Consider the following 57,671-nt stretch of genomic DNA (forward strand, 5'->3'; position numbering starts at 1 on the left):
TATATTTATAAAGCTGTGAACAGGGTAATCACGCCCCCAATGTAATGTGTGGCAGAATACGATGCGAGTGAAAACTGGATAGAACACATTAGGGACAAGGGCACAGGAGCGGCATGGCGTTTTTTATTTTTTTGCTTGTTTTATTGGCCGGTGGCGTGCTGGGTTACGGATGGCGAGCGCGTCAAGAGACAGTGGCGCTATCTGACTGGCAGGTTTACATGGCCAGCTTGGAAACGCCGCATGCCATTGTAACTGCCGAACAGGGCGACATTTTATATGCCAATGCTGCATGCGTAGACACCTTTTCACTGGTCGATAGCCAACAGCAATTTAAAACCGCTACCCCGCGACAGCAGCAAGCCGTTCAGGCATTCATTATGGCACAGCCTTGGCCGCAACCTTTTTCTCATGTTGATGCGAAAGTCCGAGCGCCGGGGGCGAATCGGGTGCGTGTCAACGTGCAGTTATCGGGTTTACCGATTCGTTGTCGAGGGAAGCGAGCATGGGTTGTCTCCTTATCATCGGCGGATCAGCGCACCCATTGGCAACTTCATGAGCAAGAGCAAGGCGTACTCTTGAGCGTGATTAACTCGCTGGAGGAGTTGGTGTGCTTTCAAGATGTGGAAGGGAATGTGGTCGGCACCAATGCGGCATTTGATCGTTTTTGGCAAGGCCGTGAGCAAGAGGCCATTGTTTGGCAAGCGGATCAGCCGCTGACGCAGCCTCAAACTGAACGGACATGGGCGACACAACATAATGATGAAAGCTGTTTATTAGAGACCAATATCACCGCACTTAAAAATGATAAACAGGCAATCATTGGTACCTTGTGTATCAGCCACGATGTGACCAACTGGCACCAGATGCAAGAGCGATTACAAAAAGAAGCGCAACAGCGCCAATCCGTTGAGCAGGTCTTAGAGCAACGCAGTCATTTACTCAGTGCGATTTTTAAGTCGAGTATCGATCCGATTGGGATCTATGACCAAGACTACTATCACTTGGCTTGCAACCAAGCTTATGCTGATGCATTAGGCACGACGATTGAGGCGTTGGAAAACGCCCCTGCGCAGAAAGTGGTTGATCCTGATATCTTCGATCAACATCGACAGCGTGATCAACAAGTATTGGATACGGGAGAAACCATGACTTATGAGGATGTCATTCTTGGTCAGTTAGGCGAGCAAACCTGGTATGAGGTGGCAAAATCACGCATTCAAGATCCGGTGACGGGCGCCCCTGCCATTTTGCTGATGGCTCGGGATATTACCGAAAGAAAAGACACGCAACAGCAGCTTGCCGACGCCATAATGGCTTTGCAAGCACTCAGTTTTGTCGACAGCCTCACCCAAGTGGCGAATCGACGTAGTTTAGATGAACAGCTGAGCAAACTGTGGCGTTCACAAGCGCGTGAAGGCACGCCACTTGCCTTTATCCTCTGTGATATCGATCATTTTAAACTGTACAATGATCACTATGGTCATCAACAAGGTGACTGGGCGTTACAAAAAGTGGCAAACGCATTGACCTCAGCCGTTCACCGGCCGCTTGATGTGGTGGCGCGTTATGGCGGCGAAGAGTTTGCCATTGTATTGCCGCAAACCGAACTGAACGGCGCTATCCAGGTTGCCGAGACTGCACGCGAGTGGGTGCTATCGGCAGACATTGCCCATCATCAGGCCGTGATTACCGGTAAAATTACTATCAGCCTTGGCGTTGCTTGTGTGACACCCTCCGCGGATGGTGATTACGGTGATTTAATCCAGCAAGCGGATCGCGCTTTATATCAAGCTAAACGCAACGGTCGAAATCAAGTGAGTGTAGTGAAAGGCATGCCGGCACCACACGGATCAAGCCCTCGACGCGCCTCGGTCGCCGAATCGACTTACCTAGAATCTAGCGGTTAATCATCCTTTATGAAACAACTTAAAGTCCTTGCACAATATTATGTCGATTTACTGGTTAAACTCGGGATTGTGCGCTTTAGCATGCTGCTCGCCTTAGCCTTAGTAGCGCTGGCGGTTGTGGTACAAGTGGGCATCACGCTGGTGCTTGAAGGCACGGTCCAGAATATCGACATTATTCGTTCTGTATTTTTTGGTCTGATCATCACTCCCTGGGCGGTCTATTTTTTATCAGTGGTGGTGGATCAACTGGAAGAGTCTCGTCAACGTTTATCCAAGCTCGTCTCAAAACTTGAAGAAATGCGCGCGCGCGATATGCGTTTAAACCGCCAATTAACCGAGAACATTGAGCAGCTCAACTTAGAGATAGAAGAAAGAGAAAAAGCTGAGGAAGCGCGGCAACAGGCGATTAAAGATCTGGAAAATGAAGTTTATCAGCGTGAAAAAGCCCAGTTAGAATTGGCTGAGCAAACCGCGTTACTGCGATCATTTATCGATGCCTCGCCCGATTTAATTTATTACCGCAATGCCCAGGGCCAGTTTTCCGGTTGCAATCGCGCAATGGAAGAGCTCACCGGTTACGATGAGAAAACCCTAAAGGGCATGACGCCTTGGGATGTTTATCGTGAAGATATTGCTGAAAAAGTGGTTGAAACGGACCAGCAAGTTTTTGATGCTAATGTCTCGATTACCTATGAACAATGGCTGGAATATCAAGATGGTCGAAAAGCCTATTTTGAGTTGCGCAAAGTCCCTTTCTTTTCACGAGACGGGCGACATCTAGGATTACTCGGCTTTGGACGCGAAATCACCGAGCGTAAGCGTTACCAAGACGCGCTAGAAAAAGCGAGTCGAGAAAAGACAGCGTTTATTTCGACCATTAGTCATGAACTTCGTACCCCGTTGAATGGCATTGTGGGGCTCAGTCAAATACTGCTCGACTCTCAATTAGACGATAAACAGCGTAATTACTTACGCACCATTTACGTTAGTGCCATCACGCTAGGTAACATTTTTAATGACATTATCGATTTAGATAAATCCGATCGAAAACGTTTGTCATTGCATCCTACCAGCATCGATCTGCGCGAGTTTGTGACCGAGATTGATAATATATCGACATTGATGGCGGAGCAAAAAGGTCTACGTTTTGAACTCGAGCGGGTCACGGACTTGCCCGAGTACGTTGCAGTGGATGCGACCCGTTTGCGGCAAATTCTTTGGAACCTGGTGGGGAATGCGGTCAAGTTTACCAAGCAAGGTTGTGTGATTATCACGGTCAGTGCTGAGGTTGATCACGATACTGCTCATCTGTGTTTTGATGTTGAAGACAGTGGTATTGGGATCCCTGCGGATGAGCAAGATAAGATCTTTGCAATGTACTATCAGGTAAAACAAGCAGGTGAAAACCTACATGCCGTGGGCACTGGGATTGGCTTAGCCGTTTCGCGTAAACTGGCGCGTTTGATGGGTGGCGATATCAGCCTCGACAGTGAAGAAGGTCAAGGCAGTACGTTTACACTTACGGTGAGTGTGCCACTGAGTGAACCCAATGAAGAACAGATGCCTTCCCCTGCGCTGATAAACAATGCGTTACGTATTTTGCTTGTCGAAGACATTGAGCTGAATATCACCGTCGCCACCAGCTTGCTTGAAAGCCTGGGTCATGACGTCACCGTTGCTCGCGACGGGCAAGCCGCGCTTGATGCTTTTGTGCCTGGCGCGTTTGATCTCGTCTTACTCGACATTCAGTTACCGGATATGACCGGGTTTGATGTCGCCGCGACATGGCGACAGCATCACGCGCATTTACCGCCCTTGGTTGCTCTGACGGCCAATGTGATCAACGATAAAAATAGCTACTTAACGCAAGGTATGGACGATGCTATCAGTAAACCCATTAGTGTCTCAGCCCTCAATCACGTGATTTCGCATCATGCTTTGGCCGGCGAGGCGGTATCCGCGCAGACTGCTGAATCTGAACCTCAGACGCAAGCGGCGCGGCCAGTGGCGAATGAGCAAGCTGAGCGCTTATTGGATATGGACATGCTCACCGGGTACGTCGAGTTGGTGGGGATTAAGCCTGTACGCCAAAGTATCGAAATGTTTGAAGCAACCATGCCAGACTATATCGCGATCTTAGACTCGAACATGACCGCACGCGATCAAGACGGCATTGTTTCAGAAGCCCATAAAATTAAAGGCGCCGCGGGGTCGGTGGGGTTAAAACACATTCAAAAAGTCGCGCAAAAAGCCCAATCGCCTGATTTACCGGCATGGTGGGAAAACATTGCTGATTGGATCGATGAAATAAAAGCGGGTTACCCGCACGATTTAGCGGTATTAAAAGCCTGGTTAGATGAGCAAAGCGACACTCACCGTTAACCTGATAAGATCAAAAAAAGGCGCCTTAGATTGGGCGCCTTTTGCCTGTACAAACGGCAGTTTTCACCGACTATCGGCTTGGCGTTGACACTTACTGCTCTTCAATCTCGCCGCAGAAGCGATAGCCTTCACCGTGAATGGTGGCAATAATCTCGGGTGTGTCGCTGTGCGATTCAAAGTGCTTGCGGATCCGGCGAATGGTGACATCAACCGTACGATCATGCGGTTTCAAATCGCGGCCGGTCATTTTCTTCAGCAGTTCAGCACGGGTCTGGATCTTGCCAGGATTTTCACAAAAGTGAAGCAATGCACGGAACTCAGAGCGAGGCAGTTTGAAGGTTTCTCCCTCAGGATTGATCAGTGAACGGCTGTTAATATCTAACGTCCAACCATTGAAGGTATAAACGTCAACATTACGTTTCTCTTCACTCCCGTTCACACTGCTTAACGCACGCGTGAGCAGGTTGCGGGCACGGATAGTCAGTTCACGGGGATTAAACGGTTTGGTGATATAATCATCTGCACCGATCTCTAACCCAAGGATTTTATCAACTTCGTTATCTCGCCCGGTCAGGAACATCAGTGCCATATCCCCTTGTTCACGCAGTTCACGCGCCAGGAGTAGGCCATTTTTACCAGGCAGGTTGATATCCATGATCACAAGGTGAACGTGGTGGTTTGACAGGATTTGATGCATTTCGTCGCCATCGCTGGCTTCAAACACATTGTAACCTTCGGCTTCAAAGATACTTTTCAGCGTGTTACGTGTGACCTGTTCGTCTTCTACAATCAGAATTTGCGGGGTTTGCATTGGCGATACCTAATATCTAAATAGAATCCGGTTATATTCCACAGTCTAGACCGACTAGCCTGTGAAAAAAATTTACAAAATGCGAGGAATGTCTACCGCGAACCTCGCAACTAACATATGGCACGCCATCCATAGAGAAGTGTTCGTCGATGCTAGACAACGCACCGTGTGTTCCAGCTTGAGACGGGGCATGGCGGACTTGATTCAACGCCAAGCCGATCACTGTGCTATCCATTAATTATCGCCAATTGTATTCATTTAACAGCACGCTAACAATATATTAGGATGAAGGTTGATGATTTTTTTCATCCTTTATTGACCCCAATCAAAAGCATGTTACGTGTCAGTTAGTACCAACTATCCGTTTAACTTCATGAATAATCGCGCATAATTAGTAATTAAGCATAGTATTAGTAGCCAATGGATGTAAATAATGTGTGATCAAAATACGCAGCAAGATTTGTGGAAAACTTACCAATCGATCGCTTTTCATGCCCCTCAAGCGCCCGATGCGGCTGCATTTGCTATTCTTACCGCATTTAATCCACGCAGCCAACCCTTATCTGACAATGAGAATTACCTACGTAATGAGCGGCTTGCCAAGGCGATGACGCAAGCCGGTCTCCGTTATTGGCCGATGAATGGTGGCGCACCGGATGGAAGTTGGTTTGAACCTGGTTTTGCGGTCGCGATTGCGTCATCGGATGCCGTGGCCTTGGCGAAAACTTGGGAGCAAAACGCGATTTACTGGGTTGAAAACGATACATTATGGTTGTTGCCTGCCTTAATGACAGACTTTACGCCACAATCACTTAACGTGCGTTTTTCTTCCTTGTTGGTGGCGGCAAAGACGTAAACGAGTCACCCTATTAATAATGAGGAGAAACATATCATGGACGATAAACTGCCTGACTTATGTGACCAACACCCTGACGCGGTGCAATGGATACCGATGCAATGGTTTGACTATGGGGCAAAACGTGGCTTTGAAGGTCGAGTACGAACGGTGCGTTGCTATCGCGATAACTCGAAAGTGAAGACGTTATTGGCGTCGCCCGGTGATGGGCAGGTGTTGGTCGTTGACGGTTCAGGTGCCATGGATAGAGCTTTGTTAGGCGACTTAATTGGACAAAGTGCGGTCGATAACCATTGGGCGGGGATTGTGATTGCCGGGCCCGTGCGTGATGCGGCCACCTTATCCACCTTACCGCTGGGCATAAAAGCACTGGGGGTGTGTCCAATTAAAACGCACAAATACGATCAAGGTGAGGTTGATGTGGCGATTACGCTTGCGGGGATCACCCTGACAGTGGGGGATTATCTGTATGCAGACCAAAATGGTGTGATCGTGTGCACCAATCCGCTAAACACGTGAATCAAAAACTTAGCCCTACCCCGAGTTGATAGATAGATTCGGGGGCGGCGTCGGCATCAAACTCAACATCTAGTCCGGCATTGACGCCAAAAGCGTCGCTAAATTGGTAGCGACTGCTGACGCCCCATTGATCAATTAAGGCGTTATCATTGTCATGGCTAATCTGGCTCGACACACGTAGCTTGTCGGTAAAATGATAATCAATGCCGCTGAGTAAACCATGCGCGCTGGTCGATTGTGCAGTCTCGCTTTTTAACTGTGTTCCTATGTAGACAGAGACATTCTGTAGTGGATAGCGATAGCCTGATTGGACCGTCCAACTGTCAAAGCCTTGGCTCGCCGAGGGAATAGACTGAATAAAAAAATGCTCTGACGCCAATTCAGGTGCGGTGTTCCACGTGAGTTTTTCAGCCCACGCGGGTGTCGCCACGACGTGTAGGGCGAGGGCCAACCATCCTAGTTGTTTTACGCTCACATCCTTTGCCTCTTAGCTTTTGATTAACGCTGAGCTCGGTGGGCTCTTGTTTGTTCGCTATCGTGAGTGTAGACAAAAAAACGTTTTGTAGCCCATGACCTGTGACGATCAAGCTGGTTTTATTGCCATCTGTGTATGACTCAGGCGGTTTTCATCGTTGTATGGGCGTACATCGTGAAAATGCCCCGCTTTCACTTGACGTTGCAGTTGTTGCCAATAGGCCGCCTCAAATAGCTCAGGATGAAGACGATCAAACTCTTTTGCCACCGTTCGGTTAACCAGTAAAAAGGTACGAAATTCCTCGGGGAATACATCGTTCTCTCCCACGCTGTACCATGGCTCAGCCGCTAATTCGTCTTCAGGATAACGCGGCGGAGGAATACGGCGGAAGTTAACCTCGGTTAAATACGCGATTTCATCGTAATCATAAAAAATCACCCGGTTGTGGCGACTGACACCAAAGTTTTTAAACAGCATATCGCCGGCAAAGATATTGGCGGCGGCCAGTTCTTTTAATGCATCGCCATATTCTTGTACCGCCTGGGAAATCGCCTCGGGTGCCGCTTGCTCTAAATAGATATTAAGTGGGATCATTCGCCGCTCCATGTATAGGTGTCGAATCCGTACATCGCTGTCGGTCACCGTGATGCAAGACGGCGCCACCGCGAGCAGTTCGTCGATTAATGCGTCACTAAACCGATCGCGAGGGAAAATAAAATGACGGTATTCTTGGGTGTCGGCCATACGACCAACACGGTCATGCTCTTTGACCAGCCGGTATTTCTCCCGCACTTGGGCATGGGTCATTTGTTTTTGCGGTGCGAACTTATCTTTGATGATTTTAAACACAAACCCGTATGAGGGGAGGGTGAATACAGACATCACCATGCCTTTTACGCCGGGGGCGATATCAAATAAATCGTCTGAGTTTTCCAGGTGATGAAGAAACTCACGGTATAACTCTGTCTTACCATGCTTTTGACATCCGATGGCGGTGTAGAGCTCTGCGGGCGTTTTATTGGGCATGAGCTGATTGAGAAAGTCGACTAAAGCGGCAGGTACCGGAGCGTAAACCATAAAGTAGGAGCGAGCGAAGCCGAATACGATACTGACGTCATCACTGTCGGTAATGCAGGCATCAATATAGAGCTCACCGTGATCAGAAATCGCGAGCGGTAATACCAGCGGTCGGCGTTGATTGGCCATATCGAGCCTGCCAATCAGATACGCGCCTTTATTACGGAAAAATGGCTGACGGACCATCTCAAGGGTGAAGCTCATTGTGAGCTGGGGGCCAAAGCGCGCCTGCAGGATTTGGGTTATTCGCTTAAGATCACCGGTTTTATCTCGCCAAGGTAGGGTAAACGGTGTGCTATCTAGCATTCGTTCTAGCGTGGCATAAATGCCTGCTTGAGATTGAAACCGCCGAAGTAGTGGCGTGGGGTACTTAGGAATCCGTCCCCCTTGAGCGCTTTGCACAAACAATTTGTCACGACGAATATTCCGATGCTCAAAGATCCGGCAGTAGACAGAGTTAAAAAAACTCTCAGCGATATCGTAGCGCGGGTAATCATCGAGCAACCGGATATAGGCCGCTTTTACCGCCATCAAAAACGAGCGAGTGGCGTGTTCTTTCCCAAGCATCGCGCGGAGCTGTTGGCTGACTAAGCCAACATGGTGGTCATAAAATTGAATACGCGTTTTAAGTGCAAGCTGCACACTTTGCCAATCTTGTTGTTCAAAGCGTTCTTGTGCGCCCGATGTCACATCGAGAAAGCGACCGTACATGGCATCCGAGCCTTGTAAGATGGTGTTTGCAACCAGCTGCGCCATGGCGTCTTGTGTCATTTTCGCTCCTTTCCGTGAACGTTTTTCCCTCGGTTCAAGCTCGCAGAGTTTTGCTGAAAAAGCAATCGGCATCACTTTTTTGTTGACCTTGGCAGCATGATTCGATACACCTAAGGGGAACTCAACAAAATAAATGATAAACGCAACACACATGCAACTAACGATCAGCACCTTGACCACCACAACCACCATTATTACTGGCACACTTTGTGTTGGTGCGGGCTGATACGCACAGAATTTCCAAAAAAAGCCCGTACCTTCCCAGGTACGGGCTTTTTTTTATCTTAAAGAGAGAGGTCCCAAAAGGATGCGAGTTTTAAAATTTGGTGGTACATCGTTGGCCAATGCCGAACGATTTAGCCGCGCTGCCGATATTATTCTGAGTAATCAAGGACAAAGTGATGTCTCTGCGGTTTTATCCGCGCCTGCTAAAGTCACCAATATTTTGGTCTCAGTGGTCGACAACACGGTCAAACATGGTGAGGCAGAGCTGCCACTTAAAGAGTTAGAAAGCCTTTTTACCGATCTTTTTCATGGGCTTGCCGAGTGTCAACCTAACCTTGAAACTCAGCCTCTATTTGACAAATTAACCCGTAGTCTCGGACAGCTTCGTCAATATGTGCATGGCATGAGCCTGCTCGGTTTGTGTCCCGATAGCACCTATGCGCGCGTGGTAAGCAAAGGGGAGCGTTTATCGGTAGCGGCAATGCATGCGCTCTTAGAAGCTCGTGGCTATGCCGTGTTTGATATTGACCCCGTTAATTATTTTGCTGCGTCGGGCAGTTATTTAAGTGCCGAAGTGGATATCGAAGCGTCATCGCAGCGATTTAAACAATCTCCGATCCCGGCGCAACATATCGGGCTGATGCCAGGCTTTATGGCTGGAAATGAAAACGGTGAGCTGGTTACGTTAGGGCGAAATGGCTCTGATTACTCGGCTGCTGTGCTGGCTGCGTGTGTGCGCGCCCAATGTTGTGAGATCTGGACTGATGTTGATGGCGTTTACAACTGTGATCCACGTCTAGTGCCTGATGCACGCTTGCTAAAATCACTGAGCTACCAAGAGGCGATGGAGCTGTCTTATTTTGGGGCCAAAGTTCTCCACCCTAAAACCATTGCGCCGATTGCCCGGTTCCATATTCCTTGCCTCATCAAAAATACCGCCAACCCGCAAGGTGCAGGCACCCTCATTGGTGATGATAGTGGCGAGGATAAGCTGCCAATTAAGGGGATCACAACCTTAAGTGACTTGAGCATGGTGAACCTGTCAGGTCCGGGCATGAAAGGGATGGTGGGGATGGCATCACGTGTGTTTGGCGCCATGTCGTCGGCTGGGGTATCGGTTGTTCTTATCACTCAATCATCCTCTGAGTACAGCATTAGCTTTTGTATTCAAAACCAAGATAAAACCAAAGCAGAAAAAGCACTGAGTATCCACTTTGAGCTCGAGTTGAAAGACGGCTTGCTCGAGCCGGTTGAGTTTATCGATGATCTTTCAATTGTTTCCTTGGTGGGTGATGGTATGCGCACATCAAAAGGGGTCGCATCGCGCTTTTTCACCTCGCTGGCGGAAGTGAATGTCAATATTGTTGCCATCGCTCAAGGCTCATCAGAGCGTGCAATTTCGGCTGTTGTTCCCTCAGAGCGGGTATCCGAGGCGGTCAAAGCCTGTCACGAAAACTTATTTAATAGCCAGCACCATTTGGATGTCTTCATTGTTGGGGTCGGTGGGGTCGGCGGCGAGCTCATCGAGCAAATTCGTCGTCAGCAGGCCAAGCTTCGTCAGCAAGGGATTGTGATGCGTGTGTGTGGGTTGGCCAATAGCAAGGGCATGTGGCTGAACAGCCAAGGCATTGATCTGGATACCTGGCGCGATGATTTACCCAATCATCTTTCCGACTTCAGTTTGGCCGGCATGATCCAGTTAGTGCAGCGTAATCACATTATTAACCCAGTGCTGATCGACTGCACCTCGAGCCAACAAGTCGCTGACCAATATACGGCGTTTTTACAGGCGGGGTTCCATGTGATCACGCCGAACAAAAAAGCCAATACCAGTAGCCTTGCGTATTATCACCAGCTACGTCAGGCGGCGCGTGCAACCCACCGTAAGTTTATGTACGAGACCACGGTTGGTGCTGGCTTACCTGTGATCGAAAACTTGCAAAACCTGATTGCAGCCGGGGATGAACTGTCACGCTTTTCCGGTATTTTATCCGGTTCACTGTCTCACATCTTTGGCAAACTAGATGAAGGGGCAAGTTTTAGTGAAGCTACCAACGTGGCGCGAGAAAACGGCTTTACCGAACCGGATCCACGGGATGACTTGTCCGGGATGGACGTGGCGCGCAAGCTTCTTATCTTAGCTCGAGAGGCTGGCATGGAGCTTGAACTCGATGACGTCAACGTGGAGCCGGCCTTACCGCCAGGCTTTGATCAATCCGGTGACGTCGACAGCTTTATGGCTCGGCTTCCTGAAGCGGATGCTTATTTTAAGCAATGGTCGGAGCAGGCTGCGCAAGAAGGGAAAGTATTGCGTTATATTGGTGGGATTGAGAACGGCCAGTGCTTTGTGAAAATTCAAGCTGTTGCCAGTGATGATCCAATGAATAAAATCAAAGACGGTGAAAACGCACTGGCATTCTACAGCCGCTACTATCAGCCAATTCCGTTAGTTCTGCGCGGTTACGGCGCAGGGACTGCCGTAACGGCGGCGGGGGTGTTTGCGGATCTGATGCGAACACTCGGCTGGAAATTGGGAGTATAACCATGGCGGTACGTGTTTATGCGCCAGCATCGATTGGTAATGTCAGTGTTGGCTTTGATGTGTTGGGCGCCGCAGTTAGCCCTATCGACGGCAGTTTACTTGGCGATGTTGTTGAAGTAGCTGATGGGGGAAAAACGCCTTTTTCATTGCGCTGCCAAGGCCGCTTTACCGATAAGTTACCGTCGGATGAGCAAGATAACATTGTGTACAAAGCTTACCTGGCATACGCCGCAGCCTTGCAGGCGAATAATCAGCCGGTCAAACCTGTCGCTATGGTATTGGAAAAGAATATGCCGATCGGGTCGGGGCTGGGATCTAGCGCCTGTTCGATTGTGGCCGCTTTGGATGCGTTAAATCGCTTTCACGATCATGCGTTAGATGAAACCACCATGCTGGCGCTAATGGGAGAGATGGAGGCATCGATTTCAGGCAGCCTTCATTATGATAATGTCGCGCCCTGTTACCTCGGTGGGTTACAGCTCATGCTCGAAAGCCAAGGCGTGATCAGTCAAGCGGTGCCGCACTTTGAAAACTGGTATTGGGTCATGGCCTATCCTGGTATCAAGGTATCGACGGCAGAGGCCCGTACTATTTTACCCGCGCAATATCGCCGTCAGGATGTGATCGCACACGGCCGTTATCTCGGTGGTTTTATTCATGCGTGTCACACCCAACAACCTAAACTGGCGGCCAGTTTAATATGTGATGTGATTGCTGAACCTTACCGACAAAAATTACTCCCTGGTTTTGCTGAAGCACGGGCGCACGCGGCAAACTGTGGGGCATTGGCTACGGGAATATCCGGCTCAGGACCCACCCTGTTTAGTGTCTGTGACGATCAACAGGTTGCTGAACGTTTGGCGCAATGGCTGCGTGAGCAGTATGTACAAAATAACGATGGCTTTGTTCATGTATGTCGCATTGATGGACAAGGCGCAAAAGCAATAGGAAGTCATGCATGAAGCTTTACAACATAAAAGATCACAGCGAAGTCGTTTCGTTTTCTCAAGCGGTTCAGCAAGGGTTAGGGCGTGGACAAGGGCTGTTCTTTCCCGATGCTTTGCCACAGTTTGATGACATGGATGCACTGCTTGCCATGCCATTGGTTGAGCGCAGTACCGAGATCTTGTCGGCACTGATTGGCGAGGAGTTGCCCAAAAGTCATGTGCGTGAGCTGGTCAGCGAAGCGTTTAATTTTGACGCTCCGCTTAAGCAAGTGGGCGAACATATTCATGCGCTCGAGCTTTTTCATGGGCCGACATTGGCGTTTAAAGACTTCGGCGGCCGTTTTATGGCGCAGTCAATTGCAGCGGTGTCTGATGGTAAAAAGATCACTATCTTGACTGCAACGTCCGGGGATACAGGGGCCGCGGTTGCTCACGCCTTTTATGGGATCGACAATATTGATGTGGTGATCTTATACCCAAAAGGCAAAATCAGCCCACTGCAGGAAAAGCTCTTTTGTACCCTTGGCGGCAATATCCATACCGTCGCCATTAATGGCGACTTTGATGACTGCCAAAGCCTCGTCAAACAAGCCTTTGATGATAACGAACTGCGACAGACGATAGGGCTTAACTCGGCGAATTCGATCAATATCAGCCGTTTGATGGCACAAATCTGTTACTACTTTGAAGCGGTCGCCCAAGTGCCCAAGCACAAACGCGATCAATTGGTCATGGCCGTGCCGAGTGGTAACTTTGGCAACCTGACGGCCGGGTTACTGGCCAAAGCGATGGGGTTACCGATTAAACGGTTTATTGCCGGAACCAATGCCAATGACACGGTACCGCGTTATTTGCAATCCGGTCAGTGGGCACCGCATCAAACCGTGGCAACCTTGTCAAATGCGATGGATGTGAGTCAGCCGAATAATTGGCCCCGTATTGAAGAGCTGTTCCGCCGTCAGCAATGGCCGTTAGCTGAGCTCGCCTCTGGGTGGGCAGACGATGAAGAAACGGCAGAGAGCTTACGCGCGTTGGCTCAAGCCGGCTATTTATGTGAACCTCATGGGGCAATTGCTTACCGGTTACTTGAGCAGCAACTTGAAGATGGGGAAGAAGGGATCTTTTTATGTACCGCTCATCCGGCGAAGTTTAAAGAGTCGGTTGATGCCATTTTAGAAAAAGATATTCCCTTGCCCGGTCCGTTAGCCAAGCATGCGCAGATGGCACTGTTATCAAGCGAGCAAGACGCTGATTTTACCGCTTTAAGGGCGTATTTACTTCGATTGGCAAACGCGTAATAAAAAAGCCCGCTCTCTACGTAGCGGGCTTTTTCTTGGGTGTATTCGACCTTTGTTTATAGCGAGCTAGTAAAGGTGCGAGTAATCACATCACGTTGCTGCTCAGGTGTTAGCGAGTTAAAACGGACGGCATACCCTGATACGCGAATGGTCAGTTGCGGATATTTCTCTGGATGCTTGGCGGCATCTTCCAACGTTTCGCGCTTCAGTACATTAACGTTGAGATGCTGGCCGCCTTCGTTAACGGCTTGGGTTTCGATTTCGACTTCGCGATAGTCAAACTCACCCAAAGAAGACAAAGCAACTTCTTGGTCTGCTTCAAAGCCCTGCTTTGCACAAACACAACGAGCTTGGTCTGCGTCTTTATTGATCAACCAGATAGAATTAATAAGGTCATCATTGGCCGCTGAGGTTACTTGAATGCCGGTGATCATGGCCTATCCCCTTTATTGATAGTGACTTTAATGATGTAAGATTTCATCATTTTGAGCCCTTATATATACGCCTTTTTCAATGTATATATATTGATTTAGGTCAACTTATGACCATTTTCAGGGGGCGAGTATTTATCTTGCATCAACATAAGTTCATTTATTTCAGTTGTGTAGCACGTATTTAAGTGCAATAAAAACCTATTCGTATTAAATAACCTGTCTATGTTGTTATTTTATTACAAATGAAAGTTTTTATGCGCTCATTGACTGCGCGGACTGGCTCTGTCAGGTTTTGTCTGTGTGCAATCGAGAAGCAACATTGCACCACTGGTGCGCAACGACGTAGGTGTGAGTTGGCGGGTTTGTTTTAATTACATGATTATTATGGAATTAAAAGGTTGGCATTAATCTTTCATAAGCAATATGGCCTGAATAAAGAGGCGACACTTTTGTAGCGAGATAAGGAGCGACTTATGACTCAGCCAATCACGACCATGCCCCGTACTAGCTTGCCAACGCCAAACCGTGCGGTTCAAGGCCGCTGCCAGCGTCACTATCACGCCCACACCGAGCGAACAAAAGATCGGACTCCCCACTGATTTTAAGCGGCTGCCTCGTTAAAATAGCGCCGGTGTGATGATAAGGAGCAACCATGACTCAGGCGCAAACGTGGCAGCAGGTGCTGGCCGAGGAAAAACAACACGCGTATTTTCGCGATACCTTAGCGTATGTCGACGGTGAAAGAGCCAAGGGCGTTCCGATCTTTCCCCCCAAAGACGATGTGTTTAATGCTTTTCGATTCACCGAGCTTGGTGATGTAAAGGTGGTGATCTTGGGTCAAGATCCCTATCACGGACCGAACCAAGCACATGGACTGAGCTTTTCGGTACGGCCAGGGATAAAAACACCGCCTTCATTGGTCAATATTTATAAAGAGCTTGCGACTGATATTGACGGTTTTAAGATCCCCTCCCACGGTTACTTACAAAGCTGGGCGCAACAGGGTGTGTTACTTCTCAATACGGTGCTGACCGTGGAGCAGGGTAAAGCGCATTCACATGCTAAGTTAGGTTGGGAAACATTGACTGATCGCGTGATCGATGCGGTAAATTCGCAACGCGAAGGCGTTGTTTTTTTACTGTGGGGGGCACATGCACAAAAAAAAGGCAAAGCCATTGACCGTGATCGCCACCATGTATTGACGGCGCCTCATCCCTCACCGCTTTCAGCTCATCGTGGTTTTTTTGGTTGTAAACACTTTTCACAAACCAATGCATATTTGCTCGAGCAGGGAAGCAATCCGATTGATTGGCAACCGCGTTTAGATGACGAGACAGCGGATAAGCATGGATGAACGGTGAAGCGCTAGCCGATAAATAGACGCTAAGCGGACAGATGAGCGTTAAGCGGACGGATCAGCGTCGGATTGAAGATAAAAAAGGTGCTCATTGAGCACCTTTTCGTCATGTTATGTTGAGGGTGAGTTAATCGAGGTCCAGTTGAGAGAAATCGCCAAAAATATCAATGTCTTCCAATTCTTTTTTTAGCCGCTGTTTATCTTTCAGCGCTTCAATTTCTCTCCACTTACGTTTGGCTGGTTTTGCGCGTCCATTGCGCCGTGGTGGGTCTTGCTCAAACATATCGTTAAAGGTAATGTTTTCCATAGTCACCTCTTTTCACCTTGCGGTTAGTTTTTTTTAATACCACACTCGCCCTAACATAAAATTGAACTATTTCTCATTTGTGGCAGTGAGATGAAGTTTTTATGAGATTGCGCTCACTGATTTTCCAAATCAGTGACGATTCACTCAACAGCGGCGAGTTTAAATTGACCTCGGTAGCCGTTCACGCGAAGATTGCGCGCCATATAATCATTCCTTTTTAATATGACGAGGGACAGTCAATTGAGCCTACTCACTTTTATCAATGATCTGATTTGGGGCTCGGTACTCATTTATGTGCTCATTGGCGGAGGTATCTTTTTCTCGCTGACGTTGGGCGGTATCCAATTTCGTCATTTCTCGCATATGTTCTCTGTTATGCGTCATAGCCGCCGCCATGACCACGGTAGCATTTCCTCTTTTCAAGCCCTTTGTACGGGACTCGCGGCGCGCGTGGGCACGGGTAACATGGCCGGTGTGGCGGTGGCATTGTCGTTAGGTGGGCCGGGTGCCATTTTTTGGATGTGGCTGATGGCATTTCTTGGTATGGCAACGGCCTTTGCCGAAAGTACCTTGGCGCAAGTGTATAAGGTACAAGATCCCGACGGTTATTTTCGCGGTGGGCCGGCTTATTATATGGAGCATGGCCTTGGCATGCGTTGGATGGGGATCCTTTTTTCCATTTTACTCATTCTCGCCTTCGGGTTGGTATTCAACTCGGTCCAAGCCAATTCTATTTCGCAAGCGGCTCAAGTGGCGTTTGGCTGGCCTCCTGCATACGTAGGCGCAGGATTGGTGCTGGTCAGTGGGTTGATTATTTATGGCGGTCTGCGACAGATAGCCCGAACCGCAGAAGTCGTCGTCCCAGTGATGGCGCTGCTATACCTTTCGCTGTCCTTGTATGTGGTGATCATGCACCTTGATCAGGTGCCAGCCGTCTTTATGCTGGTGATAAAAAGCGCGTTTGGTTTACATGAGGCGGCATCCGGCGCGTTGGGTTATACCTTGGCGCAAGGCATGATCCAAGGGATTAAACGCGGCTTGTTTTCGAATGAGGCCGGGATGGGATCTGCCCCGAACGCGGCAGCGTCAGCGACGCCTTATCCGCCACATCCTGTCTCTCAAGGCTATGTGCAAATGCTCGGGGTTTTTGTCGATACTTTGGTGATTTGTACCGCAACCGTGGCGATCATTCTTCTGTCTGGAGAGTATATTCCCGGGGGGGAAGTGACGGGGGTTGAATTAACACAGCGGGCACTGAGTGCACAAGTTGGGGGGTGGGGAGAACAATTCGTTGCCGTGGCGATTTTTTTCTTTGCATTCACCTCGATTATTGCCAATTACTCGTATGCTGAAACCAATCTACTTTTTATCAATGGCCGCTGGCGTCCGGCACTCCCTTATTTTCGTGCGCTCGTTTTAGGTATGGTCATGTTTGGTGCATTGGCGGAGCTACCGCTTGTTTGGACGCTGGCAGACGCATCCATGGGGATGATGGCGCTCGTCAATATGATCGCGATTTTATTGCTGTCGGGAATAGTGAAACGTCTCGCGGCCGACTATCACACACAACGTTCGTTAGGGCGGGTGCCTGTGTTTGATAGTCGCCGGTTTCCTGAGTTGCATAGCCAATTAGATGAAAAAGCGTGGCCGCTTCCTAAGCGCTAGGGGCAACGGTGTTTTTTTTGCACCGGAATGATAGGCTTAGCGATAGATAGACAACAAAGGGGTTAGCAAAATGCTGATTGTGGTTTCTCCGGCAAAAACGCTGGATTATGAGTCACCGTTACCAACCGAACGATACACAAAGCCGCAGTTCACTCCGCATTCAGAGGCGTTGATAGCGGTATGCCGTCAACTGACGCCTGCCGATATCGGCTCATTGATGAAGGTGAGTGATAAAATTGCTAGCCTGAACGCGGTACGCTTTGCTGAGTGGTCACCGACATTTACACCTGACAATGCTCGCCCTGCAGCCTTGGCGTTTAAAGGGGATGTCTATACAGGCTTGGATGCAAATTCGATGTCAGAGCAGGACTTTGACTGGGCACAAGCGCATTTTCGCATGCTTTCTGGCCTTTATGGCCTATTGCGTCCGCTTGATTTGATGCAACCTTATCGTCTGGAAATGGGCACCAAGTTAGCGACGCCGCGTGGCGATAACTTGTACCAGTTTTGGGGCGATATCATCACAGATGCACTCAACGAGACGTTAGCGACGCAAGACACCCCGCTACTGATCAATCTCGCCTCCAATGAATATTTTAAAGCGGTCAACAAGAAAAAACTCGCAGGTGATATTATCACGCCCGTCTTTAAAGACTGCAAAAATGGGCAGTACAAGGTGATCAGTTTCTACGCGAAAAAAGCCCGTGGGATGATGGCGCGTTATTTGATTGATCAACGAGCGACATCCGTGACAGATATTAAAGGGTTTGATGTTGCTGGTTACTACTTCAGTGAAGAACTGTCTAAAGGTAATGAGTTGGTATTTCTGCGCGATGAGCAGTAAAGACAAGACTGTGAGTAGTAAAAAGCCCCAATCGGGGCTTTTTTTGATCGACGCTACTGGCGCGTCACCTCAGTGTAAGATACGTGCACGTATGGTGCCTTCAATGGCTTTGAGTTTTTTCAATGCTTTATCCGCTTGCTCCATCTCCACATCAATGACCACATAACCAATCTGTGCCGACGTTTGTAGATACTGAGCGGCAATGTTAATGCCCTCATCGGCAAAAGTGGTATTAATTTTGGTGAGCACACCCGGGCGGTTGGCATGAATGTGCAGCAAGCGTGAGCGACCTTGATGCTCAGGTAATGACACTTCAGGGAAATTAACACACGATAGTGTCGACCCGTTGTCCGAGTATTTGATTAATTTTCCTGCCACTTCAAGGCCAATATTTTCTTGGGCTTCATGGGTCGAACCGCCAATATGTGGCGTGAGTAACGCATTATCAAAGGCCTGCAGCGGTGAACTGAACGCTTCTTTATTGGTTTTTGGTTCCACAGGAAAGACATCGATAGCGGCCCCTGCGAGGTGCTGACTTTCTAAAGCGCCGCATAGCGCGTCAATATCAACCACGGTCCCTCGTGAAGCATTAATAAAGATTGCACCCGGCTTCATGCGTGCGAACGCGTCGGCATCAATCATATTTTGTGTGCTTGCGGTTTCTGGAACATGCAAAGAAACAATATCACTGCGATTCAGTAACTCTGTTAGCGAGTTAACTTGAATGGCATTACCGAGTGAAAGCTTGTTGTCGACATCATAGTAATAGACTCGCATTCCGAGGTTTTCGGCCAAAATACTGAGCTGAGTACCAATGTGGCCATAGCCAATGATCCCAAGCACTTTGCCGCGCGCCTCGTAAGAACGTTCAGCCGATTTTAACCATTCGCCACGGTGAGCCTTGGCGTTTTTCTCAGGAATGCCGCGCAGTAGCAACAAAATTTCACCCAGTACGAGCTCGGCGACGCTGCGAGTATTTGAGAAAGGCGCGTTGAAAACCGGGATACCGCGTTTCGCGGCGGCATCGAGATCAACTTGATTGGTCCCGATACAAAAGCATCCGACAGCCACCAGTTTTTTGGCCTGCTTAAAAACAGCTTCGGTGAGCTGGGTACGTGAGCGTAACCCAACAAAATGCGCGTCTTTGATCGCGGTTTCAAGGTCTTCACCGGTGAGTGAGCCTTTGTGATACTCGATATTGGTGTAACCCGCTTGTTTGAATGCTTCAACGGCTGTGGGGTGGACGCCTTCGAGCAGTAAAATTTTTATCTTATTCTTGTCCAATGAATAGTGTGACATGTGGGCTGTTCTCTTCCTTAGAAACAATAGTGGGTCGCAATGTTGCGCCTGAACGCCGGGAGGCATCGTCACCCTTTCCCCTAGATTTCTGGTGAAGACAGTGCAACGGGTGACGTGGTCAGTAGCCTGATCTTTTTACGCCAAGTCGCACATGGGCCTGCGATGAACCGGTATCAGAACAGTGACCAAGATAACAAAAATTCATATAAGGGGTAAGAATTATCCGTTCTATGCCATAAAAAAAGCACCTTTAAAAAGGTGCTTTTAACTTATTGATTACATTGAGCGCAAACGTTTGGTTTTTAATGCTGCTAATGGGCGGGTATAAGCCGTTGATCTGCAGGATTATGCGTTTATTCTGCCACTTTTTTCACCCCAGAATCGGTGCCGGTTAGGACGATATCGGCACCGCGGTTGGCAAATAAGCCTACAGTCACCACGCCCGGGATCCCATTAATGGTATCTTCGAGACCTTTAGGATCCTGAATCTTGAGGTTATGAACATCCAGGATAACATTGCCGTTATCAGTCACCACGCCTTGACGATAGCAAGGATCACCGCCCAGCTTGACAAGCTCTCGTGCCACGTAAGAGCGGGCCATTGGGATGACTTCGACAGGGAGCGGGAACTCGCCAAGCACATCGACGTGTTTGGTATCATCGATAATACAGATAAATTTATCGGCAATGGCGGCAACAATTTTCTCGCGCGTCAATGCGGCGCCGCCGCCTTTAATCATATGATTGCGCTTATTGATTTCGTCCGCACCGTCAACATAGATATCGAGGTGACCCACTTCGTTGGCATCAAAGACTTCAATCCCTAACGCTTTTAAGCGCTCGGTCGACGCGTCTGAGCTTGATACCGCCCCTTTGATTTTTTCTTTCATTGGCTCAAGGGCATCAATAAAGTAATTCACTGTCGAGCCGGTGCCAACGCCAATAATACTGCCTGGCTTAACATACTCTACCGCCGCTTCACCGGTGGCTTTTTTCTTTTCGTCCTGGGTCATGGTAACTCCTGCGTAACGGGGAATAAGGCGTGATTATAGCGAAGCCAAATCGTGGCGTCAGGCTATGGGTCGCGAAATCGATGCGAGTCAACGTCTAAGTTGGCGAAATGATGGCTCACCAATGCCAGTGTTGGCTTGGTGTCAGTATATGGGGTAAAGGAATATCCCATTGCTCGCAAGGTAATGAATGCCAACGTTGGCAATCATGGGCGAGGCCAATGGCGGTCGCATTTGGCGCGCACAAACCCAGCGTGCGATCATAATAGCCGCCACCCATGCCTAGGCGCTGGCCGTCGGCGTCAAAAGCCACTAATGGCGTGGCGATGATGTCCAGTTTTGAGCTAGGGATCAGGGTGCGAATATCTAAAGTGGGCTCGGCAATGTTATAACGATTAAGGCGCATGCGCGTGTGAGGGTGGTACTGTAAAAACAGCAAATGGCCGCGACTGAACGGATGAACAACCGGTAAATAAACCTGTTTTCCTGCCTGCCAGCAGGCGTTGATTGCCGGTTGGGTGTCCAACTCACCGTCAAAAGAGAGGTATAAGGCGATACGCTGCGCATGAACGACGTCAGGTAATGTCATAAAGCGTGCCGCAACCTGCTGGGCCGCCTCGGTTTGCTGTTCAGGCGAGAGCTGGCGACGCGCGTGACGGATGGTTTGGCGAATCTGCTGTCTGGGCTGCATAACTGTCCTTAATGCTAGCCTGTAAAGGAGGGCCCCGGGATGCCGTTGGGATCGATGGCCCTTGAACCCGCTGGTTCAAGGCGGGTGGGTAGTATAAACCGTAGGCTTCTCGGTACGAGCCGAGCTTGCTCAGTAGCTTATAACAACACACCCTTCGGTTTGCTTATCGGCTCAGGGACGTTGATCCGCTGACAAACACCCCAGGGAATTCGATTATTTTTGCGATCCTTGCACTGCCACTGCTTTATCGAGTTGGGCAGTCATCAGGGCGGTCCGTTGCTTGACCTGATCTTCAACTGTCTCCAACGCTTGTTTGGCATCATTTAATTCATGACAAACATTCAAAGCGGCAATGGCAATTAGCTGCTCTGTATTGGTTACTTTAGTGCGCTCTGCCAGCCGATGCAACCGTTGATCGAACTCGTTTGCTGCATCTTTAAGCGCTTGCTCTTGTCCAGGCGGACAATTGACGCGAACAAGGCGATCCAGGATTTTAATTTCAACCGGTTGTGTGTTCATAGTCCCAAGCTGGCTCCTCATACGGCCCGCAATGTCGAGGGCCAGATACAGAATAATGGCGCTATTCTAGCAATTATTTTCCCGAATACACTACATCGAAAGCCGCCTTGGTGAGTGATGCAGAGAATTTAGACAAAAATGGACACCGAGGGGTTGATCTTTATCATCGTGGCAACGGCCTTCCTGCTTTTACACTGGGCTTGTGGCCACCATAATGGACAGAATAATTCTGCATCGCACAAGCTGGCCAAGAATCACGGGTTTTTTCGCTGAGTGATTCAGCCCTGTGGTGTGAAATGCTAAACTAACCCACTTATTTTTGAGCGCACGACCAAGGGCAACATTGTGACTGAAACCCGTTTACCCGCATATGCGAAGACTGCAGAAATATTAACAGCAGATAGCCTGGCGGTTACGCCGGCAGAAATGCATGGATTGATCGCCGGCATGCTAAGTGGTGGCTTGGCACTGGAAGAGGGGAGTTGGCTAACCATGCTTTATGATTATACCAACCAAGGAATGGGCTGGCCGACCGAGTCAAAAACCTTGGCCATGCAAAGCTACCATCAATTGAAAACCCAACTGACAGGAACGGATTTAGATCTCGATATTTATGTTCCGGATGATGAACACTCGGGTGTCGTTGCCCGTGCAGAAGCGTTAGTGGAATGGATTAATACCTTTCTTGCTGGCGTTGGTCTGATTGGGACAAAGGGGCGTAAACTATCCAAAGACGTCACAGAAGCGCTCAGCGATTTAAAGGAAGTGGCGCAGTTAGGGATTGACGAAGACGGGGATTTGCAAGAGCAAGCGGACTTGCTTGAGCAGGTTGTTGAGCATGTGCGTGTGTGTAGCTTGGTTGTCCATGCCGAGCTTGGCGCACGTCTTGAAACTGACGACGAGACGCCAAAAACACGCCATTAACCGCAATGACGTCTGCGGTTTGAGGCGTGGTGATGACTCAGGGTGAGGAAAAGTAGGATGAAAGCCTATGACATAGTGATTGCTGGTGGTGCAATGGCTGGCGCAACCGCGGCACTGGCGTTAGATACGCTAAGTGGCGGGATGTTACGTATTGCGGTCGTTGAGGCGATGGTGCCAAACCATGGTGATCATCCAGGTTATGATGCGCGGAGTATCGCGTTAGCCGAGGGCAGTTGCGCTGCTTTTGAGCAACTGGGACTTTGGGAGGCGTTGGCGCCGTTTGGCACACCGATCCAACATATTCACGTTTCAGATCGTGGTCATGCTGGGCAAGCGCACATTGATGCGCAAACGCAGGGCGTGTCATATCTCGGTCAGGTCATTGAACTGGCAGATGCCGGCGCGGTATTGCACCAAAAACTGCATGCGCGTCCCGCCATCGATGTCTTTTGTCCTGATGCAGTGATCGCGATTGAGCGAAAGCTTGACGCTGTTACTGTCACACTCAAACAAGGACAATCGCTAACGGCATCATTACTCATTGCCGCTGATGGCGGTCGCTCGCCTTGTAGTCGTTTGCTCCATCTCCCCCGGCAGCAGCACGACTTTGGCCAAGTGGCTGTGATTGCCAATGTGTCTACGGCGCTTCCGCATCAAGGTCACGCCTTTGAGCGTTTTACCGACACGGGGCCCGTCGCGTTACTGCCCATGTCGCAAGGACGTTGCTCATTAGTGTGGTGCATGACTCCCGATGAGGCGCAACCGCTCACCCAAGTCAGCGATTCGGTTTTTTTACAACGCTTACAACAGGTTTTCGGTTGGCGTCTTGGTAAGTTACTTCATGTCGGAGAACGTCACGCCTATCCGCTGGTGCTCAATCAGGTCGTGCGGCCAGTGAGTCATCGCGTGGCGGTGGTTGGCAACGCAGCACAAAGTTTACATCCCATTGCAGGACAAGGCTTTAACCTCGGCCTGCGAGATGTCATCACGCTGGCTCAAACTGTCAGCGCAGCCTTCCAGCGCGGGCAAGATATTGGCGCGATACCGGTCCTGATGGATTATGCCAGTCAACGCCAGCCAGACAGAGATACAACCGTCGCACTAACATCAGGGCTCGTTCATCTTTTTTCTAATCAGAGTGCACTACTCGCGGCCGCACGGAACGCAGGTTTGGGGTTGATGTCGACCATAGAAAGGGTGAAACAACCCCTCGTGCAACGCACCATAGGATGGGTAGAACCGAAATGAAGATGATCAATGCAGATGTCGCGATTGTAGGTGGTGGAATGGTGGGGCTAACACTTGCCGCCTCACTGGCAGAAACGGACTTACGCATCGTTGTGATTGAAGGTAAAAAACCGGTAACAACACTAGACGATCTACCAGAAAACCGTGTATCGGCACTGAGTCGCGCGAGCGAGAATATGCTTCGTGCCTTAGATGTTTGGCCGGGTATCGTCGCACGCCGACTGGCAAGCTATCAAAAAATGCACGTTTGGGAGAAAGATAGCTTTGCGCAAATTGATTTTGACGCACAGGCATTTGGTCAGCAAAACCTAGGACACATTGTTGAAAACCGCGTGATTCAACTTGCCCTGCTCGACAAAGTGCAGCAGCAGAGTAATGTCACCATGCTCATGCCTGAGCAGTGCCAGTCTATGATGCAAGGTGAGCGCGAAACCTGGTTGCAATTGGCCTCGGGAGGTGGTGTGACGACAAAGCTGGTTGTCGGAGCCGATGGCGCTCGCTCATGGGTGCGCGAGCAAGCACACTTTCCATTGGTTCAGCGAGATTATGGACACCATGCTGTGGTGGCAACGGTACGTACAGAAGCCCCTCATCAAGGCGTCGCGCGTCAGGTTTTTACGCCTGATGGCCCTTTAGCGTTTCTACCACTGTCCGACCCGCATTTATGTTCCATTGTTTGGTCGGTGCCGCCTGAACAAGCGTCGGAGTATCGCGACATGGCGTCTGATGGATTCGAGCGGGCGCTCACGGCTGCCTTTGACGCTAGATTAGGACGATGTGAGGTGGCCGGACCGCGTGCGAGTTATCCTCTTACCATGCGTTATGCTCAGAATTTTGCCTCTGAGCGCATTGCCCTTATCGGTGATGCCGCACATACCATTCATCCGCTTGCCGGCCAAGGGGTGAATTTAGGGATGTTAGATGCGGCCGCGTTAGCACAGACGCTCGCGCAACTTTCAGAAAAAGGGAAAGATGTGGGGGCGTATGCGTCACTGCGTCATTTCGAGCGTTGGCGTAAAGCGGAAGCCATGCAAATGATTGCGGCGATGCAGGGATTTCGGAGCTTGTTTGATGGTCAAAACCCAGTGAAAAAGCTCGTTCGTGGTGTAGGTATGCGCGCGGTGAATCACCTACCCGGCGCCAAACAGCCCTTTATGGCCAAAGCCTTGGGGCTAGAGGGAGAGCTCCCTGATCTCGCGAAGCCACCTGCTCGGCGCGTCCATTTTTCATGATCGTGTGGCAACGGAAATTGGCGAAAAAAAGAAAATATGCTAAACAGCATGACGAACAGCTTGTCTGGAAGTTTGTATTTACCGACGGATGTTGCACATTAGCACTGGGTACAACCAGAGCACTGGCTACAACCTGAGTATTGGGTATAACAAGGTCACTGGGTCTAACAAGGAACAATATTATGAGCGATATTCCATCCGGATTAAAATTTACTGAGACGCATGAGTGGGTGCGTCCTGAAGGGGAAGGCCTCTTCACCATTGGCATTTCCGATCATGCTCAAGCGTTGCTTGGTGATATGGTTTTTGTTGATTTACCTGATGAAGGTGACACCTTTGATGCCGGGGATGATTGCGCAGTGGCCGAGTCGGTCAAAGCAGCGTCAGATATTTATGCGCCGATTTCCGGGCAAGTGATCGCCGTGAATGAGGAGTTGGATAGCGCCCCAGAGTTAGTCAACAGCGATCCTTACGGCGATGGTTGGCTCTTTCAAGTTCAAGCCACTGACGAATCAGAAATTGATGCCTTGTTTGATGCACAAGGGTATGAAGAAACCTTAGGCGACCAAGATGCCGATTAAGGTGTAGTATCAACCGTGTGCCACTAGCATTGACAAGTAAGGGATCCTGGCGGGATCCCTTTCTGTTTATTGGCTTCCCGGTAAGTGACGTCGGCGTGATCAAGCGCCGCGGTCACCTGTGTTTGCCAAGCCGTATGGGAGATGCCAAGCTCACTACTTATTCATCGTCAGTCAGAGAGTAAGGTAGAGGCTCACGCTGCCAGATAAACTCTGGCGCATCCGCTAGGCGAAATGCTGTCTCGTCATCGAGGTTGTTTGGCAGAACCGCTAGCACTGCTGCCTGGCCATTAGCTTGACGGTAACCGGTAATCACGGTTCCACCAGAGCGCCAGTTTTCACCGACAGAACGCTCGATTTTATCCCCTGCCACCGGTATATGTGTGGCTTGTCCTGTGAGTTTATACATGGCCCGCTTGTTTATTCCTCGGTATTTAGCGCGAGCAACGGTCTCTTGGCCGGTATAACAGCCTTTGGTGAAGCTGATCGCATTCAAAGCCTGCAAATTCAACGATTGAGGAATAAATTCACCACTGGTTGCGGCTTCTATGCGAGGGAGTGCGGCATCGATTTCATATCGATCCCAATATTCACTGCTGAGAAGGACCGCGGACGACTGATACTGATTCACGAGCGCGGTTGCCGCCTCGGGAGTGATCGCGAGTAACCAACGATGAGGCGCGATCATCACCGCCGTTCCCTGCTCGCCCTGGCGGACGTTACCTTGTGGGCCAAAGTGGTCAGTCACCCACTTTTCCGCCTGAGTGCCAACCACGCCAAGAAGTACGCAGTCGACTTTATCAAATGCGATCTTAGAGAAGATGGCGTATTTTTTGACTTCCTGTAATTGGGTTGCCTCAATCGATGCCGGCTGCACCATGGCTAAGCCATCTTGGAAGTGGAAAAAACGTAACACGGACCAGACTTTACCTTTTGGATCGCAATGCGCCGCTAAGGTTGATTGATCCACGTCGAGCTGCTCAATATCGCAAGTGAGCTGGCCTTGTAAGTATGACTTAGTGTCGTCGCCACTAATTTTGGTTAATGCCCAATTATCGAGGGCAACAATGGCCAGTTCCGGCGTCTGGTCACTGGGGTGTTGTGCCGCAGGCTCAAAAGCTTGGGTTTGATACCATTCGCTCATATAAATCACGCTCTCCGTTGAGAAAACACAGGCTATCTCTCGTATAGTAATGGTGCATAACAGGCTTGTCAGCCTTTGTATTGTAAGGGTATTGCGCCAAACGACGGATTAACGCTAGAGAGCTCTCAGATTCGTCGTTTCTTTTTCGGGAAAAGTGGTCGCCAGACCCTGGCGTTGATAGTATCCATCCACTGATATCAGTGATAGAGGTCAACATGGTTAACACTGAAGATAAAGCGCGAATTCGTTGGGCATGCCGTCGGGGGATGCTGGAGCTTGATGTATTAGTCATGCCCTACTTTGAGGCATGCTACGACACATTGAATGAAAATGAAAAACAGGATTTTGTCGCATTTTTAGAAAGCGCCGACCCGGATCTGTTTGCCTGGCTGATGGGGCATGGTAAACCTGAAGACCCCAAGATGGTCTCTGTTGTCGAGAAGGTGGTTGCCTATAACCGAAGTAAGTTGCGTACATAGCCAACTCCATTGCCCGCGCTATGTCACCGTCTGTTTATTCCTGGTCGGGATGATGGTGGCATGGCTATTGGCGGTGCATGTGTCCCTCCCGCTTTGCGCGCGTGCTTTCCTGACGCTTCACGTTGTCCGTGAATTGATTCACTTTCAACACCGACTGGTCGAGAGTACCGGCTGTGTCACTGTGTATTTTGATGATTGGATAAGGCTACCCAGCGGCGAACGTCAACCCATCACATGTATCTGGGCGACGCCTTGGCTGATGATGCTCAAAGCGCAATCGGATGCGCGCTGTTTGTATTTGTGGCGCCATGGCTTGCCGGACTATCATTTTCGTCTGCTTTATCGGCATTATTGTCAACCAAAGCAGGATGGTTTGTGACATATTTATGACGCCTTGGTTGCCTTGCTTTACTTTTTCCTAACATCGCCGATAGTTAGTGCAAGTACGTGATTAATCCAGTCTTGCTCTGAAGGTGTTGTAGGGTCGTTATGAAAATAAAATATAAGTTGCTTTCTCTTACCGTGATGTCGGTGTTGGCATTACTCGCGGTGATGGCTGCGGCGTGGAACGCGGAAACGCGGTTAGATAAAATGCATCGCCAGTTAACCGCGGTGTCCGATCTCGAGGTCGTACTGCTTAATTTACGCCGTAATGAAAAAGACTTTCTTGCTCGGATGGATCCCAAATACCTCTCTCGGTTTGAAAATAACGTCGCAACCTTTAATCAGCAACTGACCGACTTTAGAGCACGCAGTGCCTCCCTTGGGTTAGAAACCGTCACGATTGATGACGTCAAGACAGCCATGCAAGCTTATGCAAATGGGTTCAACGAACTGGGTGACGGCTACCAAACATTAGGTTTAACGACAGAGCAAGGCTTAAGAGGCCAAATGCAAAGCGCGAGTCAAGCGCTCGTGGCCGCAACTGAAAACGATATTGTGTTGGAAAGCAGTGCTCGCTTGTTAGTGGCGGACGCCAAGCTGTTTGTTCAAAGCAGTCATCTGGACTATGTCGACCAATACCAAAATCATATGAATGCCTTAACAGATTATCTGGAAGGTGATCTATTGGCACTGTTTAAAGCTCACCAGTCTGAAGTTGAAAACGTTGTCGCGCAGAAAAAAGTACTAGGTTTGGCGCCAGATAAAGGGCTTTTGGGCGAGATACGGAGTCAAACGCATCAAGTGGAAAAAATGTTTGATGCGTTAAGCAAAGAATACCAACAAGCGATCGATCAAGCGCTACGCCAGACCATGATAGTGACGGGGTCGATAGTATTGGTGTTAGCGATCATCATGACGGTGGTTTCTCTGTGGATGAACCGAGGTATTCAACGGCGCATCGCGCTGTTCAGTCAGCAGATGGCGGCCATTACTCAGCAACGGGATCTGACCTTGCGCGCCGATGAGGCTGGGCAAGATGAAATTTCACTGATGGCAAACGATGTCAATCAGATGCTGAGTAGTATCCAAAAAATGGTGGTCGATGTTAGCCGAGCGGTGCAGGCTTTACACCAAAGTGCAGAGCAGGTGGAGTCTCGCACCGAGCAAACCGGAACCGCACTGGCGACGCAGCTGGATGAAACGACCCATGCTGCAACGGCGATGAATGAAATGGAAAGCACGATTCGGGATATTGCCGGCAATACCGATCAGGCGGCTGATAACGCGCGAACCAGCCTAGGTCGTGCGCAAAATGGACAGCAAGTGGTGGATGATACCCGGACGATGATCATGACATTGGCCGAGACACTCAGCAATACCAGTAACGAGGTGCTTGAACTGAGTAAGCTGTCTGAGACCATTGGCTCGGTATTGGATGTCATTAAAGACATTTCAGAGCAAACGAATCTGCTGGCGCTCAATGCTGCCATCGAGGCCGCGCGTGCGGGGGAGCAAGGACGAGGGTTTGCAGTAGTCGCGGATGAAGTGCGTCAATTAGCAACTCGTACCCGGCAATCGACCGATGAAATATCGGGCATTATTACCTCGTTGCAAGCGCAAACACAGTCAGTTGCAGAGCGTATGGAGCAAAGTCGAGAAGATGGCGAAAGCTCTGTCACCAAAGTAGATGCCGCCTCGCAAGAGCTGTCACAGATTATGCAAGATATGCAACAGATTATGGATATGAGTACGCATATTGCGACGGCGATAGAGCAGCAAAGCTCGGTTGCCAAAGAAGTTAACCAGAACGTGCACAACATTCAAGACATTGCCCAGACGAGTACTGAACGCGCGAGCCAAAACCGTCAAGCTGCTCATCAAGTCGCAGAAGAAGCGGCTAACTTAGAGCGGGCCGTAAGTGAATTTAAAAGCTAATCATACGGCCAGTCGAGAGACTGGCCGTTGTTTATTGCGACGATACCATGCGCCACATTAGCAAGGCTGATCGGGAACGAGGATGGTCGGACCTGATTGGGCATGAGTGTCAGGATAGTCAATGGTGTAATGTAGACCACGACTTTCTTTGCGTTGCATGGCACAACGCACCATCAATTCAGCGACTTGGAGTAAATTACGTAATTCGAGCAAGTTATTCGAGACACGAAAATTAGCGTAGTACTCGTGCGTTTCTTGTTTAAGTAGCTCAATGCGACGCAAAGCACGTTCTAAGCGCTTGGTTGAGCGCACAATCCCCATGTAATCCCACATAAACAGGCGCAGCTCATGCCAATTGTGCTGAATCACCACTTCCTCATCGGAACAAATGACTTGGCTCTCATCCCAAGCTGGCAACGCTGTGTGTGGCTCTATATGGTCTGAATGGGCTTTAATATGCTCAGCGGCAGACCACGCATACACCACACATTCGAGCAACGAGTTAGAAGCCATGCGATTTGCACCGTGTAGCCCGGTATAACTCACTTCACCAATGGCATATAAACCAGGCAGATCCGTGGTGCCATTTTTATCCACCATCACGCCACCACAGGTATAGTGAGCGGCCGGAACTATCGGGATGGCGTCTTGGGTCAAGTCAATGCCGTACTCTTTTAGCTTCTCGTAAATGGTGGGGAAGTGCTTGGTGATAAATTTCGGATCTTTATGGCTGATATCGAGATACATACAATCAGCGCCAAGCCGTTTCATTTCATAATCAATCGCACGCGCCACGACATCACGGGGAGCAAGCTCACCACGCGGATCAAAGTCTTGCATAAAGCGCGATCCATCCGGGCGTTTTAGGTGCGCACCTTCACCACGTAATGCTTCGGTTAGCAAAAAGTTACGCGCGTCAGGGTGGTATAAACAAGTCGGGTGGAACTGATTGAACTCAAGATTCGCGACACGGCAACCTGCTCGCCATGCCATCGCAATACCATCACCAGAAGAGACGTCTGGGTTAGAGGTGTACTGATACACTTTAGACGCGCCACCTGTTGCCAGCACCACATAATTGCAGCGGACAGTTTCTACAACTTCTTGATTGCGATTCCAAATATAGGCCCCTAACACATGATTAGGGCCGCCGAGTCCGACTTTTTTACGCGTGATAATGTCCAGCGCGTTATGACGCTCGAGTAGGGTGATATTAGGATGTTGTCGAACGTTATCTTGCAATGAGTTTTGCACCGCCATACCGGTTGCATCGGCGGTGTGTAGAATACGTCGATGACTATGACCACCTTCGCGAGTGAGATGATAACGCGGGGTTTCATCATCACTGTCTTCTTGATCGAAGGGCACGCCGCCATCAATCAGCCATTGAACACAGTCTTTGGCGTTACGGGCGATAAAGTCGACAACATCGGTATCACAGATACCGCCACCGGCTATTTGTGTATCTTCGACATGGGACTCCACTGAGTCTTGTTCGTCAAAAACAGCGGCGATGCCGCCTTGTGCGTAGAGTGTCGCCCCTTCACTGAGAGGGCCTTTACTGAGTACGATAACCCGGTGCGTGGGCGCCAAACGTAGCGCCAACGATAAGCCAGCGGCACCGCTGCCGATGACCAACACGTCACATTGATGTTCCTGAGTTGTGGTCGTCATGATCCCTAATCCTCTTTCTGCGCTCCCAATGTTACACCAATTTGACGCGGCCGCGCGCGCTAAGATCAAATCCAGTCTTGCTTGGGTGAAAGTTTGCAACCGTGGCATTGTTTGGGGGACAATACACGCAGCCAAAGACGCGCGCTTTGGTCATTCCGTCACAGTAATGTGATTTCACGCATAATAAAACCAACATGGTGAGGAACTTTTCTCCTAAGCGGTCATCGAATTCTCAGCGAAAGCTCGCAAGCGGGTTTAACCGCGCTCTGACAACGTCGGACCTAGAATGTCGATAATCGGGCGAAAAGATCAACCAAGGAGTAAACGCTCGAATGGGCGAGCAGCTAACCGACCAGGTTCTAATAGAACGTGTACAGAATGGTGACAAGCAAGCTTTCAATCTGTTAGTCGTCAAATATCAAAATAAGGTATGTAACCTTATTGCCCGCTATGTAGGCTCACACAGTGGTGATATTCCGGATATCGCACAAGAAGCGTTTATTAAAGCGTATCGTGCTTTGCCGGGGTTTCGTGGCGAAAGTGCGTTTTATACTTGGTTGTATCGCATTGCAGTGAACACCGCGAAAAACCATTTGGTGGCACAAGGACGACGTCCACCAGGCAGCGATATTGATGCCGACGAAGCAGAAAATTACGAAAGTGGGGGGTCGTTAAAAGAAATATCGAACCCTGAAAACTTGATGTTGTCTGAAGAATTGAGGCAGGTGGTGTTTTCGACCATTGAAACACTGCCTGACGACTTAAGAACCGCAATCACCTTACGCGAGCTCGATGGGCTCAGTTATGAGGAAATTGCACAGGTAATGGATTGTCCAGTCGGTACGGTACGGTCGCGTATATTTCGAGCGCGTGAAGCGGTAGAAAAGCGCATCCGGCCACTGATGAAACGGTAACGAGTTTTACTGGCTGCATGACGGTGACTTGAATGACGGATAAAGAAAAAATTTCGGCGTTATTAGATGGCGAACGGGTGGACACGTCGGTGATCCATGATATAGAGCGAGATAATAGCGCACAACAGACCTGGAGCGACTTCGGCATCATTCGTGATGTGATACGTGGTGACGCGCCTGGCTCGTTGCAATGGAACATTGCCGATTCTGTCGCGTCCGCGTTGGAAGCAGAACCGGCTTATCAAGGCGCTCACGTTGACAGTAACGTGCACCCGATGCACGAGTCACAGCCGCGTCCTGAAAAAGCGCGTCGCCACCTACCTGGCTGGCTGCAACAGCTCACTCAGGTCAGTGTCGCCGCTTGTGTTTCTCTCGCCGTGATCGTAGGCGTGCAGCATTATAACCAGTCTGAACCAACGTCTCCGGGGGTTGGCAATCAAACCCAACCGCCAGTATTGGAAACGATTCCTTTTGCAGGTGCTGCTGAACCGGTGAGTTTAAGCCGGAATGATTTGCGTGCGACGCCTTCAGAATCTGAAATGATGGAGCAGCGTCGGCGCGTCAATGCAATGCTCAAAGACTATGAATTGCAGCTAAGGTTGAATAAGGATAGTCTGTCTAGCAATCAGACAATGGCACCGTCGACAAGCAGTAGTAAGCAATGAAAAAAACTCTGATCGGTGCGCTTGCGCTGGTCAGTTTGATGTCTGCGCAAGCCTCGGCCGAACCCTCTGCCGAGGCTTTGTTACATCAAATGGATACCGCAAGCGATACCTTGGACTATGAACTGTCCTACATTCTCGTTGGCAAAAATAGCCTAGAGCCACTGCGTTTTCGCCATGCACGGGTAGGTGGCGAAGCGTTTGGTCATCTCATGTATTTGAGTGGTCCGTCGCGAGAAGTAATTCGTCGCGGAAAGGAAATCAGCTATTTTGAACCTGGTTATGACCCTTTCACGATCGCCAGTGATCATATGGTGGCACCATTGCCTACTCTCATTCAGGCCGATATTGATATACTGGCAAACCATTATGACTTTGTCTCAATGGGACATGCGCGCGAGGCGGGCATGGATTGCCAGGTTGTACGTATCACACCGAAAGATGGTGAGCGATATTCGTACGTGCTTTGGCTAGACCAAGACAGTCACCTACCGGTGAGAGCCGATTTACTTGACCGAGATGGGGATCCGCTTGAACAGTATCGCGCCTTATCGCTGGTGGTTACGCCTAAAATTAACGACGCGATGCAAAAACTCACGCAGTTAGCCCTGCCGCCGGTATTAACCCTCCCGCAAACAACCCGCCGCTCTGACCTGGATTGGCAGGTGACGGTGCTGCCAGATGGCTTTAAGCCTGTGTACAGTAACCGCCATCGTTTAATGATGACTAAGCGGGCAGTGGAAAGCCAAATGTTTAGCGACGGCCTTTTTAGTTTTTCTGTTTATTTAGCCAAAGCCGACGATGTCTCCGTGCGTAAACAGATAGTGCGCCAAGGCCGACGGACGCTGCACAGTGTTATCAATGGCAACGCCGAAATTACAGTGGTGGGGGACATTCCACCGGAGACCGCTAAACGGATTGCTGATTCGGTTCGTATTAATCGCATGCCAACATCACAGACAGAGTAAAAGGTTGCACCATGATTAAAGCACTGGCGGAGGTAACAGGGTACCAAGACGGCTGGTTGTCTCTTGCCTGTCAGCAGCAAACCAGCTGTGGCAGCTGCAAATCGCAAAGCCAGTGTGGCACTGGCATTGTGTCCAAGGCCCTACCCGGAAAAGTGAACCATGTCAGCGTTCGTTCGCCAGAACCGCTGCCGACAGGAACGCTCGTTGAAATTGGCCTCGGTGAAGCCACCTTGCTCCGCTCGGCGCTGGTGGTTTATATGGTGCCATTAATGATGATGTTCGTGGGCGCCTTACTGGGACAATTTTTCTTTGCCGCGTTGGCAGGCAGCGGTGAAGGAGGTGTTATCGCACTAAGCCTAGGCTTCGGTGCCCTTGGGGTCGGTATCGCACGACGCTTAGCGAAATATGTCGGGAGTGCCGAACAGCAGCAGCCTGAGCTTCTGCGTGTCATGGGAGAGCCAATTTCCGAGTTGGCAGTGATAAATACCCGACACCAGGATAGCGACTAGCCACTATTTTCGGTAGAATCCAGCCCAATTGATCTTAGGATCCCATTCTTATTGATAACGAGTAAGTCACACCCACTTATGAAGCATATTCGTAACTTTTCGATCATCGCCCATATTGACCACGGTAAGTCGACGCTTTCTGATCGACTCATTCATGTATGCGGCGGCCTTACTGACCGGGAAATGGCAGAGCAGGTCCTTGACTCCATGGATCTGGAACGTGAACGCGGTATCACCATCAAAGCACAAAGTGTGACACTGAACTATAAAGCCAAAGACGGCAATGAGTATCAGTTGAACTTCATCGATACGCCAGGACACGTCGACTTCTCTTATGAGGTGTCGCGCTCACTGAAGGCATGTGAAGGTGCTTTGCTGGTGGTGGATGCAGGACAAGGGGTAGAAGCACAGACGCTCGCCAACTGCTACACCGCAATGGATATGGACCTTGAAGTGGTCCCTGTCCTGAACAAAATCGATTTACCGGCCGCCGATCCAGACCGTGTGGCGCAAGAAATCGAAGATATTGTCGGTATTGAAGCCATTGAAGCCACGCGTTGCTCAGCCAAAACAGGGGTTGGGGTCGATGGCGTACTCGAAGATATTGTTCGCCTTATTCCACCGCCGGAAGGTAACCCCGACGCCCCCACTCAAGCGTTGATTATCGACTCTTGGTTCGATAAATACCTTGGCGTGGTGTCGTTAGTGCGCATTCGTGAAGGCTCGCTCAAAAAAGGCGACAAAGTGAAAATCATGAGCACGGGCCAAGAATGGAACGTGGACAGCATTGGCATTTTCACGCCCAAGCGTAAAGAGCTTAATGGTTTGCAAACCGGTGAAGTAGGCTGGGTGATCTGTGGGATCAAAGATATCCTTGGTGCCCCAGTGGGCGACACCATTACCCATGCGAAAAACGGCTGCGAAAAACGCATTGAAGGCTTCCAACAAGTGAAACCTCAGGTGTACGCGGGCTTATTCCCGATTTCATCCGATGATTATGAAAGCTTCCGTGATGCTTTGGATAAGCTGAGCCTCAATGATGCTTCTTTGTTCTTTGAGCCCGAAAGCTCGGCGGCACTGGGCTTTGGTTTCCGTTGTGGCTTCCTTGGCATGCTGCACATGGAGATCATTCAAGAGCGGTTGGAGCGCGAGTATAACCTCGATCTTATCACCACGGCCCCCACGGTTGTTTACGAGGTAACGCAAACCGATGATGAAGTCATTTATGTAGACAGCCCTGCTAAGCTGCCCCCTGTGAATGACATTCAAGCCATTGGTGAGCCTATCGCGCGTTGTAATATCTTGGTGCCCAATGAATTCGTCGGCAATGTGATTTCCTTGTGTGTTGAGAAGCGTGGTGCCCAAGTGGATATGGTTTATCACGGTAATCAAGTCGCGCTGACCTATGACATACCCATGGCGGAAGTCGTGTTGGACTTTTTCGACCGTATTAAGTCAACATCGCGCGGTTATGCCTCGTTAGATTATAACTTCGAACGTTACGAAGTGTCTGACATGGTACGGGTGGATATCTTACTGAATGGCGAGCGTGTCGATGCACTGGCGATTATTACGCACCGTGCTCATGCGCAACCGCGTGGTCGCGAGCTAGTGGAAAAGATGAAAGAGTTTATTCCGCGTCAGCAGTTTGATATCGCCATCCAAGCCTCGATTGGCAATCACATTATCGCCCGTTCAACCGTCAAGCAGTTGCGTAAAAACGTCACGGCAAAATGTTACGGCGGTGATGTGAGTCGTAAGAAAAAACTATTGCAAAAACAAAAAGAAGGTAAGAAGCGCATGAAGCAGGTCGGTAATGTCGAGCTGCCGCAAGAAGCTTTCTTGGCCATTTTGCATGTGGGCAAAGATAAATAACAACGGATTCCATGATGGCCAATACGTTTTCTTTAATTTTAGTGCTGGTGACCTTGGTCACCGGCTTGGTTTGGGCGTTAGATAAATACCGCTGGGCGCCGCGTCGCCGCCAGGCTGCAGGCAAAGCACTGAAGGTCGCACAGACTGATTTAGATGCCGAACAAGTCGCGAAAGTGATGCCACAACCGAGTTGGGTTGAGAATATGGCCTCTATTTTCCCGGTGATCGCGGTGGTTTTAGTGTTGCGATCATTCATTTATGAGCCTTTTCAAATTCCGTCCGGATCGATGATGCCAACCTTATTGGTTGGCGATTTTATTTTGGTGGAAAAATTTGCCTATGGGCTGCGTGATCCGGCTTTTCACACTGAACTGGTTGGTACTGGCAAGCCTGAGCGCGGTGACATTGTGGTGTTTAAATATCCGCCGCAGCCGAATATTGACTACATCAAGCGTACGGTGGGGCTGCCTGGCGATACCATTGTGTATGAAGATAAGCGCTTGTGTATTCAGCCTAAAGGCGAAGCGCAGTGCCAGCCAGTCGCGATAGATAACATTCAACCCAGTGAATTTGCACAAGGTGGTGTGAATCTGGTGCAAGCACAAGAGCAGCTGGGTGAGCAAGCGCATCAGATCCTTGTCCATCCGAATAAGCGCGATCGAATCAGTGCCTATCAGCCACGTCCGGGCGTCAATCGTTGGGTGGTGCCGGAAGGGCATTACTTTATGATGGGTGATAACCGCGATAACAGTGCGGATAGCCGCTTTTGGGGCTTTGTGCCTGAGCGCAACTTAGTCGGCAAAGCGGTGGCTATTTGGGTCAGCTTCGAATTCGAGCGCAACAGTGACAGCTGGCTACCATCGTGGATACCGACAGGGATACGCTTTAACCGTATTGGTGGAATTGATTAATTCTGGACTATGATGACAAAACTAACAGATAAATTGCAGCGAGAGATCGGCTATCAGTTCAGCAGTGCTGCATTGCTTGAACTGGCGTTGACGCACCGTAGTGCCAATGGCACACATAATGAGCGTCTAGAATTTTTGGGTGACTCAATTCTTAGCTTCGTGATTGCCGAGGATCTTTATCATCGCTTTCCGAAAGTGGATGAAGGGGATATGAGTCGGATGCGCGCGACCTTAGTGCGCGGTAATACACTAGCCGAAATTGGGCGGGAGTTTTCTCTGGGCGAAGTCATGCGCCTTGGCCCAGGAGAACTTAAAAGTGGCGGTTTTCGCCGCGATTCGATTTTGGCTGACGCTGTAGAAGCATTGATTGGTGCCATCTTTTTAGACAGTGATATTAACCGGGTACGAGATATTATCTTGCAATGGTATCAGCAGCGACTCGAAACCATTGAACCGGGTGTCAGCCAAAAAGATCCGAAAACCCGTTTGCAAGAGCTCTTGCAGGGAAAACGTAAACCGTTACCGTCTTATACGGTGATGAAAGTGAAGGGTGAAGCACACAACCAAGAGTTTACGGTAGAGTGCCAGATATCAGGACTGGAGCGTTCTGTGATTGGAAAAGGCAGTAGTCGTCGCAAGGCAGAGCAAGCGGCTGCAGAACTCGCATTACAGAAGTTGACATAATGACTGACACACAGCGCTGCGGCTTTATTGCCATTGTTGGCCGCCCGAACGTAGGAAAATCAACATTGCTGAACCGCTTGGTAGGGCAAAAGTTGTCGATTACCTCGCGTAAACCCCAAACCACGCGTCACCGAATCATGGGCGTGGATACCCGGGATAACTACCAGGCGGTGTATGTCGATACGCCTGGGCTACACATTGAAGAAAAGCGCGCCATTAACCGTCTTATGAATCGGGCTGCAAACAGCTCGTTAACCGACGTTGAATTGGTATTGTTTCTCGTGGATGGCACACATTGGACCAATGACGATGAAATGGTGCTTAATAAGCTAGCGCGTTCAGAGTTGCCGACGGTTTTGTTGGTCAACAAAGTGGATAACGTTAAAGAGAAGACGGAGCTGTTTCCGCATCTACAAGCGTTGTCAGAGAAGATGCCGTTTGTCGACGTGATCCCGGTTTCAGCGAAAAACGGGACCAATATTGATGTGGTCGAGCAGCGTGTTCGTGATGCGTTGCCGGCGTCTGAATTCTACTTTCCTGAAGAATATGTTACCGACCGCTCTCAGCGTTTTATGGCCTCAGAAATTATCCGTGAAAAGCTGATGCGTTTTACCGGTGAAGAGCTGCCTTATTCAGTGACGGTTGAAATTGAACGTTTTGACTACAACCCTGAAACCGATGGCTTTCATATTAATGGTTTGATTTTAGTTGAGCGTACCGGCCAGAAGAAAATGGTCATTGGTAAAGGCGGCGAAAAGATCAAACGCATTGGCCGAGAGGCACGCTTAGACATGGAAGACCTTTTCGAACGTAAGGTCTATCTTGAGCTTTGGGTGAAAGTGAAATCCGGCTGGGCTGATGACGAACGCGCGTTGCGCAGTTTAGGCTATATCGACGATCTTTAATTGGCCCGATCATCGGGTCCATGCACTCAGGAGAGGGTGAGTGGACGGCTTTCAACGTGGTTTTGTGCTGCATTCGCGCCCCTATAGTGAATCGAGTCTGCTCTTAGATGTGTTCTCTGAGTTCGAGGGGCGTATCACGCTTCTCGCCAAGGGAGCACGTCGTCCCCGTTCGGCCATAAGAGGCGCACTGCAGCCTTTTACTCCCTTGCTGCTCAAGTGGGGGGGACGCGGTGAATTACGTACATTGCGCAGTGCTGAGGCCACAGGCCTCGCGCTGCCTTTATCAGGCAATGCTCTGTATTCCGGCTTTTACCTCAATGAGTTAGTTATGCGTGTGCTTGAGCCTCATACGCCTTACCCAGCGTTATTTTTCGATTATGTCACCGCCCTAACCCAGCTTGCCCGCTATCATAACCCAGAGCCTGCATTACGCTGCTTTGAGCTTGCGCTGTTAGAAGCACTGGGCTATGGCGTTGATTTTCTTCATTGTGCTGGTAGCGGCGACCCGATCAACGATACTATGACGTATCTATATCGTGAGCAGCAAGGCTTTGTCGCGTCGATAATGAAAAGCCAACATCGGCAATTTACTGGCGCTGATCTACGAGCGTTGGCGACACGACATTTTGAAACGGTGGCACAGCTGCGCGCCGCCAAGCGTTTTACACGTATGGCGCTCAAACCTTATCTTGGCCCTAAGCCGCTAAAAAGCAGAGAATTGTTTAGAAGGAAATAATCATGGATAAAATTTACCTCGGTGTGAACATTGATCACGTTGCGACGATACGTAATGCACGTGGTACCGCGTATCCGGATCCGGTTCATGCGGCGGAGTTAGCTGAGCGTGCTGGAGCGGCAGGGATCACCGTGCATCTTCGTGAAGATCGTCGCCATATCACTGATCGCGATGTCCGTTTACTCAAAGAAACGCTACAAACGCGTATGAATCTGGAAATGGCGGTGACCGATGAAATGGTTGAGATTGCGCTCGAGATTCAACCTGAATTTGTTTGTTTGGTCCCGGAAAAACGTGAAGAGCTCACCACCGAGGGGGGCTTGGATGTCGCAGGCCAGCTGGATAAAGTGAAAGCGGCAACCCAGCGTCTGAGCGAAGCTGGGATTAAGGTTTCCCTTTTTATTGATGCTGATCGCAATCAAATTGAAGCGGCTCATCAATGTGGTGCGCCCTTTATTGAGCTGCATACGGGCCACTACGCGGATGCAACCAATGACAACGATCGCCAATCGGAGCTTAAAAAGATCTCCGCAGCGGCAAGCTCTGCTGTCGACTTGGGGATCAAAGTGAATGCGGGTCATGGCCTGACGTATCATAACGTCACTCCCATCGCGGCGATGCCAGAAATGCATGAACTGAATATTGGTCATGCAATCATAGGTCGTGCAATGTTTGATGGTTTGCAAAAAGCGGTGGCGGATATGAAAGCGATTATGGAAGCGGCGCGTCGCTAAATGGCCATTGTTGGAATTGGTACAGACATTGTTGAGATTGCGCGTATTGAAAAAGCGTTTGCACGCCAATCGCGCTTTGCCGATCGGATCCTAACCGATAGTGAGCGGGACCATATGGCAACACATCATGCGCCTGCTCGTTACTTGGCCAAGCGCTTTGCTGCGAAAGAAGCCGCGGCGAAAGCGCTAGGAACCGGGATTGCTGACGGTGTCACGTTTCATGATTTTACCATTACGAATCAGACTTCCGGCCAGCCGGCCCTAAGCCTTTCTGGCCGTGCTGCCCAATTGGCACGCGAGCGTGGCGTTGCGCACTGTTGGCTGACCTTATCGGATGAAAAGGCCTACGCGGTCGCGTATGTTATCTTAGAAACGGGTTAACAGCCCCGCGCGTTATCGAGATATTGCGGTGCCAGTTGCTCAATATGTGCAATCTCATCTTGGAGCTCTAACAGCTCAGGTTCGACAGCTGCGATATCTGCCCCGGCTTTTAATTGCGTTTCTAACTCGTGACACAGGCTTTTCAGTTGAGGCACACCGCTATAAGCACAGCTACCGTGGAGCTTGTGGATGGCTTGCCATAAGCTATCGGTCTCTGACTCTCCCGCCAACGCACTAGCGACCACCTTCTTCACTGACGTAAAAGAGGCGAGTAACATTTCTAGCATTTCTTTGGCGAGATCGGCCTTGCCTGCTGCTTGGTTGAGCGCCCGCTGCCAGTCCAGATGACGCGCACTATGATCCTGGTTAGCCGAATAAGTGGGTAACGGCGCGGCTTGATGAGGTGCTACCGTGTCATCAAAATGCAGCCAACGGCTCAGGGTGCTTTCTAACATGGCCTCTTCAATGGGCTTGGTGAGGTAATCGTCCATTCCGGCATCAATAAGGCGCTCACGCTCACCAGGCATCGCATGAGCGGTTACTGCTACAATCGGCGTTTGCTGGTTGAGTCCCGCTTTACGGATTTCTTGGCTAGCGGTGACACCGTCCATTTCAGGCATTTGAATATCCATCAAAATGATATCAAAGGCGTATTGGTGTGCCAGTGACAGGGCTTTGACGCCATCATCTGCGGTCACGACTTTCTCTACCCGCTCAGCCAACAAGGCCGTGATCAGTTTCAAGTTCGCAGGATTATCATCGACAGTCATCACGGTGTAGGGCGCCTTTTGCGTGGTGTTAGGTTGAGGTAGCGGCAAAGGCGCCGGCTCGGGTGAACCAAGCAGTGTTTCCAATAGTTTACGCTGCGGGATCGGCTTGGCGACACACGCTCGTACACCTGCTTTCAAAAGATGCTCGGATGCTTCGAGTTCGGTGGTGGGTAAGCAAACCACCACTGACTGCGCTTGCTGCTCACAGAGACTGACTGCATCTTGCATCTCACTGAGCGCAGGCATGCTCCCAGCATCAAAACAAAGGAGAGCAAAATGATACTGACGGTCAGTGAGCACATGGGTGCCGGACGCGGTATCAACGTTTAGGCCCACTTGGCTCAGTCGTTTGCGCAAAATCTCTCTGGTACGCGCATTGGGCTCCACAATCAGAATATCGCGCCCGACCAAAGGCTCGATGTCGAGTGGCTGCGATACCGGTAAATCAGTTTGTGTCAGCTGCAGCGTAAACCAGAATGATGAACCTTGGTGAAGGCGACTGGTAAAGCCAATATCGCCGCCCATTTGTTGGACTAATTTTTGCGTGATCACAAGCCCGAGCCCAGTACCGCCATAACGACGCGAGATACTGGCGTCTGCCTGTCTAAACGCTTGGAAAAGCTGCGCTTGTTGACGTTCAGAGATCCCAATGCCGGTGTCTTTGACCATCAACTGCAGTTCGACGGTTTCATCGTGTAGCTGTTTAAGATCGACACTGACATCAATATTACCTCGCTCGGTAAATTTCGCCGCGTTGCCAATCAAATTGATTAAAACTTGTTGGATACGAAGCGGATCGCCAACCGCTCCCGCAGGAATCCGAGCATCGGTGCGCAGGGTTAGCTCTAGCCCTTTCTCATGCGCCATAGGCGCGAGTAGGCGCATCACTTCGTCGAGCATCTCTTGCACGTCGAACGGAATGTTTTCTAACAGCAACTTACCCGCTTCCAGCTTAGAGAAATCTAAGATGTCATTGATGATCGTCAGCAGGTTATTGGCGGATTTTTCAATGGTGAGAAGGTAATCTCGTTGACTACTACTGAGCTCGGTTTTTAGCATTTGTCGCGTAAAGCCAATCACCCCGTTGAGCGGTGTACGCAGCTCATGGGACATATTGGCGAGAAACTCGGATTTAACCCGTGCCGCTTCTTGCGCGTTTTTCTTGGCAATGTCTAACTCAACGTTTTGGATCTCGAGCTGCTCTAAGGTTTCGCGTAGATCACTGGTCGCCTGATCAATACTTTGTTGCATTTCCAAATGGTATTCGGACAATGAGATTGCCATTGCATTGATGCCATTTTTTAAGGTATCCAGCTCGCCGAGCAGCTCACCTTCAATCCGCACGTCAAGATGGCCTCGTCGAATTCTATCGACCAAGGTCACCATGTTGCCGATTGGATGAGTCACATCGGCAATCAAACGGTAAGCGAAAAAGCAGGAGAGAATCCCGCCCAGCGCGACCATAACCAGCGCTGTGATCATTTCCTGGTACTGTTTCAACCGTACTGAGCTAAGGTCCAACTCCATCGCAATATACCCCAAAGGGCGCTCGACATTGAGCCCGGGGGTAAAGCGTCCAATTTCTAAAATCGGTGCACGCAAAATCAAGGTATCTTGCTGTTGGCTAACCTGTAATTGTGTGGGAATAGGTTGGCCACTATCGACGGAGAGCATGGCTAAATTGCGGTGGTAGTTCGAGGTTACAAACAGCTCGTTACGACGATCGAACACGGCAATACTTCGCACAAACTGAGAATGCTGGCGGTGAGCAAAGCCGATGAGCCGGCGCACGTTTTCACGACTGTCATTTTTCAATCCCACTTCGCTGGCAATGGCGAGCGGTTCTATAATCGCAGAACCGGTTACCGTGAGTTGCTGTTCAAGGTCTTGATAGCGGGTGCTGGTGAAAAATGCACTGAGTAATAGCCCAACAATGAGTGTCGGTGCAATAGTGAGTACAGAAACACGGGTGCGGAGGCCATATTTGGTCATGCTAGATAAACTATGGGAAAATAATCACGACAATTAGCGCCAGTGTACATGATTCAATCACAAAATAGTCAGCGAACTATCACAACTCCCACTGGCAGGATCTCTTGACTGGCTTGGCAACAAGCTTTAAACACTGGAATACGACATGGCGCGCTTTTTTAAGCCCGAAAAAAATAAAAAGGTTGAGCAAAAGCATCAGCTGATAACCATTAAACGCTTAGACCATCATGGCGATGGCGTTGGCTTTTTGGATAAAAAACCGGTGTTTGTCCCAGGTACCTTGCCGGAAGAGCAAGCCTTGGTACAGCTGACCGAACAAAAGCGGCAATATGCGCGCGGCCAATTAATTAAACTCGATAGCCACGCCACACAACGTGTTGAGCCAGGGTGCCCGGTTTATCAGCAGTGCGGTGGTTGCAGCTTGCAGCATCTAAGCCATGAAGGGCAGGTTACGCATAAACAGCAAACGTTGAATGAGCTGATGCAAAAATTTGCTGGGGAAGAGGCAACACTCTCGGCACCTATTACAGATAGGCCATGGCAGTATCGGCGTCGTGCACGCATCAGTCTTCAGGTTGATAAAAAGGGGGCATTGGCAATGGGGTTTCGTGCTCGCCAACGCAGTGCGATTATCAATGTTAGCCATTGTCCGGTTCTGAGTGAGTCATTGAATACTTTGCTTGCGCACTTGCGTCCGTGTTTGGATGGCCTGCGTGGTCGACGTATTTTGGGTCATCTTGATCTGATTGAGGCTGACAACACCACGGTAGTGTCGTTGCGTACCACCAAGGTATTGCACAGTGATGACCGTCAAGCATTGTGCCACTGGGCAGAAACTCAAGGCTGCACCTTTTATCTTCATCAAGGCGATGGCGCACCTGAACGTCTTATCGGCGCCGCGCCAGATTACCAAGTGGCGGGATGTCGCCTTGCGTTTCAACCGAATGACTTTATTCAGGTCAACCCGACGGTCAATCAGAACATGGTGTCACAGGCACTGGATTGGTTAGCACTAGAGAAAGAAGATCGTGTCTTGGATCTCTTTTGTGGATTGGGTAACTTTAGTGTCCCCGCTGCCAAACTGGTTGGGCACGTTGTCGGGGTGGAAGGCGTGCAAGCCATGGTGAATCAGGCGGCAGATAATGCGAAGATAAATGGTTGTGATAACACCTGTTTTTATCAAGCTGATTTAAATAGCGACGCGTTAGAAGGAGAGTGGACCCATCTCGATTTTACCAAAATCTTACTCGATCCGGCACGCGCAGGGGCTGCGGGTGTTATAGACTTTGTGGCACAATCAAGGGCTTCACATATTGTTTATGTGTCCTGTAATCCTGCCACCCTGGCGCGCGATGCCCGCGTGCTGCTTGATAATGGTTATGCACTTGTCAAATTAGGGATGCTGGATATGTTTCCACAAACAGGACACATGGAATCGATGGCCTTGTTTAAGCCGGTGACGAACAAGCGGGCATAAGCGTTTAGTGGCTTGTCGTTATCGACATGCCTCTCTTGTCAGTAAGAGAGTTAAGGATAGGAACAGTTATGGTTGCGGTACGAGAAGCCCACCTACACGAAGATGAAACATTTGAGCTTAACACCTGGGTTAAGCGACTCGGGCAAGACGCATCGACGACACAAGCCTTGTTAGACGGCTACCAATATTGTCGAGCATTGAGTGACGATGAATCAGCACTCAGCCAGCCTTTGTGGCGAGGCCGAGAGATGATCGAAATCCTCGTGACATTAAGCATGGATGCCGACACCTTGCTGGCCGCGCTATTATTTCCGATGGTCGACGCCGAACTGGTCACCCTGGAGACACTGGCGGACGACTATTCGATGTCGATAGTCAACCTGATTCGCGGTGTGCAGCAGACCGCTGCGATTCGGCATTTAAATACCCAAGCCGACGATGAGGCCACGTCCTCGCAAGTTGATAATGTGCGCCGTATGTTGCTCTCTATGGTGGAAGACTTTCGTTGCGTGGTGATTAAACTCGCCGAGCGTATTTGCCATTTACGTGAAGTGAAAGATGCGCCAGAGTCTGTGCGTCAGCAAGCAGCGAAAGAGAGCGCTAACATTTATGCGCCTTTGGCTAACCGATTGGGAATTGGTCAGCTAAAGTGGGAGCTTGAAGATTACGCGTTCCGTTACCAACATGCGCAAACCTATAAACAAATCGCCAAGCAGCTGGCCGAGCGACGCATTGACCGTGAAAACTATATCAGTGCCTTTGTCGAAGGGCTCCAGCAGGAAATGGAAGCGTCGCATATTAATGCACAGGTATATGGACGCCCGAAGCATATTTATAGTATCTGGCGCAAAATGCAGAAGAAAAACCTGGAGTTTGATGAGTTGTTTGATGTGCGCGCTGTGCGCATCATTGCGGATCAACTTCAGGATTGTTACGCCGCATTAGGTGCCGTCCATACCCAGTTCCGTCATCTGCCCAAAGAATTCGATGATTATGTTGCCAACCCCAAGCCGAACGGTTATCAGTCAATTCACACTGTGGTGTTGGGGCCGGAAGGCAAGCCCGTTGAGATTCAAATTCGCACCAAACAAATGCACGATGATGCAGAGCTAGGTGTAGCGGCCCATTGGAAATATAAAGAAGGCTCAGCCAGTGGCCGCAGTGGCTACGATGAAAAAATCACCTGGCTGCGTAAGCTATTGGCATGGCAAGAAGAAATGTCTGATTCGGGCGAAATGCTTGATGAGTTGCGTAGCCAAGTGTTCGACGATCGGGTGTATGCGTTCACCCCGCGCGGCGATGTCGTCGACTTACCTATAGGGGCAACGCCACTTGATTTTGCCTACCACATCCATTCAGAAGTGGGTCATCGTTGCATTGGTGCCAAAGTAGAAGGGCGAATTGTTCCGTTCACCTATCACCTACAAATGGGCGACCAGGTTGAAATCATCACGCAAAAAGAGCCTAACCCGTCGCGAGATTGGCTCAATCCCAGCCATGGATTTGTTAACTCAAGTCGTGCGCGCGCCAAAATAAATGCTTGGTTCCGCAAGCAAGACAAAGACAAGAACATTGCTGCCGGTAAAGAAATCTTGGATACCGAGCTACAAAAAATTGGCGGCATCAGTAAAGATGCCAATTTGGCGCTAAAACGCTTTAACGTTAACACGCTGGACGAGCTTTATGCCGGCGTGGGCAGTGGTGATTTGCGCATTAATCAGGTAGTGAACCATATTAATGGCCTGATTAATAAACCGAGCTTGGAAGAAGAAGAGCAGCAGTTGTTAGAAAAACTGCAGCAAAGCGAACAAAAACCGAGCACCGGCAAAGCCCACCGCGATGCCGTGGTTGTCGAAGGTGTTGATAATCTGATGACGCATCTCGCGCGCTGTTGCCAGCCGTTGCCGGGGGATGACATTAAAGGATTTGTTACCCAAGGGCGTGGTATTTCGGTCCACCGTGCAGATTGCGAGCAGCTCAATGAGCTTAGTCATCATGCACCGGAGCGGATTATCGCCACGGTGTGGGGAAAAGGCCATATTGGTCAATACCATGTACGCATTCGCCTTTCGGCAAACGAACGTACCGGGCTGGTCAAAGATATCAATAACGTGCTAAGCAATGAGAAAGCACGGGTAGCCGGGATGCAAAGCCGGGTTGATTATAAAAAGCAAATGTCGATCATGGACTTTGATCTCGAAATCTCTGATTTAGATACCTTAAGCCGCGTTGTAAACCGGCTTGAACAAGTGAAAGATGTGGTCGAAGCGAAACGTCTCCGCTAATACATTCGCCCTGTTTCGACAGGGCGTTTTTTCATGAAGGAACCTTCTTATGGCGTCAATTGACAACTTACTGACGATCATGGCGACCTTACGCGACCCTAATCATGGTTGTGACTGGGACAAGGCACAAACCTTTGCCTCTATTGTGCCTCATACCTTAGAAGAGGCGTACGAAGTGGCTGACGCCATTGAGCGTGAAAACTGGTCGGACCTAAAAGATGAGTTGGGCGACCTTCTTTTTCAAATTGTGTTCTACAGTCAATTAGGGCGCGAACAACATCGATTTGATTTTGACGATGTCGTCAGTGCGGTGTGCGATAAGCTCACACGTCGTCACCCTCACGTATTTGGTCCTAAAGATGCTAACGGGAAGCCATTAAGCTCGCCTGATTGGGAAGGTATTAAGGCGCAAGAGCGCGCAGAGAAAATGCCCTCAACCCAATCCTGCAGTCTATTAGATGGCGTGACTCAGGGGTTGCCCGCGTTAACTCGCGCCCACAAGCTACAAAAACGATGTGCAAGGGCAGGGTTTGATTGGCCAACCGTGGCGCCGGTTATCGAGAAGGTGCGAGAAGAGCTGGAAGAGGTCGAACATGAATTGGCACAGACACCGGTTGACGCAAGCCGTGTGGAAGACGAAGTTGGCGATCTTTTGTTTGCTGTCGTCAATGTCGCGCGCCACCTAGGCACGGATGCTGAGCAGGCGTTGCGCGCAGCCAATCAGAAATTTGAACGTCGCTTTCGTAGCGTTGAAAATCAATTACGTGATAGTGGAAAAAATATTCAACAATGTCAGCTGGATGAACTAGAATCGGCGTGGCAAGCGGTTAAAAAAGACGAGTAAGGCAATATCCTGTAATTGGCATAATTGATTTGTGACAATTAAAAACACCAGGGTGTGTGGTAGCTTTCACATTGTGGGAGTCAGTGGGGTCTGGTATCATAATATCCCGTCCAGAACTTCATTTATTTCCTCTAAATCCAACTCTCAGGTTTAGCATGACGACGAACTACATTTTTGTTACGGGCGGTGTTGTATCCTCCCTCGGTAAGGGTATTGCTGCAGCCTCATTAGCAGCCATTCTTGAAGCGCGTGGCCTTAACGTCACCATCATGAAACTCGACCCTTATATTAACGTGGATCCAGGGACAATGAGCCCTACCCAGCACGGAGAAGTATTCGTCACGGAAGACGGCGCAGAGACTGACCTTGATCTCGGTCACTATGAGCGCTTCATTCGCACTAAAATGACCAAGCGTAATAACTTTACCTCTGGCCGTGTTTATGCGGATGTACTGCGCAAAGAGCGCCGTGGAGACTACCTGGGGGCGACGATTCAGGTGATCCCACATATTACCAACTCGATCAAAGATCGCATCGTCGCAGGCGGTGAAGGTCACGATATTGTGATCGTCGAGATCGGCGGAACGGTCGGTGATATTGAATCATTACCATTTTTGGAAGCGATTCGTCAGTTGACGGTAGACGTGGGCCGCGAACATGCCATGTTCATGCATCTGACATTAGTGCCTTACTTGGCTGCGGCAGGCGAAGTAAAAACCAAGCCGACCCAGCACTCAGTAAAAGAGCTTCTGTCGATTGGTATTCAGCCGGATGTGCTGGTATGCCGTAGTGAGCGTCCAATTCCTGCCAATGAACGCGCTAAGATTGCGCTGTTCTGTAATGTGGCGGAAAAAGCGGTCATCACCATGAAAGACGTCGACTCTATTTACAAGATCCCATCGTTGATCCGTTCGCAAGGGTTGGACGATTTGGTGTGCAAGCGCTTTGGCATTGAAGCCGTAGAAGCTGACTTGTCTGAATGGGAGCAAGTGAGCTACGAAGAAGCCAACCCAATGGGTGAAGTCACCATTGGTATGGTCGGTAAGTACATTGAATTGCCGGATGCGTACAAGTCCGTCAATGAAGCGTTAAAACATGGTGGGTTGAAAAATCGCCTGACCGTCAACATCAAGTACGTGGATTCACAAGATCTTGAAACCCGCGGCAGTGAAATGCTGAAGGACTTGGACGCGATTCTCGTCCCTGGTGGATTTGGTGACCGCGGCATTGAAGGTAAGATCCTTGCGGCACAATATGCACGTGAAAACAATGTGCCGTATCTGGGTATTTGTCTTGGTATGCAGGTGGCGTTGATTGAATACGCACGTAATGTCGCCGGCATGGAAGGCGCTAACTCGACTGAGTTTAGCCAAGAAAGCCCTTATCCTGTCGTTGGCCTGATCACTGAGTGGGTCGATGAAGAAGGCAAAGTGGAAGAGCGTAGCGAGACGTCAGATCTTGGTGGCACCATGCGCCTAGGCGCGCAGCTTTGCCACTTAGCTGAAGGTTCGAAAGCGCATCAGCTCTACGGCAATACCCAAATCCATGAGCGCCATCGCCACCGTTATGAAGTGAATAATCTGCTACGTCCTAAGCTAGAAAAAGCAGGATTGTCAGTTTCTGGTCTGTCTGCCGATAAAAAGCTGGTAGAGATCATTGAAAACCCAGCACATCCTTGGTTCGTGGCGTGCCAGTTCCACCCGGAATTCACTTCAACGCCGCGTGATGGCCATCCACTGTTTGCTGGATTTGTTGCTGCGGCAGGCAAAAAACAGCGCGGTGAGCTATAAACGACATTCGAGCGGTAGCCCAGAAGGCGGCCGCTCTTTATTTTTAAAAACAATGACAGACGAGAGGAATCACAATGTCTAAGATCGTTAAAGTTCTAGGTCGTGAAATTATTGATTCACGCGGTAACCCTACCGTTGAAGCGGAAGTTCACCTAGAAGGTGGTTTCGTTGGTATGGCAGCAGCTCCTTCTGGTGCATCTACGGGTTCTCGCGAAGCACTAGAACTGCGTGACGGTGATAAGTCACGTTTCATGGGTAAAGGCGTACTGAAAGCGATTGAAGCTGTGAATGGCCCAATCGCAGAAGCATTGCTGGGTAAAGACGCTAAAGCGCAAGCGGATATCGACCAAGTGATGATCGATCTCGACGGTACCGAGAACAAATCTCAGTTCGGTGCTAACGCTATCCTCGCGGTTTCTTTGGCGAACGCCAAAGCGGCGGCAGCGGCAAAAGGCATGCCTTTGTTCGAGCATATCGCTGAGCTAAACGGTACTGCGGGTCAGTTCTCTATGCCTCTGCCAATGATGAATATCCTGAATGGTGGTGAGCACGCGGATAACAACGTTGATATCCAAGAGTTCATGATCCAGCCAGTCGGTGCTAAGACGCTAAAAGAAGCGCTGCGTATCGGTGCAGAAGTATTCCACAACCTTGCCAAAGTACTGAAAGCCAAAGGCCTAAGCACTGCTGTTGGTGACGAAGGTGGTTTTGCGCCTAATCTAGAGTCAAACGCAGCAGCACTCGCTGCGATTAAAGAAGCGGTTGAGCAAGCAGGCTACGAGCTGGGTAAAGACATTACTTTAGCAATGGACTGTGCAGCGTCTGAGTTCTATGACAAAGAGCAAGGCATCTACAACATGAAAGGTGAAGGTAAAACCTTCTCTTCAGAAGAGTTTAACCACTATCTTGCTAAGCTGGCTGAAGAGTACCCAATCGTGTCTATCGAAGACGGCCTCGACGAGTCTGATTGGGACGGCTTTAAGCACCAAACCGAACTGCTGGGTGACAAGCTTCAGCTGGTCGGTGATGACCTGTTCGTGACTAACACTAAGATCCTGAAAGAAGGCATCGACAAAGGTGTGGCGAACTCTATCTTGATCAAATTCAACCAGATCGGTTCATTGACTGAGACGCTGGCTGCAATCAAGATGGCGAAAGACGCTGGTTACACGGCGGTTATCTCTCACCGTTCAGGCGAAACTGAAGACGCAACCATCGCTGACTTAGCGGTGGGTACTGCAGCAGGCCAAATCAAAACCGGTTCGATGAGCCGTTCAGATCGCGTTGCTAAGTACAACCAGCTTATCCGCATCGAAGATGCGCTGGGTGAAAAAGCACCGTTTAACGGTCTAAAAGAAGTGAAAGGCCAATAATCGGCACTTAGACACTTTTATTAGAAAAGCCGCGCCGTTTAACGGCGCGGCTTTTTTTCGTTTAGGAAAACCATGACACCAGCGACCTGATCCGCTAGCCTATGCGACTAGAATTCTATTGTGCAAATACGTCGAGCCGATATAGGAAGGAGTACAGGTATGAGGCTGCTATCGGTTGCGCTGTTTCTCACGCTTGTTTGGCTACAATACGATTTATGGTTAGGCAAAAATGGTGTGACAGATTACTGGCAAATTGAAGCTAATGTCGCCGTGCAGCAGCAGGCCAATCAAAAACTCGTAACGCGTAATCAACAAATGTACGCGGAGATTGCGGATTTAAAACGCGGTCAAGAAGCGATTGAAGAGCGCGCACGTAACGAGCTTGGCATGATCAAACCCGACGAAACATTTTTCCGATTGGTCGATACAAGACAATAACCGATTACCGCCTGCAGGCGGTACTAACAAAGAAGATAACTTGTGGTCGAACAAACCTCTTTGCAGCCTGGCGCTTTGCGGTCGGGTATCAGTGCCGTGGTCCCTGCCGCCGGGGTGGGACGGCGAATGCAGGCTCACTGTCCTAAACAATACCTTACTTTAGCAGGCAAAACGCTGCTTCAACATACCGTTGAGCGCTTGCTGGCACACCCTGCGATTAGTTCGGTGGTGATTGCTATTAGCGCTAACGACGGTTACTTTGCGCAAACTGGCCTTGGTGAGCATGCCGATGTGCAGGTTGTGACCGGGGGGCTAACTCGCGCAACCTCTGTACAAGCTGGATTGGCAGCGGTGACAACTCAGTGGGTCATGGTGCATGATGCGGCACGACCGTGTGTGACGCATGCAGACATTGATGCGCTAATCGCGCACGCGCAATCTCATCAGGACGGAGCCTTATTGGCGGCGCCAGTGAGAGACACGATGAAGCGCGCGAATGACGATGGACAAGTGGCACATACGGTTGAGCGCGAAGCGCTTTGGCATGCCCTGACGCCACAAATGTTTTTAACTCAAACACTAAAATGCGCACTGGAAATAGCCGGTGATCAGGTCACCGATGAAGCTTCCGCGATTGAAGCGATCGGCGGACATCCGATTTTGGTGCCTGCGAGTGCTAGCAATATTAAGGTCACCCATCCAGAGGATCAGTGGCTTGCAGCGTTTTACCTTTCACAACAAGAAGGCCAAGCATGATGCGAATTGGACACGGCTTTGACGTGCATAAATTTGGGGGCGATGGCCCGGTTATTATCGGTGGGGTGGCAGTGCCTTATGAGCAAGGACTGATCGCGCATTCAGACGGTGATGTTGCCCTCCATGCGTTATGTGATGCTTTACTGGGCGCGATTGCCGCCGGCGATATTGGCCAGCATTATCCAGATACCTGTGAAGAATGGGCTGGGGCCGATAGCCGGATGTTACTGCGAGACGTTTACACCAAAGTACGAGCGAAAGGCTATCAGCTCGGGAATGCGGATATCACCATTATTGCCCAAGCACCTAAAATGGGCCCGCATATTCAAGCGATGCGCGCGGCGATCGCAAAAGACTTGTGCGTGGAAACGGGCGCGGTCAACGTCAAAGCGACGACGTCAGAGCGTCTTGGTTTTACTGGCCGTAAAGAAGGCATCGCGTGCGAAGCCGTTGTCTTATTGAATAAAGAGGCTCTATGACAGACTTACTGGCACCTTTAGCGTACTCACATGGTCAGCCGACACAGTCCGGGACCTTAAAAGCCTCTCCAGACGATTTTATTGTCTCAGAATCCCTCGGTTTTACGCCATCTGGTCAAGGCGAGCACTTTTTAGTCCGAATTAAAAAGCGGGGTGAAAACACGCAATACGTAGCTAACGAACTGGCAAAAGCCTGTGGTGTTACCTCGCGCCAAGTCAGCTGGGCCGGTTTAAAAGATCGCCATGCGGTAACAGAGCAATGGTTCAGCGTTCACCTGCCAGGAAAAGATGATCCGGATTTAGCGGCGTTTGTCGAGACCCATCCGGGTGTTGTCAGTATCGAGGGCACCGCACGGCATCAACATAAACTACGTCCGGGTGATTTGATTGGTAATCAGTTTACGCTCTGTATTCGTCAGCTTACCGATCCGCAAGCATTGCTCCCTCGTCTTGAAGCCATTGCTAAAGAGGGCGTCCCTAATTATTTTGGCGCTCAGCGATTTGGTCGCGAGGGCAACAATGTGGCGATAGCTCGTGCTTGGGGGCGTGGAGAGCGCAAAGTCCGGGATAAGAGTAAACGTAGTTTTTATCTCTCAGCTGCGCGTGCGTTGTTGTTTAATCAAGTGGTTTCTGCGCGATTAAAGGCTGGCTTGTTTGACCAGACACTGGCTGGTGATTTATGTATGGACGAGCAAAAACAAACGTATACGGTCGAGGCCGGTCTTCAAAAGCCAACCATTACTGCACCGATGACGGGTGATAATGCTTTACCGACCACCGCTGACGCCGAGCAGTTTGAGTTAAATGTGGTAGAACAAGAGCCAGATTTATTGGCGGTGATTCGCGATAATCGCATGCGTCATGACCGTCGCCTAATACGTTTACTGCCTCAGGCCATGACGTGGTCGCACGATACTGATACCTTAACCGTCAGTTTCTTTTTACCTGCGGGGGCATTTGCGACAGCAGTGATGAGAGAAGTTGTGATTGCAAATGAACAAGGAGAGCGTGATGCGCATATTGATTAGTAACGATGACGGCTACCATGCGCAAGGGATCCAAACATTGACCGAGGTGTTATCGAGTATTGCTGATGTCGTAGTCGCCGCGCCGGATCGTAACTGCTCAGGGGCCTCCAACTCGTTAACGTTGGAAAATCCATTACGGGTACGTGAACTGGGTCCCCAACGTTATGCGGTTCAAGGCACCCCGACGGATTCGGTCCATTTAGCCCTGCGGGAGCTGTTGCCGTGGGAGCCTGATTTTGTGATTACAGGGATCAATCATGGGGCGAATTTGGGTGATGACGTACTGTACTCGGGGACGGTCGCTGCGGCAACAGAAGGATTTTTCCTCGGCGCGCCAGCAATCGCAGTCTCACTTTGTGGTCATCAACACTTTGACACTGCGGCACATGTGGTGAAACAGTTTTTAGCGAAAAACCAGCGTCATGAGGCGCCGAACCATCGTTTGATCAATATTAATGTGCCGGATGTGCCTCTTGACCGTCTTGCGGGTTGGAAAGTGACCCGTCTTGGCGCCCGCCACCACGCAGAAGATGTGATAAAACAAGGCGATCCGCGAGGTAAACCGATATACTGGATTGGCGCACCGGGTAAAACACAAGACGCAGGACCAGGAACCGACTTCCACGCGATTTCTGAGCAGTTTGTCTCTATCACACCACTGCAAGTGGATTTAACCGCTCATGATACGCTAGGTGTGTTTTCGCAATGGCTGACTGAGTAGTCCCCTCGCGTGCCATACTGGGCTAGCCGCAATGAGGCGGCAGCCTTATTTATCGATTCAAACTCAGTGATAAAGGAAGCAGACGTTGAGTCAAGCGCAATCACTTATTCAATTTTTGCAACAACAAGGTGTGACAAACACTGACGTTTTAGATGCCATGCAAGCCGTGCCCAGACATTTATTTGTCTCTGAAGCCATGACCCACCAGGCCTACGGAAACAATGCGTTACCGATTGGTTGGGGACAAACCATTTCACAACCTTATATTGTGGCTAAGATGACATCGCTACTCAATTTGCAACGAGATAGTCGCATTTTGGAAATTGGCACTGGGTCCGGTTATCAAACCGCCATCCTCGCGAACTTGGTCGATCATGTTTATTCTGTCGAACGGATTAAACAATTACAAATGCTGGCCAAACGGCGCCTTAAACAGCTGGATATTTATAACGTTTCCACCAAGCATGGAGATGGTTGGCAAGGTTGGCCGAGTAAAGGACCGTATGATGCTATTATGGTCACCGCGGCAGCCGCCAACATTCCGGAGGCTTTGTGTGAACAACTTAATGATGGCGGTGTGATGTTGATTCCCATTGGTGATGCTGAGCAAACGCTGATGAAAGTCACGCGTGACGGAACGAGATTCGACACCGAGATGGTTGAATCGGTTAAATTTGTTCCCCTTGTTGCGGGCGAACTGGCATAAACTGCCTGAGCGATGGAGCTGTGTTTTAAAATAGATGAAAATCGCGCTTTTTCTGTCACTATTGGTTTTTTTATCTGGTTGTTCCTGGCGAGGACCGGCACCGGTATCCAGTGTGACGCCCGATTACACCAGTGTGGATAGAGGCAGCTATCGCGGTAGCTATTATGAAGTGAAAAAAGGCGACACGCTTTACTACATCGCTTACATCACGGATCGCGATATTGACGATATCATCGAGCATAATAATTTACAGCCTCCTTACACCATTTACCCCGGGCAGACACTGGCATTGTGGAAGCCCGCTTATCAGCGTCCCAATGTGGCTAAATCGCCTGCTAGGGACCAATCTTCCTCATCTTCTTCTGCTGCCGAGGTCGTCGCCAATGGCGCTTCTGTGGCCGCTGCCACAAAAGCCACTGCAAGTGCTGCGTCGGTAGCAGCATCTTCTAGAAAAGGCGCCGATCCTGGCAAATTCGAGGGGAAAAAGAAGTCAAAAACCGCGACTCAACGCACAAAAGACGTTGAATCGGACCCTTCAGCGGGGTACAGTCAAGTAAAAGAAAAAAGTAAAAAAGTTGTTAATAAGCGGACCGCTAGCGTATCTAACCAACAGATTACCTGGCAATGGCCAGCAAAAGGCCGAATGGTGTCCCGATTTTCTAGTACAGAGCGAGGCAATAAGGGCATAGATATTGCTGGGCAACGAGGACAACGTATTCAGGCAGCGGCAGATGGAAAAGTCGTTTACGCCGGAAGCGCGCTTCGAGGTTACGGTAAATTAATAATAGTGAAACACAATGATGATTATCTGAGTGCGTACGCGCACAACGATTCGTTTTATGTTTCAGAAGGCCAAGCTGTCACGAAGGGGCAAAAAATAGCTTCAATGGGCAGTTCTGGTGCAAACAGTGTTCGGTTGCATTTTGAAATTCGCTACAAAGGAAAATCGGTCAATCCGTTGCATTATCTGCCAAAGCGTTAGCACAGGGGCAAAACCAAAGTGATAACGCTGCAGCCACCGATGTGACGGGGCCGGTTAAAGCAGAAACACATTCTGCTTTGCTGCTACGTCATAAGGGAGGCGCTATGAGCCAAACAAATACCGCAAAAAAACTGGACGGCTTGAATCAAGACGTGGAATTGGACACCGTTGAGGCGCAAGCCACAGAGGTGGCCGAAGAAGTCGAAGAGGCTGTTCAGCAACAAGCAGCCACGTCCAAAGCCTCTGATGCCACCCAACTTTACCTAAGTGAAATCGGCTTCTCACCACTTCTTACCGCCGAAGAAGAGGTGCTTTATGCACGTCGAGCGCTACGGGGTGATGAGGTTGCGCGTAAACGTATGATTGAGAGTAACCTGCGATTGGTGGTTAAAATTTCGCGTCGTTACTCGAATCGGGGGCTAGCGTTATTGGATCTGGTTGAAGAAGGGAACCTTGGCCTGATCCGTGCCGTAGAAAAGTTTGACCCAGAGCGCGGCTTCCGTTTTTCAACCTATGCAACCTGGTGGATTCGCCAAACCATTGAGCGTGCCATTATGAACCAGACGCGTACTATTCGTCTGCCTATTCATGTCGTCAAAGAGTTGAATGTGTATCTGCGTACTGCCCGTGAATTAGCGCAAAAGCTAGATCATGAGCCGACAGCGGAAGATATTGCCGCGCAGCTTGATAAGCCGGTTGAAGATGTAAATCGTATGCTCCGCCTCAATGAACGTATTGGCTCTGTGGATAATCCGATTGGTGGTGACTCAGAAAAAGCGCTGTTGGATATCATCCCTGACGAAAAGCAGGATGGCCCTGAATACACCACGCAAGACGATGATATGAAGAAATCGATTGTGCAATGGCTACAGGAGCTGAATCCGAAGCAACGCGAAGTGTTGTCGCGCCGGTTTGGTCTTCTGGGACATGAAGCCTCTACGCTGGAAGATGTTGGGCGTGAAATTGGCCTAACCCGTGAGCGGGTTCGTCAAATTCAAGTGGAAGGCCTACGTCGTTTACGCGACATGCTGACCCATCAAGGGCTAAGTATTGAATCGCTCTTTAATGTCGAACAATAGACAATACTACCCAAATCATAGAGCAACATTAAAACGGGACAGCAAAGGCTGTCCCGTTTTTTGTTGTGCGGTCATCGATGCTTTGGTGATGATTAACGCGCGATAATCAATGCGAATGGCTTCACCTGGCGTGATTAA

At 49.8% G+C, this 57,671-nt stretch carries 55 protein-coding genes, 1 other RNA gene and 1 other annotated feature (1 of these 57 running past the window's edge); of the genes, 42 read left to right on the forward strand and 14 right to left on the reverse strand.

All coding sequences use genetic code 11. From position 1 onward, the window contains the following. Window positions 1-113: 113 nt before the first annotated feature. The gene (locus tag BZG75_RS05550; protein WP_077576416.1) at window positions 114-1,907 is read left to right on the forward strand and encodes a diguanylate cyclase domain-containing protein; all 1,794 of its coding nucleotides are present in this window, start codon (window positions 114-116) and stop codon (window positions 1,905-1,907) included. A 9-nt stretch (window positions 1,908-1,916) separates the two neighbouring features. Continuing rightward, on the forward strand, window positions 1,917-4,289 hold the full coding sequence (arcB, locus tag BZG75_RS05555; protein WP_077576417.1) for an aerobic respiration two-component sensor histidine kinase ArcB: 2,373 nt from the start codon (window positions 1,917-1,919) through the stop codon (window positions 4,287-4,289). 91 nt (window positions 4,290-4,380) lie between these two features. Here the strand turns inward: arcB and arcA are convergent, their stop codons facing one another. Then, window positions 4,381-5,100: a two-component system response regulator ArcA gene (arcA, locus tag BZG75_RS05560; protein ID WP_021022133.1), complete on the reverse strand. Its 720-nt coding sequence runs from the start codon at window positions 5,098-5,100 to the stop codon at window positions 4,381-4,383. Window positions 5,101-5,533: 433 nt separating this feature from the next. Between arcA and BZG75_RS05565 the strand changes: the two genes are divergently transcribed. Both BZG75_RS05565 and BZG75_RS05570 read left to right on the forward strand, forming a co-directional pair. Beyond that, window positions 5,534-5,956 carry a DUF3293 domain-containing protein gene (locus BZG75_RS05565; protein ID WP_077459812.1) on the forward strand — a complete coding sequence of 141 codons (423 nt, stop codon included), beginning with the start codon at window positions 5,534-5,536 and terminating at the stop codon, window positions 5,954-5,956. A gap of 36 nt (window positions 5,957-5,992) precedes the next feature. Further along, on the forward strand, window positions 5,993-6,475 hold the full coding sequence (locus BZG75_RS05570; RefSeq protein ID WP_077576418.1) for a putative 4-hydroxy-4-methyl-2-oxoglutarate aldolase: 483 nt from the start codon (window positions 5,993-5,995) through the stop codon (window positions 6,473-6,475). 1 nt (window position 6,476) lies between these two features. On the opposite strand, the gene BZG75_RS05575 is transcribed toward BZG75_RS05570, so the two are convergent. Both BZG75_RS05575 and aceK read right to left on the reverse strand, forming a co-directional pair. Further along, window positions 6,477-6,950 (reverse strand): hypothetical protein, encoded by a 474-nt coding sequence (locus BZG75_RS05575; protein ID WP_198533633.1) that lies wholly within the window; start codon window positions 6,948-6,950, stop codon window positions 6,477-6,479. 108 nt (window positions 6,951-7,058) lie between these two features. Continuing rightward, window positions 7,059-8,798: a bifunctional isocitrate dehydrogenase kinase/phosphatase gene (aceK, locus tag BZG75_RS05580; RefSeq protein WP_077576458.1), complete on the reverse strand. Its 1,740-nt coding sequence runs from the start codon at window positions 8,796-8,798 to the stop codon at window positions 7,059-7,061. A gap of 164 nt (window positions 8,799-8,962) precedes the next feature. Further along, window positions 8,963-9,080, forward strand: a sequence feature (Thr leader region). Between the two features lie 25 nt (window positions 9,081-9,105). Between aceK and thrA the strand changes: the two genes are divergently transcribed. The 3 genes from thrA to thrC are packed head-to-tail and all read left to right on the forward strand — an operon-like array spanning window position 9,106 to window position 13,810. Further along, window positions 9,106-11,565: a bifunctional aspartate kinase/homoserine dehydrogenase I gene (gene thrA, locus BZG75_RS05585; RefSeq protein WP_077576420.1), complete on the forward strand. Its 2,460-nt coding sequence runs from the start codon at window positions 9,106-9,108 to the stop codon at window positions 11,563-11,565. A gap of 2 nt (window positions 11,566-11,567) precedes the next feature. Next, window positions 11,568-12,527: a homoserine kinase gene (gene thrB / locus BZG75_RS05590; protein WP_077576421.1), complete on the forward strand. Its 960-nt coding sequence runs from the start codon at window positions 11,568-11,570 to the stop codon at window positions 12,525-12,527. Then, a complete protein-coding gene (gene thrC / locus BZG75_RS05595; RefSeq protein ID WP_077459807.1) occupies window positions 12,524-13,810 on the forward strand; it encodes a threonine synthase in 1,287 nt (428 codons plus the stop codon). The genes thrB and thrC overlap by 4 nt, the downstream gene beginning before the upstream one ends. A 56-nt stretch (window positions 13,811-13,866) precedes the next feature. Here the strand turns inward: thrC and grcA are convergent, their stop codons facing one another. Continuing rightward, complete coding sequence (grcA, locus tag BZG75_RS05600) at window positions 13,867-14,244, reverse strand: autonomous glycyl radical cofactor GrcA (RefSeq protein WP_021022125.1); 378 nt, start codon at window positions 14,242-14,244, stop codon at window positions 13,867-13,869. 473 nt (window positions 14,245-14,717) lie between these two features. Between grcA and BZG75_RS15615 the strand changes: the two genes are divergently transcribed. Next, window positions 14,718-14,843, forward strand: coding sequence for a hypothetical protein (locus BZG75_RS15615; protein WP_269087434.1), 126 nt, complete (start codon window positions 14,718-14,720; stop codon window positions 14,841-14,843). Window positions 14,844-14,896: 53 nt separating this feature from the next. After that, window positions 14,897-15,598, forward strand: a complete 702-nt coding sequence (ung, locus tag BZG75_RS05605) for a uracil-DNA glycosylase (RefSeq protein WP_077576422.1) — start codon at window positions 14,897-14,899, stop codon at window positions 15,596-15,598. Between the two features lie 130 nt (window positions 15,599-15,728). Here the strand turns inward: ung and BZG75_RS05610 are convergent, their stop codons facing one another. Then, a complete protein-coding gene (locus BZG75_RS05610) occupies window positions 15,729-15,908 on the reverse strand; it encodes a DUF3545 family protein (protein ID WP_077576423.1) in 180 nt (59 codons plus the stop codon). A gap of 240 nt (window positions 15,909-16,148) precedes the next feature. Here BZG75_RS05610 and BZG75_RS05615 point away from each other — a divergent pair, with 240 nt between their 5' ends. Both BZG75_RS05615 and yaaA read left to right on the forward strand, forming a co-directional pair. Next, window positions 16,149-17,573 (forward strand): alanine/glycine:cation symporter family protein, encoded by a 1,425-nt coding sequence (locus BZG75_RS05615; protein WP_236719522.1) that lies wholly within the window; start codon window positions 16,149-16,151, stop codon window positions 17,571-17,573. Between the two features lie 70 nt (window positions 17,574-17,643). Next, window positions 17,644-18,417 carry a peroxide stress protein YaaA gene (gene yaaA / locus BZG75_RS05620; protein WP_077576424.1) on the forward strand — a complete coding sequence of 258 codons (774 nt, stop codon included), beginning with the start codon at window positions 17,644-17,646 and terminating at the stop codon, window positions 18,415-18,417. A 69-nt stretch (window positions 18,418-18,486) separates the two neighbouring features. Here the strand turns inward: yaaA and serA are convergent, their stop codons facing one another. The 5 genes from serA to zapA form a co-directional block, all read right to left on the reverse strand. Continuing rightward, a complete protein-coding gene (serA, locus tag BZG75_RS05625; RefSeq protein WP_077576425.1) occupies window positions 18,487-19,716 on the reverse strand; it encodes a phosphoglycerate dehydrogenase in 1,230 nt (409 codons plus the stop codon). 353 nt (window positions 19,717-20,069) lie between these two features. Then, window positions 20,070-20,729 carry a ribose-5-phosphate isomerase RpiA gene (gene rpiA / locus BZG75_RS05630; protein WP_077576426.1) on the reverse strand — a complete coding sequence of 220 codons (660 nt, stop codon included), beginning with the start codon at window positions 20,727-20,729 and terminating at the stop codon, window positions 20,070-20,072. 115 nt (window positions 20,730-20,844) lie between these two features. Beyond that, complete coding sequence (locus BZG75_RS05635) at window positions 20,845-21,417, reverse strand: 5-formyltetrahydrofolate cyclo-ligase (protein ID WP_021022117.1); 573 nt, start codon at window positions 21,415-21,417, stop codon at window positions 20,845-20,847. A 27-nt stretch (window positions 21,418-21,444) separates the two neighbouring features. Then, a non-coding RNA gene (ssrS, locus tag BZG75_RS05640) (6S RNA) lies at window positions 21,445-21,627 on the reverse strand. Window positions 21,628-21,630: 3 nt separating this feature from the next. Beyond that, window positions 21,631-21,936, reverse strand: coding sequence for a cell division protein ZapA (zapA, locus tag BZG75_RS05645; protein ID WP_077459802.1), 306 nt, complete (start codon window positions 21,934-21,936; stop codon window positions 21,631-21,633). A 345-nt stretch (window positions 21,937-22,281) separates the two neighbouring features. Here zapA and BZG75_RS05650 point away from each other — a divergent pair, with 345 nt between their 5' ends. The 4 genes from BZG75_RS05650 to gcvH all read left to right on the forward strand — a co-directional run bounded on the left by BZG75_RS05650 (window position 22,282) and on the right by gcvH (window position 25,921). After that, window positions 22,282-22,860 carry a UPF0149 family protein gene (locus tag BZG75_RS05650; RefSeq protein ID WP_077459801.1) on the forward strand — a complete coding sequence of 193 codons (579 nt, stop codon included), beginning with the start codon at window positions 22,282-22,284 and terminating at the stop codon, window positions 22,858-22,860. 57 nt (window positions 22,861-22,917) lie between these two features. Further along, window positions 22,918-24,108, forward strand: coding sequence for a 2-octaprenyl-6-methoxyphenyl hydroxylase (ubiH, locus tag BZG75_RS05655; RefSeq protein WP_077576427.1), 1,191 nt, complete (start codon window positions 22,918-22,920; stop codon window positions 24,106-24,108). Continuing rightward, window positions 24,105-25,340 carry an FAD-dependent 2-octaprenylphenol hydroxylase gene (locus tag BZG75_RS05660; protein ID WP_077576428.1) on the forward strand — a complete coding sequence of 412 codons (1,236 nt, stop codon included), beginning with the start codon at window positions 24,105-24,107 and terminating at the stop codon, window positions 25,338-25,340. Before ubiH ends, BZG75_RS05660 begins: the two co-directional genes overlap by 4 nt. A 182-nt stretch (window positions 25,341-25,522) precedes the next feature. After that, window positions 25,523-25,921, forward strand: a complete 399-nt coding sequence (gene gcvH, locus BZG75_RS05665) for a glycine cleavage system protein GcvH (RefSeq protein ID WP_021022112.1) — start codon at window positions 25,523-25,525, stop codon at window positions 25,919-25,921. A 157-nt stretch (window positions 25,922-26,078) separates the two neighbouring features. Here the strand turns inward: gcvH and ygfZ are convergent, their stop codons facing one another. Beyond that, the gene (gene ygfZ / locus BZG75_RS05670) at window positions 26,079-27,062 is read right to left on the reverse strand and encodes a tRNA-modifying protein YgfZ (RefSeq protein ID WP_077576429.1); all 984 of its coding nucleotides are present in this window, start codon (window positions 27,060-27,062) and stop codon (window positions 26,079-26,081) included. A 215-nt stretch (window positions 27,063-27,277) separates the two neighbouring features. On the opposite strand from ygfZ, the gene BZG75_RS05675 reads away from it, so the two are divergent. The 3 genes from BZG75_RS05675 (at window position 27,278) to BZG75_RS05685 (ending at window position 29,860) form a co-directional block, all read left to right on the forward strand. Then, window positions 27,278-27,541, forward strand: a complete 264-nt coding sequence (locus BZG75_RS05675) for an FAD assembly factor SdhE (RefSeq protein ID WP_077576430.1) — start codon at window positions 27,278-27,280, stop codon at window positions 27,539-27,541. Then, the gene (locus BZG75_RS05680; RefSeq protein ID WP_131825135.1) at window positions 27,510-27,920 is read left to right on the forward strand and encodes a hypothetical protein; all 411 of its coding nucleotides are present in this window, start codon (window positions 27,510-27,512) and stop codon (window positions 27,918-27,920) included. Before BZG75_RS05675 ends, BZG75_RS05680 begins: the two co-directional genes overlap by 32 nt. Window positions 27,921-28,030: 110 nt before the next feature. Then, window positions 28,031-29,860, forward strand: coding sequence for a methyl-accepting chemotaxis protein (locus BZG75_RS05685; RefSeq protein ID WP_077576432.1), 1,830 nt, complete (start codon window positions 28,031-28,033; stop codon window positions 29,858-29,860). 57 nt (window positions 29,861-29,917) lie between these two features. On the opposite strand, the gene nadB is transcribed toward BZG75_RS05685, so the two are convergent. After that, window positions 29,918-31,534 carry an L-aspartate oxidase gene (gene nadB, locus BZG75_RS05690; protein ID WP_077576433.1) on the reverse strand — a complete coding sequence of 539 codons (1,617 nt, stop codon included), beginning with the start codon at window positions 31,532-31,534 and terminating at the stop codon, window positions 29,918-29,920. A gap of 332 nt (window positions 31,535-31,866) precedes the next feature. Between nadB and rpoE the strand changes: the two genes are divergently transcribed. The 11 genes from rpoE to acpS all read left to right on the forward strand — a co-directional run bounded on the left by rpoE (window position 31,867) and on the right by acpS (window position 40,813). Continuing rightward, window positions 31,867-32,448: an RNA polymerase sigma factor RpoE gene (gene rpoE / locus BZG75_RS05695; protein WP_021022105.1), complete on the forward strand. Its 582-nt coding sequence runs from the start codon at window positions 31,867-31,869 to the stop codon at window positions 32,446-32,448. Between the two features lie 32 nt (window positions 32,449-32,480). Then, on the forward strand, window positions 32,481-33,113 hold the full coding sequence (locus BZG75_RS05700; protein WP_077576434.1) for an RseA family anti-sigma factor: 633 nt from the start codon (window positions 32,481-32,483) through the stop codon (window positions 33,111-33,113). Continuing rightward, the gene (rseB, locus tag BZG75_RS05705; RefSeq protein ID WP_077459793.1) at window positions 33,110-34,078 is read left to right on the forward strand and encodes a sigma-E factor regulatory protein RseB; all 969 of its coding nucleotides are present in this window, start codon (window positions 33,110-33,112) and stop codon (window positions 34,076-34,078) included. The genes BZG75_RS05700 and rseB overlap by 4 nt, the downstream gene beginning before the upstream one ends. Before the next feature lie 11 nt (window positions 34,079-34,089). Then, window positions 34,090-34,587, forward strand: coding sequence for a SoxR reducing system RseC family protein (locus BZG75_RS05710; protein WP_077459792.1), 498 nt, complete (start codon window positions 34,090-34,092; stop codon window positions 34,585-34,587). 78 nt (window positions 34,588-34,665) lie between these two features. After that, a complete protein-coding gene (lepA, locus tag BZG75_RS05715; RefSeq protein WP_077576435.1) occupies window positions 34,666-36,462 on the forward strand; it encodes a translation elongation factor 4 in 1,797 nt (598 codons plus the stop codon). A 14-nt stretch (window positions 36,463-36,476) separates the two neighbouring features. Continuing rightward, entirely contained in the window at window positions 36,477-37,373 is an 897-nt protein-coding gene (lepB, locus tag BZG75_RS05720; protein ID WP_077459790.1) for a signal peptidase I, read from the forward strand. A gap of 12 nt (window positions 37,374-37,385) precedes the next feature. Continuing rightward, window positions 37,386-38,057 carry a ribonuclease III gene (rnc, locus tag BZG75_RS05725; RefSeq protein WP_028569567.1) on the forward strand — a complete coding sequence of 224 codons (672 nt, stop codon included), beginning with the start codon at window positions 37,386-37,388 and terminating at the stop codon, window positions 38,055-38,057. Beyond that, window positions 38,057-38,962 carry a GTPase Era gene (gene era / locus BZG75_RS05730; protein WP_021022098.1) on the forward strand — a complete coding sequence of 302 codons (906 nt, stop codon included), beginning with the start codon at window positions 38,057-38,059 and terminating at the stop codon, window positions 38,960-38,962. The genes rnc and era overlap by 1 nt, the downstream gene beginning before the upstream one ends. Before the next feature lie 40 nt (window positions 38,963-39,002). Further along, complete coding sequence (recO, locus tag BZG75_RS05735; RefSeq protein WP_021022097.1) at window positions 39,003-39,698, forward strand: DNA repair protein RecO; 696 nt, start codon at window positions 39,003-39,005, stop codon at window positions 39,696-39,698. Window positions 39,699-39,700: 2 nt separating this feature from the next. Further along, window positions 39,701-40,432, forward strand: coding sequence for a pyridoxine 5'-phosphate synthase (pdxJ, locus tag BZG75_RS05740; protein ID WP_021022096.1), 732 nt, complete (start codon window positions 39,701-39,703; stop codon window positions 40,430-40,432). Continuing rightward, window positions 40,433-40,813 carry a holo-ACP synthase gene (acpS, locus tag BZG75_RS05745; RefSeq protein ID WP_021022095.1) on the forward strand — a complete coding sequence of 127 codons (381 nt, stop codon included), beginning with the start codon at window positions 40,433-40,435 and terminating at the stop codon, window positions 40,811-40,813. It begins immediately after the preceding gene. Here the strand turns inward: acpS and barA are convergent. Next, the gene (gene barA, locus BZG75_RS05750; RefSeq protein ID WP_077576436.1) at window positions 40,810-43,575 is read right to left on the reverse strand and encodes a two-component sensor histidine kinase BarA; all 2,766 of its coding nucleotides are present in this window, start codon (window positions 43,573-43,575) and stop codon (window positions 40,810-40,812) included. The two genes, acpS and barA, sit on opposite strands and share 4 nt — an antisense overlap. 145 nt (window positions 43,576-43,720) lie before the next feature. Here barA and rlmD point away from each other — a divergent pair, with 145 nt between their 5' ends. From rlmD to rpoS, 13 genes are all read left to right on the forward strand, one after another. Continuing rightward, window positions 43,721-45,052, forward strand: a complete 1,332-nt coding sequence (gene rlmD / locus BZG75_RS05755) for a 23S rRNA (uracil(1939)-C(5))-methyltransferase RlmD (RefSeq protein WP_077459786.1) — start codon at window positions 43,721-43,723, stop codon at window positions 45,050-45,052. A 68-nt stretch (window positions 45,053-45,120) separates the two neighbouring features. Continuing rightward, window positions 45,121-47,337 carry a GTP diphosphokinase gene (gene relA / locus BZG75_RS05760; protein ID WP_021022092.1) on the forward strand — a complete coding sequence of 739 codons (2,217 nt, stop codon included), beginning with the start codon at window positions 45,121-45,123 and terminating at the stop codon, window positions 47,335-47,337. Between the two features lie 49 nt (window positions 47,338-47,386). Then, window positions 47,387-48,181: a nucleoside triphosphate pyrophosphohydrolase gene (mazG, locus tag BZG75_RS05765; RefSeq protein WP_077459784.1), complete on the forward strand. Its 795-nt coding sequence runs from the start codon at window positions 47,387-47,389 to the stop codon at window positions 48,179-48,181. Window positions 48,182-48,336: 155 nt separating this feature from the next. Further along, the gene (locus tag BZG75_RS05770) at window positions 48,337-49,971 is read left to right on the forward strand and encodes a CTP synthase (protein WP_021022090.1); all 1,635 of its coding nucleotides are present in this window, start codon (window positions 48,337-48,339) and stop codon (window positions 49,969-49,971) included. 74 nt (window positions 49,972-50,045) lie between these two features. Next, window positions 50,046-51,344 (forward strand): phosphopyruvate hydratase, encoded by a 1,299-nt coding sequence (gene eno / locus BZG75_RS05775; RefSeq protein ID WP_077459783.1) that lies wholly within the window; start codon window positions 50,046-50,048, stop codon window positions 51,342-51,344. Between the two features lie 159 nt (window positions 51,345-51,503). Further along, window positions 51,504-51,782, forward strand: coding sequence for a cell division protein FtsB (gene ftsB, locus BZG75_RS05780; RefSeq protein WP_021022088.1), 279 nt, complete (start codon window positions 51,504-51,506; stop codon window positions 51,780-51,782). A 42-nt stretch (window positions 51,783-51,824) separates the two neighbouring features. Continuing rightward, window positions 51,825-52,538 carry a 2-C-methyl-D-erythritol 4-phosphate cytidylyltransferase gene (gene ispD / locus BZG75_RS05785; protein WP_274532490.1) on the forward strand — a complete coding sequence of 238 codons (714 nt, stop codon included), beginning with the start codon at window positions 51,825-51,827 and terminating at the stop codon, window positions 52,536-52,538. Continuing rightward, window positions 52,538-53,017 (forward strand): 2-C-methyl-D-erythritol 2,4-cyclodiphosphate synthase, encoded by a 480-nt coding sequence (ispF, locus tag BZG75_RS05790; protein WP_077459782.1) that lies wholly within the window; start codon window positions 52,538-52,540, stop codon window positions 53,015-53,017. The genes ispD and ispF overlap by 1 nt, the downstream gene beginning before the upstream one ends. Continuing rightward, on the forward strand, window positions 53,014-54,045 hold the full coding sequence (gene truD / locus BZG75_RS05795; protein WP_077576437.1) for a tRNA pseudouridine(13) synthase TruD: 1,032 nt from the start codon (window positions 53,014-53,016) through the stop codon (window positions 54,043-54,045). Before ispF ends, truD begins: the two co-directional genes overlap by 4 nt. Continuing rightward, window positions 54,029-54,766 (forward strand): 5'/3'-nucleotidase SurE, encoded by a 738-nt coding sequence (surE, locus tag BZG75_RS05800; RefSeq protein ID WP_077459780.1) that lies wholly within the window; start codon window positions 54,029-54,031, stop codon window positions 54,764-54,766. Before truD ends, surE begins: the two co-directional genes overlap by 17 nt. Window positions 54,767-54,851: 85 nt before the next feature. Next, entirely contained in the window at window positions 54,852-55,472 is a 621-nt protein-coding gene (locus BZG75_RS05805; RefSeq protein WP_077459779.1) for a protein-L-isoaspartate(D-aspartate) O-methyltransferase, read from the forward strand. Window positions 55,473-55,506: 34 nt separating this feature from the next. Continuing rightward, on the forward strand, window positions 55,507-56,454 hold the full coding sequence (locus BZG75_RS05810) for a peptidoglycan DD-metalloendopeptidase family protein (protein WP_077576438.1): 948 nt from the start codon (window positions 55,507-55,509) through the stop codon (window positions 56,452-56,454). Window positions 56,455-56,558: 104 nt separating this feature from the next. Continuing rightward, window positions 56,559-57,533: an RNA polymerase sigma factor RpoS gene (rpoS, locus tag BZG75_RS05815; RefSeq protein WP_077576439.1), complete on the forward strand. Its 975-nt coding sequence runs from the start codon at window positions 56,559-56,561 to the stop codon at window positions 57,531-57,533. Window positions 57,534-57,667: 134 nt separating this feature from the next. Here the strand turns inward: rpoS and mutS are convergent, their stop codons facing one another. Beyond that, window positions 57,668-57,671 carry the final stretch of a DNA mismatch repair protein MutS gene (gene mutS, locus BZG75_RS05820; RefSeq protein ID WP_199878851.1) on the reverse strand. Its footprint extends 2,543 nt past the window's final position, so the window shows 4 of its 2,547 coding nt (coding positions 2,544-2,547); the start codon falls outside the window, past its right edge; the stop codon is at window positions 57,668-57,670.

This window comes from Salinivibrio sp. AR640, from assembly GCF_001995405.1.
In the GTDB taxonomy this organism is placed as follows: domain Bacteria; phylum Pseudomonadota; class Gammaproteobacteria; order Enterobacterales; family Vibrionaceae; genus Salinivibrio; species Salinivibrio costicola.

Bases quoted from the DNA above. Each gene is read 5' to 3' on its own strand.
- BZG75_RS05550 (WP_077576416.1), top strand. From the start codon at position 114: ATGGCGTTTTTTATTTTTTTGCTTGTTTTATTGGCCGGTGGCGTGCTG.
- arcB (WP_077576417.1), top strand. From the start codon at position 1,917: ATGAAACAACTTAAAGTCCTTGCACAATATTATGTCGATTTACTGGTT.
- arcA (WP_021022133.1), bottom strand. From the start codon at position 5,100: ATGCAAACCCCGCAAATTCTGATTGTAGAAGACGAACAGGTCACACGT.
- BZG75_RS05565 (WP_077459812.1), top strand. From the start codon at position 5,534: ATGTGTGATCAAAATACGCAGCAAGATTTGTGGAAAACTTACCAATCG.
- BZG75_RS05570 (WP_077576418.1), top strand. From the start codon at position 5,993: ATGGACGATAAACTGCCTGACTTATGTGACCAACACCCTGACGCGGTG.
- aceK (WP_077576458.1), bottom strand. From the start codon at position 8,798: ATGACACAAGACGCCATGGCGCAGCTGGTTGCAAACACCATCTTACAA.
- thrA (WP_077576420.1), top strand. From the start codon at position 9,106: ATGCGAGTTTTAAAATTTGGTGGTACATCGTTGGCCAATGCCGAACGA.
- thrB (WP_077576421.1), top strand. From the start codon at position 11,568: ATGGCGGTACGTGTTTATGCGCCAGCATCGATTGGTAATGTCAGTGTT.
- thrC (WP_077459807.1), top strand. From the start codon at position 12,524: ATGAAGCTTTACAACATAAAAGATCACAGCGAAGTCGTTTCGTTTTCT.
- grcA (WP_021022125.1), bottom strand. From the start codon at position 14,244: ATGATCACCGGCATTCAAGTAACCTCAGCGGCCAATGATGACCTTATT.
- BZG75_RS15615 (WP_269087434.1), top strand. From the start codon at position 14,718: ATGACTCAGCCAATCACGACCATGCCCCGTACTAGCTTGCCAACGCCA.
- ung (WP_077576422.1), top strand. From the start codon at position 14,897: ATGACTCAGGCGCAAACGTGGCAGCAGGTGCTGGCCGAGGAAAAACAA.
- BZG75_RS05610 (WP_077576423.1), bottom strand. From the start codon at position 15,908: ATGGAAAACATTACCTTTAACGATATGTTTGAGCAAGACCCACCACGG.
- yaaA (WP_077576424.1), top strand. From the start codon at position 17,644: ATGCTGATTGTGGTTTCTCCGGCAAAAACGCTGGATTATGAGTCACCG.
- serA (WP_077576425.1), bottom strand. From the start codon at position 19,716: ATGTCACACTATTCATTGGACAAGAATAAGATAAAAATTTTACTGCTC.
- rpiA (WP_077576426.1), bottom strand. From the start codon at position 20,729: ATGACCCAGGACGAAAAGAAAAAAGCCACCGGTGAAGCGGCGGTAGAG.
- BZG75_RS05635 (WP_021022117.1), bottom strand. From the start codon at position 21,417: ATGCAGCCCAGACAGCAGATTCGCCAAACCATCCGTCACGCGCGTCGC.
- zapA (WP_077459802.1), bottom strand. From the start codon at position 21,936: ATGAACACACAACCGGTTGAAATTAAAATCCTGGATCGCCTTGTTCGC.
- ubiH (WP_077576427.1), top strand. From the start codon at position 22,918: ATGAAAGCCTATGACATAGTGATTGCTGGTGGTGCAATGGCTGGCGCA.
- BZG75_RS05660 (WP_077576428.1), top strand. From the start codon at position 24,105: ATGAAGATGATCAATGCAGATGTCGCGATTGTAGGTGGTGGAATGGTG.
- gcvH (WP_021022112.1), top strand. From the start codon at position 25,523: ATGAGCGATATTCCATCCGGATTAAAATTTACTGAGACGCATGAGTGG.
- ygfZ (WP_077576429.1), bottom strand. From the start codon at position 27,062: ATGAGCGAATGGTATCAAACCCAAGCTTTTGAGCCTGCGGCACAACAC.
- BZG75_RS05675 (WP_077576430.1), top strand. From the start codon at position 27,278: ATGGTTAACACTGAAGATAAAGCGCGAATTCGTTGGGCATGCCGTCGG.
- BZG75_RS05685 (WP_077576432.1), top strand. From the start codon at position 28,031: ATGAAAATAAAATATAAGTTGCTTTCTCTTACCGTGATGTCGGTGTTG.
- nadB (WP_077576433.1), bottom strand. From the start codon at position 31,534: ATGACGACCACAACTCAGGAACATCAATGTGACGTGTTGGTCATCGGC.
- rpoE (WP_021022105.1), top strand. From the start codon at position 31,867: ATGGGCGAGCAGCTAACCGACCAGGTTCTAATAGAACGTGTACAGAAT.
- BZG75_RS05700 (WP_077576434.1), top strand. From the start codon at position 32,481: ATGACGGATAAAGAAAAAATTTCGGCGTTATTAGATGGCGAACGGGTG.
- rseB (WP_077459793.1), top strand. From the start codon at position 33,110: ATGAAAAAAACTCTGATCGGTGCGCTTGCGCTGGTCAGTTTGATGTCT.
- BZG75_RS05710 (WP_077459792.1), top strand. From the start codon at position 34,090: ATGATTAAAGCACTGGCGGAGGTAACAGGGTACCAAGACGGCTGGTTG.
- lepA (WP_077576435.1), top strand. From the start codon at position 34,666: ATGAAGCATATTCGTAACTTTTCGATCATCGCCCATATTGACCACGGT.
- lepB (WP_077459790.1), top strand. From the start codon at position 36,477: ATGGCCAATACGTTTTCTTTAATTTTAGTGCTGGTGACCTTGGTCACC.
- rnc (WP_028569567.1), top strand. From the start codon at position 37,386: ATGACAAAACTAACAGATAAATTGCAGCGAGAGATCGGCTATCAGTTC.
- era (WP_021022098.1), top strand. From the start codon at position 38,057: ATGACTGACACACAGCGCTGCGGCTTTATTGCCATTGTTGGCCGCCCG.
- pdxJ (WP_021022096.1), top strand. From the start codon at position 39,701: ATGGATAAAATTTACCTCGGTGTGAACATTGATCACGTTGCGACGATA.
- acpS (WP_021022095.1), top strand. From the start codon at position 40,433: ATGGCCATTGTTGGAATTGGTACAGACATTGTTGAGATTGCGCGTATT.
- barA (WP_077576436.1), bottom strand. From the start codon at position 43,575: ATGACCAAATATGGCCTCCGCACCCGTGTTTCTGTACTCACTATTGCA.
- rlmD (WP_077459786.1), top strand. From the start codon at position 43,721: ATGGCGCGCTTTTTTAAGCCCGAAAAAAATAAAAAGGTTGAGCAAAAG.
- relA (WP_021022092.1), top strand. From the start codon at position 45,121: ATGGTTGCGGTACGAGAAGCCCACCTACACGAAGATGAAACATTTGAG.
- mazG (WP_077459784.1), top strand. From the start codon at position 47,387: ATGGCGTCAATTGACAACTTACTGACGATCATGGCGACCTTACGCGAC.
- BZG75_RS05770 (WP_021022090.1), top strand. From the start codon at position 48,337: ATGACGACGAACTACATTTTTGTTACGGGCGGTGTTGTATCCTCCCTC.
- eno (WP_077459783.1), top strand. From the start codon at position 50,046: ATGTCTAAGATCGTTAAAGTTCTAGGTCGTGAAATTATTGATTCACGC.
- ftsB (WP_021022088.1), top strand. From the start codon at position 51,504: ATGAGGCTGCTATCGGTTGCGCTGTTTCTCACGCTTGTTTGGCTACAA.
- ispF (WP_077459782.1), top strand. From the start codon at position 52,538: ATGCGAATTGGACACGGCTTTGACGTGCATAAATTTGGGGGCGATGGC.
- truD (WP_077576437.1), top strand. From the start codon at position 53,014: ATGACAGACTTACTGGCACCTTTAGCGTACTCACATGGTCAGCCGACA.
- surE (WP_077459780.1), top strand. From the start codon at position 54,029: ATGCGCATATTGATTAGTAACGATGACGGCTACCATGCGCAAGGGATC.
- BZG75_RS05810 (WP_077576438.1), top strand. From the start codon at position 55,507: ATGAAAATCGCGCTTTTTCTGTCACTATTGGTTTTTTTATCTGGTTGT.
- rpoS (WP_077576439.1), top strand. From the start codon at position 56,559: ATGAGCCAAACAAATACCGCAAAAAAACTGGACGGCTTGAATCAAGAC.